Source organism: Amycolatopsis sp. CA-128772, assembly GCF_002904295.1.
Taxonomy (GTDB): domain Bacteria; phylum Actinomycetota; class Actinomycetes; order Mycobacteriales; family Pseudonocardiaceae; genus Amycolatopsis.
This window is the reverse complement of the sequence record NZ_PPHG01000007.1, coordinates 1-56,286: the sequence shown is the minus strand read 5'-3', so window position 1 is coordinate 56,286 and position 56,286 is coordinate 1. Positions and strand designations below refer to the sequence as shown.

Genomic DNA, 56,286 nt, shown 5'->3' with positions numbered 1-56,286 from the left:
AGGAGGGTCACCACGGCGCCCGGTTCATGATCCACGAGGGCGTGCTCGACGCCGCCGGGACGCGGGTCGAGCGCGCGTTCGGCGTGCACATCCTCGCCAACGCGCGCAGCGGGCTGCTGCAGCTGCGGCCGGGCCCGCTGATGGCGTCGGCCGACTCGTTCACGGTGCGCGTCACCGGCAAGGGCGGCCACGGCTCCGCGCCGCAGCACACGATCGACCCGGTGCCGGCCGCCGCGGCCATGGTCGGGGCGCTGCACACGATGATCACCCGCCGGGTCAGCGTGTTCGACCCCGCGGTGCTCTCGGTGACCCGGATCCAGGCCGGCACGACGTCCAACATCATCCCGGAGACCGCCGAGCTCGAGGGCACGATCCGCACGCTGTCCGAGCAGACGCGCGCGCTGGTGCGCGCCGAGCTGCCCAAGGTGTGCGAGCAGGTCGGCGCGGCCTACGGCTGCCGCGTGGTCGCCGACGTCGAACCGGGCTACCCGGTGACCGTCAACGACGACCGGATCGCCGCCGAGGTGCTGCGGCTCGGCGCGGCCGTGCTCGGGCCGGGCAACGTCGAGCTGCTCGCCGACCCGCTGATGGGCGCCGAGGACTTTTCCTACGTCCTGCAACGCGTTCCCGGCGCCTACGCGTTCCTCGGGGCGTGCCCGCCCGGCGTCGACCCGGCCGAGGCGGCGGCCAACCACTCCAACCGCGTGCTCTTCGACGAGGACGCGATGCCGAGCGGCGTCGCGATGCTGGCCGCCTTCGCGCTCGACGCCCTGCGTCAGGGCCCGGTCCGCGACGGGCGCCCGTCCTCCAAGTGACCCGCAAAGCGGCGACGCCACCCCGGCACCTCGAACGTCACGTCGTACCAGCCGTTCTGCGTCGGCACGGGGAAATCGTGCGAGCCGGCCGGCGGCAGCGTGACGTCGTTCAGCGTGACCGGCGCCGGCCCGCGGTTGGTCACCTTGACCTGCAGCGCAGGTGTGCCGGCGAAGGTGACCTCGGCGTCGAGGTCCGTCCCGCCCGAGGCTTCGACGATGAAGCCGTTCGGACCGTGGACGGCGACGTCGTAGCTGCCGCCGTGCGGGACTTCGCCGGTCGCCGAGCCGCCGGGCCCGACGTCGAAGCGCTGGGACGTCCCACCGGCGTGGTAGGCGTACGCGGCCAGCTGCAGCGCCTGCGTGCCGTGGTTGGCCAGGTGCAACCGCAGCACGGCCGGCTCGGCCGTGACCCAGGCGACCGGCTGGTAGGGCAGCGGGCGCGCCTTCGCCGTGCCGGGGTCCTGCACCAGGGCGCCCGGCCCCAGCCCGGGCTTCGGCAGCCGCCGCTGCGTCCGGTCGGCTTCGGCGCGCAACGCGTCGGCGTCCGGCAGCAGCGGGATGGTCGTGTCGGGTGCGCCGAAGTCGAAACAGCTGGTCAGATCGCCGCAGATGGCGCGGCGCCAGGTCGAGATGTTCGGCTCGCGCACGCCGGTCCACGTTTCCAGGAACCGCAGCACCGACGTGTGGTCGAAGACCTGCGAGTTCACCCAGCCGCCGCGGCTCCACGGCGAAACGACGGTCATCGGCACGCGGGGGCCCAGCCCGATCGGGACCGGCGGCCCGGACGGCGCGCCCTTCTCCGGCCGATTGCCGGGCAGGTACTCGCCGGGCGTGCCGGGTGGCGGGGCCGGCGGGACGACGTGATCGAAGAAACCGTCGTTTTCGTCGTAGTTGATGAAGACGACGGTCGATTCCCACAGTTCCGGGTTGTCCCACAGCGCTTTCAGCATCCGGTGGACGTAGGCGGCGCCGTCGACCGGCCTGGCGGCGGGGTGCTCGCAGTAGCCGTACGGGGCCACCACCCACGACACCGCGGGCAGCGTTCCGGCCGCGCAGTCGGCGAGGAACTCGGCCAGCACGTGGTCGAGTTCCTGGCCCCGCCCGGAATCGGGCAGCAGCTTCTGGCGCAGGTTGGCGCGTTCGGCGAGCCGGCGTTTCACCGGGTCCATCGAGTACAGCGCGTCGTGGAAGTTCTGGAACAGCCAGAGCGGGTTGTCGCCGTAGTCGCCGACGAAGTGCTCGGGGACGCCGCGCTCTTCGTCGTTCGCGTAGATCCGCCAGGAGATGCCCGCGGCCTCGAGCCGTTCGGGGTAGGTCGTCCAGCGGAACGAGGGCTCGTAGTCCGGCGCGTTGTGCGTCGCGGGGCCGCCGGCGACGCCGTCCGGGTCGATCGTGCCGGTCCAGTGGTATAGCCGGTTCGGGTGGGTCGGCCCCTGGATCGAGCAGAAGTAGTGGTCGCAGAGGGTGAACGCGCCGGCCAGCGCGTGCTGGAACGGGAGGTCGTCGCGCGTGAAGTACCCCATCGTCATCGGGCTCTTCGCGGCGATCCAGCGGTCGTACGCGCCGCCGTTCCACGCGCGGTGGGTGCTGTTCCAGTCGTGCGGCAGCTCGCCGAGGTCCTGACCGTCCACAACGGACGTGTCGATCCGGAACGGCAGCACCGGACCGCCCCGGTCGCCGCGCTGGCGGAAGACGTCGCGCAGGGCTGCGCGGTCGCCGAAGCCGCGCACGCCGGCCATCGTGCCGTAGTAGTGGTCGAACGACCGGTTCTCCTGCATCAGCACGACGACGTGGCGGACGTCCTCGATCGTCCCCTTCCGCGGCACGGGGGCGCAGCCGGCGGACAGCGCACCGGCCACCGTGACCGCGGCCGCACCGCCGAGCACCGTGCGGCGCCGGATCCGGCCCATACCCACCTCCTCGCCTGTTGTACGGACGCCGTGGCCCGCCAGTTCACCACTGGCAATTACACAACAGTGTTGATTTAATAGGCTCATGACGGAAGCCGAACGCCTCGCCCAGCTCTTCGAGCAGGAGGAACGCCTCCAGTTCACGAAGTTCGACAACGAGACCGCGCTCGCCCTCGGCCAGCAGATGCTGGACGACGCGGCGGACCGCGGGCTGGCGTTGACGATCTCGATCCGGCGCAACGGCCAGCGGCTCTTCCACGCCGCGCTGCCCGGGACGTCGGCCGACAACGACGGCTGGATCGACCGCAAGAGCCGGGTCGTCGACCGCTACGGGCACAGCTCCTTCCTGATCGGGACGCAGTTCCGCGCCAACGGCGGCTCGTTCGAGCAGCACTCCCGCCTGGACCTCGGCCAGTACGCGGCGCACGGCGGCGTGTTCCCGGTGCTCGTGCGCGGGGTCGGGCCGGTCGGCACGGTCGGCGTGTCCGGGCTGCCGCAGGCCGAGGACCACGCCTTCGTGGTCGAGCAGCTGGAGCGGTTCCTGGACGCCTGAAAAGGACTGGCGGCCGCTGCTACCGTTGTCTTCATGAAGCGCGCTGCACAGACGACGACGCCGGAGAGTGTCCCGGCGCGCTGAACGACGTTTCCGAGCCCGGGGCGGTTGCCCCGGGCTTTGTCCTGTGGTCTTCCGCCTCGCCGTCCACGAGGGAGTCCACGATGTTCGACCACCACCAGCTCGGCCGCGAACTCGGCCTGTTCGGCACCGACCCGCTGATCGGCGCCGGCCTGCCCTACTGGCTGCCCGACGGCGCGACCGTCCGGCACAGCCTGGAGGAGTACGTCCGCAACGTCGAACGGCGCGCGGGGTACCGGCACGTCCACTCGCCGGTGCTGGCCAAACGCGAGCTGTACGAGCTCTCCGGGCACTGGTCCCACTACCGCGACGACATGTACCCGCCGATGGACGTCGGCGGCGAGCAGGTCGTGCTGCGGCCGAGCCTCTGCCCGCACCACGCGCTGATCTACCGGTCACGCGGCCGCAGCTACCGCGAACTGCCGCTGCGGTTCGCCGAACTCGGCGCGATGTACCGGGCTGAGCTCTCCGGCGTGCTCAGCGGGCTGAGCCGGGTGCGCGCGATCCAGCTCAACGACGCGCACATCTTCTGCACCCTCGACCAGGCCGAAGCCGAGGCGAAGGCCGCGCTGGCCCTGATCCGCCGGGCGTACGACGCGCTCGGCATCAAACCGGCCCGCTACCGCCTGTCCCTGCCCGGCCCCGGTGGGAAGTACGTGTCCGGGGACTGGGAGGGCGCCGTCGCCATCCTGCGGTCGGCCCTCGACGGCCTCCCGTACGACGCCGCCGAGGGCGAAGCCGCCTTCTACGGACCGAAGATCGACGTCCAGATCGCCGACGGCGCCGGCCGCGAATCGACCCTCTCCACCGTCCAGGTCGACTTCCACCAGCCCGCGCAGTTCGGCCTGGAGTACGTCGGCGCGGACGGCGCGAAGCACCGGCCGGTCATGCTGCACCGGAGCATCATCGGCAGCGTCGAACGCGCGGTGGCCCAGCTGATCGAGGTGCACGGCGGCGCGTTCCCGGCGTGGCTGGCGCCGGTGCAGCTCCGGCTGCTGCCCCTGTCCGACGCGGAACTGCCGTACGCCCGCGAGGTCCTGGACCGGTGCGACGACCTGCGGGCCGAGCTCGCGCCGGACGGCAGCCTGGGCGCGCGGATCCGGGACGGCCGGCTGGTGCCGTACCAGGCCGTGATCGGTCCGCGGGAGGCCGCCGCCGGTCAGCTCTCCGTGCGGCTGCGCGACGGACGCCGTCTCGACGCCCAACCGGTCGAGGACGCCCTGGCATCGATCCGGGAGGCGGTCAGGCGGCCATGACCTCGGCCAGCCAATCGAAGGCGGGAGCCAGGCTTTCCGGTGCCGCCCAGCCGTTGATCACCCCCAATAGCTCCAGATAGCGCTCACGGCGCGGATCGTTGACCACGCCGAGCCAGTCCCGGAGCTCGCCGGGATCGCGCCCCAGGCCGTCGACGATCGCCTTCGCCGCCGGTGACTTCGGCACGATCCCGGCCACGACGGCCGGGGTAACGGCGTCCCGCACCTCGGCCGCCAGGTCACGACGCAAACCCCCTTCATGTCCGTCCGCGAGCCGGCGCAGGTTCGCCCGGAACTCCCGGTCCCGCATCAGCGCGGTCAGCTCGGTCCACGCCTCGGCCTGCTCGGGGCTGGGGTCCTCGGGCAGCTCGGGCGTCAGGGTGCGGGCGATCCCCGCCAGCTCGGGGCGCTCACCCAACGCGTCGGCGAGGAAGTCACCGATCAGGCACTGCCGCTCCACTTGGGACAGCAGAAGCCGCTGGCGCGCGAGGCTCGCCTCCTCGGGTGGCGAGCCGCGGTTCGCCACGGCGTCCAGCACCGCCCGTCGTCGGCGCAGCACGCCGATCTGCACTTCCACCGCCGCGGAGTGCTCCGCCGCGACCTCCGCGACGGTGGTGTCACCTTCGATCACGCGCCGGATCGTGGCGAGGTCGATGCCGAGGTCGCGGAGGACGCGGATGACGTCGAGCCGGGCGAGCGCAGCGTCGTCGTAACGGCGCTGGCCCGCGGCGTTGCGCCCGGACGGCGGCACGAGGCCGCGATCCGAGTAGAACCGGACCGCCTTGACCGTCAGGCCCGTCCGGTGTGCGAGTTCGCCGATCGAATACTGCATGCCGCAAGCGTGGCAGCTCCCCTCGGGGGAGGCGCAAGACCTGCGAGTTCGCTCGATCGTGTCGATCATGCGTTCGACTTTTCGCGCTACAGTCGAACGCATGAGCGAACAGGTCAGGTCTCCTCCCGGATCCGGGTCACCAGCTGGGTCGGGTTCACGAACCGCAACGCGACGAGAAGGAGCACGAGCATGGACGCGGTGTAGATGGTCGCCATGGCGTCGACCGACTGGTTGGCGCGGATGCCCGCGGCGAACACGGAGTTGTACAGCGCCACCACGAGGGTCGTCGAGTCCGGGCCGGCGGTGAGGAACGTCAGCTCGAACATGCCGACCGTGCGGACCAGCACCAGGATCGACGCGGCCAGGATGCCCGGCAGCAGCAGCGGGCCCAGGATGCGGGTGAACACCGAGCCGGTCCGCGCGCCGGACATGCGGGCCGCGGCCTCGATCTTCGGGTCGATCTGCTCGATGAACGGCGTCATCGTCAGCACGACGAACGGCACCGACGGCACCAGGTTGGCCAGGATGACGCCGGTGATCGTGCCGGCCAGGTGGAACTTGTACAGCACGGTGGCCAGCGGGATGCCGTAGGTGATGGGAGGGATCAGGATCGGCAGCACGAACAGGAGCATCACCAGGCGCTTGCCGGGGAACGAGCGACGGGCCAGTGCATAGGCGGCCGGGACGCCGACCGCCACCGACACGGCGATCACCACCAGGGCGACGATCGCCGTCGTGAGGAAGACGTCCGACAGGCCGAACTCGCGCCAGGCGTCGGCGTACCAGTGGGTGGTGAAGCCGTCCGGGAGCCAGCTGCCGAACCACTGCGTGCCGAACGAGTCGACCACCACCGAGAGCACGACGCCGGCGAGGTTGACGAAGAAGAACGCGACCACGGACCAGACGACCCAACGTCCGGGACGCGCGACCCAGCCGGTCATCCCTTGCCTCCGGTCGCTCCGCGGTACAGGGTAGCGCGCCACGCCATGACCAGGCCGATCACGATCAGCATGAGCACCGCCATCAGCATCGCGACGGCCGAGCCCATCGAGTAGTCGTACTCCTCGAAGGCCGCGTGGTAGGCGGCGATCGAGATCACGCGCGTCTCGTTCGCCGGGTCGCCGACGAGCTGCGCGCTCGGGAAGACCGAGAACGCCATCACGAACGAAAGGCAGAAGGTGATCGCCAGGCCGGGAGCCAGGAGGGGCAGCGTGATCCGCCGGAAGCGCTGGACGCCGTTGGCGCCGAGCGTCGCGGCCGCCTTCTCCAGGGACGGGTCGATGCCCGAGAGGTAGGACAGCGTCAGCAGGAAGGAGAACGGGAAGCCGGTGATGACCAAGGACAGCAGCACGCCGGTGTAGTTGTGGATCAGCGGCAGCGGCTGGTCGGTGATGCCCAGGACGGTGAGCACCTTGTTCAGCCAGCCCGCGGGTCCGCCGTACATGATCAGGCCCTGCGCAGTGAGCACCGTGCCGAGCGTGATCGGCACGACCAGGATCGTGGTCAGGAGGCGTTTGCCGCGGACGCGGCCGCGCATCACGTACGCGATCGGAATGCTCGCGAGGACGTTGATGAACGTCGCCGGCAGCGCGATGCCGAGCGTCGTCCAGATCGTGTCGCGCAGGTACGGGTCGCCGAAGAACCGGGCGTAGTTCGCGAAGACCCCGCCCTTGCGCGGGGCGAAGGACAATTGGAGGCCGTAGAGGAACGGATACAGGAACAGGCAGGCGGTGACCAGCAGGCCGGGCACCAGGAGCAGCAGGGTGCGGTCGATGCCGCGTTCGGCCAGCCGGTGCCGCAGCGCCGGGCGGGCGCTCGCCACGGCCGTCACGGCTCGAACACCAGGACCCGCTCGGCCGGGACGCCGATCTTCGCGGTGTCGCCGGGGGCCAGGCGCTCGTCGGTCCGGAAGTAGACCGGGACCCCGGACGCCAGCCGGGCCGAGACCGACAGCTCGCGGCCGTGGTACTCGACGATCTCGGCGGTGACGTCGAGGGCGTTCTCGGTGCCGCCGCCGACGACGAAGTCCTCCGGGCGGATGGCCACCTTCGCCGGGCCTTCGGTGAGCGAGCCGCGGCCGGTGAGGCGGACGCCCGCGCCCTCCACGGTGACCGACGAGCCCGCGGCGCCGGTGACCGTGGCGTCCAGGAGGTTGCGGTAGCCCATGAAGGACGCGACGTAGCTGTTGACCGGCTGCGCGTAGACCTCCTCGGGCGTGCCGATCTGCTGGACGGCGCCCTCGCGCAGCACGACCAGGCGGTCGGCCAGCGACAGCGCCTCCTCCTGGTCGTGGGTGACGTACACCGTGGTCAGGCCGAGCGTCTGGTGGAGGCGGCGGATCTCCATCCGCATCTCCAGGCGGAGCTTGGCGTCCAAATTGGACAACGGCTCGTCCATCAGCACCACCGGCGGCTCCAAGACCACCGCGCGGGCGATGGCGACGCGCTGCTGCTGGCCACCGGACAGCTGCGCGGGGAACTTCGCCGCGTGTTCGGTGAGCTGGACGAGCCGGAGGGCCTCGTCCACCCGGCGCCGGGTCTCGGCGCGGCCGACCTTGCGCATCTTCAGGCCGAACCCGACGTTGGCGCGGACGGACATGTGCGGGAACAGCGCGTAGTTCTGGAAGACCATCCCGAACCCGCGCTGCTCCGGCGGCCGGCCGTCGATGCGGGCGTCGTCGAGCCAGATGCTGCCCGCGGTCAGCGGCAGCAGGCCGGCCAGGCAGTTCAGCGCCGTCGACTTGCCGCAGCCGGACGGGCCGAGCAGGGCGACGAACTCGCCGCGCGCGATGGTGAGGTCGAGGCCGCGCAGGGCGTTCGCGGTGCCGAAGCTGCGCGAGACGCCGTCCAGCCGCAGCTGCCCGAACGTCACTTCTTGCCGACCTTCGAGCCGCCGACCAGCTGGTTCCACTTGTCGAACGCCTTCACCTGCTGCTCGGCCGGCAGCGAGGTCTCCTTCGGGTACTGCGCGATCCACTGGTCGTACTCCGGGCGGCCGAACTGCCGAAGGGTGTCCTGGCTCTTCTGCGGCGCCATCTGCAGGGTGACGTCCTTGACCGCCGGGCCGGGGTAGAAGTACCCGTCGTCGTAGGCGATCGCCTGCTGGTCCGGCTTGAGCATCCAGGCGACCAGCTGCAGGATCGCCGACTCCTGGTCGGGCGAGAGGCCCTTCGGGATGAGCGCGTACTGGGCGTCGGTGACCCAGTGCATCGGCTGCATGACCGCCGTCTTGACCGTGCCGGGGACCGTGCCGAGCTTGCGCGGGTTGATGTCCCAGCCGGTCGTCGACATGATCATGTCCACCGAGCCGGACGCGAGGTTCTTCATCGTCTCGGTCGTGCCCGACGGGTAGTACTTCACGTACTTGCCGAGCTCCTGCAGGAACGTCCAGGTCTTGTCCCAGCCCTGGTCCGGGTCCTTCGGGTCCTTGTCGCCGAGCAGGTAGGGCAGGCCCATCAGGAACGTCCGGCCCGGGCCGGAGTTCGACGGCTGGGCGTACTGGAACTTCTCCGGGTGCGCCTTCGCCCAGTCGAGCAGCTCCTGCGGGGACGCGGGCGCGGCGGGCACCGCGCCGGGGTTGAACTCCAGCAGCGGGCCGGAGGGGTAGTAGACGACCTCGATGCCGTAGCCGTTGGCCAGCTCCTGCATCTTGGCCGCGGGCTCGAGGTAGTTCTGCATCAGGTTCGGGAACCGGCTCGAGAAGTCCGGCAGCACCTTGGCCAGCGTGCCGTTCGCGATGCCCGCCGAGAGGCCGTCGGTGCCGCTGAGGACCAGGTGCGTCTGGGCGACGCCACCGTCCTGCTCGGCCTTCAGCTTGCCCGCCATGCTCGGCGCGGGCGCCGTCGAATAGGTGACCTTCGCGAGGACTTCGGGGTGCGCGGCTTTGAAGTTCTCGATCATCTGCTTGGTGAGCTGCAGGTTGCCCGCGACGTCGAGGATGTTCAGCTCGACGGGTTTGCTCGGCTTGTCCGGCACGGCCTGGGGATCCGCCGCCTGGCCACCGTCGCCGCCGGGCGCGCCGCAGGCCGCCAGACCGGCGGCGAGGCCCACCGCCAGCAACACTCGTCGGAATCGGAAGCCGGTGCAACGCTGCATGGCTGCTCCCTAGGTCCGTGATAATGTTGTATGTCGCATCGTATATCAGATCGGACATGCCAGTGGCGAGCACTTCTTCGGCCCGGAGGCCGCCGCCGCCCGTCTCGCGGACGGATTTCGTGCGTGACGCGATCAAGGAAGCGATCTTGAGCGGCGAGTTCGGGCCGGGCGAAACGCTCGTCGAAGCCGAGGTCGGCGCCCTGCTCGGGGTGTCGAAGACGCCGGTGCGCGAGGCCCTGCGAATCCTGGCCGGTTCCGGTTTGGTCACGATGAGCACGTACAAGGGGGCGGCGGTCCGGCTCATGGACGCCGAGAGCGCGTACGCGGTCTATGACCTGCGCGCGCTGCTGGAACCCGAAGCCGTCCGGCGGGCCGTCGAGCGGGGCGCGGACTTCGAGCCCGCGCGGCAGGTGCTGGCCGGCGTCGAGACCGGTGCGGCGGCCACCGACCGCGCAAAGGCGAGCCTGGCCAACCGGCTGTTCCACCGCGCGCTCTACGCCGGGTGCGGGAACCCGCTGCTGGTCGAGGTCCTGGACGGGCTGCGCGACCAGGCCGCGCTGATCACCGTCACGGGCTGGGGCATCAGCCCGACCTGGCAGGGCGAGGCGGCCGAGCACCGGGCGATCCTGAACGCCGCCGAGAGCGGCAACGCGCGGCAGACCGAACACCTGCTGCGCAAACACATCACCGATTTCATCGACCGGGTCGCCTTCGAGCTGCCCGGCGACCGCACCACCGAGACCGGCGATCCGAAGGGGGCCCGATGACGTTCGAGGAGCAGAGGCGGCGGCTGTCCGGGGTGGTGGCGATCCCGGTCACGCCGTTCGACGCCGAGGGCGCCGTCGACGGCCAGACGTACGCGAAGCTGGTGGACCGCCTGATCACCGGCGGCATCGAGGTCGTGACGCCGAACGGCAACACGGGCGAGTTCTACGCGCTCGACGCGGCCGAAGCGCGGCAGTGCCTCGAAGTCACCGTCGAAGCCGCGGCCGGCCGGGCGAGCGTGCTCGCGGGCATCGGCCACGACGTGGCTTCGGCGACGCGCGCCGCGGTGCACGCGCGGGCGGCCGGCGCGGACCTGATCATGATCCACCAGCCGGTCCACCCGTACGTCTCGGACGACGGCTGGGTCGACTACCACGCGGCGATCGCGGCCGCGGTCCCCGAACTCGGGGTGGTGCTGTACGTCCGCAACCCGGCGATCACCGGCGAGCAGCTGCACGCGCTCGGCGAGGCGGCCCCGAACGTCATCGGCGTGAAGTACGCGGTTCCGGACCCGGTGCGCTTCGGCTCGGTCGCCCGCGACGCCGGCTTCGACCGGTTCGTGTGGATCGCCGGCCTGGCGGAGCTGTCGGCCCCGGGCTACTTCGCCGTCGGTGCGACCGGCTTCACGTCGGGGCTGGTGAACGTCGACCCGGCGATCTCCCTGGAGATGTTCCGCGCACTGTCCACAGGCGACTACCCGGCGGCGATGACGGTCTGGGAGCGGATCCGCCCGTTCGAGGAACTCCGCGCGGCGAACGGGAACGCGAACAACGTCAGCGTGGTCAAGGACGCACTGGGCCAGCTGGGCCTGTGCCGCCCGGACGTCCGCCCGCCGAGCCGGCTGCTGACCGGGCCCGAGCGCGCCGAGCTGTCCGGGCTGCTGTCCTCGTGGGGCCTGGCGTGAGTGACCCAAGTTACTCGCGCGTTAACAAGGAGTAAGCGGGCAAACCGCGGCCGTCAGGACGGCGTTCACGGGTGATCTCCGGGACCGCCCGCCGGGGTGTTCTGGCGGCAGTCCGATCCGCCGTGATGCCCGGAGGCACCCGTGACGCTCAGCGAGCTTCTTCCCAGCCTCGGCTGCGAAGCCGCCGATCACCTCGAGCCAGGAGTCTGGCCGCGAAGCACCCGACTCGGCGAAGACGGCGAGCTGCTCTTCGCCGGCGCGCCCGTCAGCCACCTCGCCGCCCGCTTCGGGACGCCGTCCTACCTCATCGACGAACAGCAGGTCCGAGACACCGCGCGCGAGTACCGCGAAGCGCTGCCGGACGTCGAAGTCGCGTACGCGAGCAAGGCGCTGTGTACGCGCGCTGTCCTGCGCTGGGTCGCCAAAGAGGGGTTGTCGCTCGACACCTGCTCCGCCGGCGAGATCGCCGTCGCACGCTCGGTCGGCTTCCCCGCGGAGCGCATGCTGCTGCACGGCAACGCGAAGACGCCCGAAGACCTGAAGGCCGCGCTCGGCTACGGCGTCCGGCGAATCGTCGTCGACTCGCTCGACGAGATCGAGCAGCTCGGCGCGCTCGCCCACGGCGCCCAGCAGGTGATGATCCGGGTGACACCGGGCGTCGCCGCCGGGGCGCACGCCGCCATCAGCACCGGCACCGAAGGCCAGAAGTTCGGCTTCTCGCTCCTCGACGGCGTTCCCGACAACGTCGACGCCGCCGTCGAAGCCGTGAAGAAGCAACCCGGGTTGCGGCTGCAGGGCCTGCATTGCCACATCGGCTCGCAGGTGTCCCGCGTCGACCGGTACGAGGCCGCTGCGCGCCGGATGGCCGAGGTCCTCGTCCGGATCCGCGACACCCACGGCGTCACGCTGCGGGAGCTCGACCTCGGCGGCGGGCACGCGGTGCCGTACGTCGGCGGCGAGCCCGCGTTCGACCTCGGCGGCTACTCGCGGCGGCTGCGCGTCGCGCTCGCGTACGAATGCGCGGCGCACGGCTTCCCCTTGCCCCGCCTGACGATCGAGCCCGGCCGGGCGCTCGTCGGGCCGGCCGGGATCACGGTGTACCGCGTGTGCGCGGTCAAGCGCGGCAGCCGCACCTTCGTCGCGGTCGACGGCGGCATGAGCGACAACGCGCGACCGGCCCTCTACGGCGCCCGCTACACCACGCGCCTGGTCGGACGGCGGTCGAAGGCGCAGCGCGTCCCGATGACCGTCGTCGGCCGGCACTGCGAAGCCGGTGACGTGCTCGCCGACGGCCTCAGCCTGCCCGCCGACCTGCACGCCGGCGACCTGCTGGCCGTGCCGTGCACCGGCGCCTACCACCACTCGCTTGCGTCGAACTACAACCAGGCCGGCCGGCCGCCGCTGGTCGGCGTGCGGGACGGCGTCGCCACGCTGCTGGTGCGCCGCGAGACCGAGGAGGACCTCAGTCGGCGGGACCTGGGCTGACGATGCTGTCGCCGCCGCGCGGCACGAACCCGCGCGGCAGGCGGCGGCCGGCGAAGAACTCGCGGCAGGCCCGGTGGACCGCGAACATCAGCGGCACCCCCAGCACGATCGACACCACGCCGATCACCGCGACGCCGCCGATGCCGAACACCGTCGTCTCGCCCGCGTCCGGCCGCGCGTACTCGATCAGCGCGAACACCAGTACCGCCAGGAAGAACACGCCGCCGGTGAACGGCAGCAGCCCGCGCAGCACGAAGTTGCGCACGCTCGCGAAGAGCGTCCGGCGGAACACCCAGACGCAGGCCAGCGCCGTCATCGTGTACTCGATGGCGATGGTCAGGCCCACCGCGTCGACCGAGTCGGCCAGCACGTTGTCGCTGATCAACGCGAGCAGCACGTACCCGGCCAGCGACACCAGCCCGAACGCCCAGGTCGCCACGGTGGGCGTCTGGAACCGCGAGTGCACGCGCCCGAAAACCCGCGGCAGCGCACCGTGGCTGGCCATCGACAACGTCGTGCGCGCGGCCGGCATGATCGTCGCCTGGCTGGTCGCCGCGCCGCTGGTGAGCACGGAAACGATCAGCAGCACGCCCAGGACCTTGCCCGTGGTGCCGTCGCCGAACACCGCGCCGCCGAGACCGGCCAGGACGTCCTCCGAGTTGGCTTCGTTGGCCAGGCCGATCCCCTCGGCGCCGACCCCGGCGAAGGCCAGCGCGGCAACCGTCACGAGCAGGTAGTTCAGCACCAGCAGCACCGTCGAGAGCACCGCGGCCCGCCCCGGCGCGCGGCGCGGGTCGGCCGACTCCTCGTTGACCGACAGCGAGCTTTCCCAGCCCCAGTAGATGAACACGGCCAGCAGGACCGCCGAAACCGCGGTGCCGGCGGAGACCCCGCCCGGCCACAGCCAGTCCAGCCGCGGCACCGACGCCTGCGGCCCGGCCGTGCCGTCGAAGACGCGGACCAGCGCGACGACCGAGAAGAGCACCAGGACCGTGAGTTCCACGCCGAGCAGGATCCACTGCGCCCGTGCGGACACCTCGATCCCGCGGTAGCAGAGCCAGCACAGCGCCAGCAGCCAAGCCGCGCCGATCGCCGTCGTCACCCACCGGTTGCCCGCCGCGTCCGTCGCGCCGAACAGCAGCAGCGTGTACCGGCCGGTGAGCGCGGACTGGCTGCTCATCACCAGCAGCTGCGCGACCGTGACGACCCAGCCGGTGAACCACCCGGCGTGCGGGCCGAACGCGCGGGCGGCCCAGGTGAAGTTGGTGCCGCAGTCGGGTTCCGCGGTGTTCAGCTCGCGGAAGGCGAAGGCCACGAACAGCACCGGCACGAAGGAGAGCAGCACGAACGCGGCGGCCTTGAACCCGGTGCCGGCCAGCACGATCAGCCCCAGCGTGGCCGCGATGGAGTACGCCGGCGCGGTCGACGACATCCCGATGACCATCGACGACACCATGCCGAGCGCGCCGCCGCGCAGTCCCTTGGCGGGAACGGCGGGGGCGACGCCGAGCGCCACGGCCTCGGACATGCGCGGGTCCTCCTGGGGGTATCGGTACGACAGAGCCGCCAGACGGTACCTGCCGCACAGCGGTACGCGCGTCCCGCTGTGCGCGGGCGCACAAAACCGCCTCGGAAAGCCTTGTCGATTTCCTCGCTGACCACCGATTCCTCGGCTGAGCGCGGCGTGTACGCCGAATCACGCGAAGCTGACGCGGAGGGCTCGCTTTCTCGGCAGGTCTCGATACGCTGCGCACTTGACAAATCACATGCCGAAACACAGGGAGGGACGGCATGGGTGACGAACCACGTGCGCGCGCGCTGGACAATACGGACAGATCGTTGATCGCCTTGCTCCAACAGGACGGCCGCGCCTCGTTCACCGCGCTCGCCAAGGCGGTCGGGCTTTCGGAGGGAGCAGTCCGCCAGCGCGTCCAGCGGCTGCTGCGTGACGACCTGATGCAGATCGTCGCGGTGACCGACCCCGCCAACGTCGACCTGACCCGGCAGGCCATGGTCGGCATCAACGTCGACGGCGCCGATCCCCGCGACGTCGCGGACAAGCTGTCCGAGCTCGAAAACGTGCACTACGTCGTGTTGTGCGCCGGGCGCTACGACCTGCTGGCCGAACTCGTCTGCCGGGACGACGACCACATGCTCGAGGTGCTGGGCGACGAAGTGCGCAAGATCCCGGGCGTGTCCGGGACCGAGCTGTTCGTGTACCTGAAGCTGGCCAAGCAGGACTACTCCTGGGGCCGGCTCACGGCGTAGCGGTACGGGGATGACGGGCCTGCACCCGCCACCCCCTCGCCCGCTACAGGAACCGCCGGTGCCCGGCCCGCGCCGGCACCCCGGCCTCGGCGAGGCCGGTCAGCGCCGCCGGGAGCGGATCCCGGTGCAGCACTCCGAGGCGCTGCGTGGCGCGCGTGAGCGCGACGTAGAGCTCGGCCGCGCCACGGGGACCCGCGGCCAGGATCCGCGCGGGCTCGACCACGAGGACGGCGTCGAACTCCAGGCCCTTGGTGGCCGACGGCGGGAGCGTGCCGGGTACGCCCGGCGGGCCGATCACGACGCTGGTGCCCTCGCGGCCGGCCTCGTCGCGGACGAAGTCCTCGATGGCGTCCGGGAGTTCGTCGTCCGTCACTCGTCTGGACCACGGCCGGACCCCGCACGCGCGCACCGACTCCGGCGGCCGCACGGCCGGCGCGAACCGGGCCAGCAGCGCGCCCGCGACGGTCATGATCTCCGCCGGGGTGCGGTAGTTCACGGTCAGCTCGCGGTACAGCCAGCGGTCGCCGGCGTACGGGGTGAGCATCGTCGCCCAGTCGCGCGCCCCCGCCGCGGACCGGCGCTGCGCGAGGTCGCCGACGATGGTGAACGACCGGCTCGGGCACCGCCGCATCAGCACCCGCCAGTCCATTTCGGACAGTTCCTGGGCCTCGTCGACGACGACGTGCCCGTACGTCCAGTCGCGGTCCGCGGCCGCCCGTTCGGCGAGGTCGCGCGGGTCGTGCTCGGTGAACCGCCCGGCCAGCTCGTCGGCGTCGAGCAGGTCCTCGGCGACCAGCGCGACGTCCTCGTCCAGCTCCTCGGCGTCCAGCTTCAGCAGTTCCATGACGCCGGAGGCGTACTCGGCCTCCGCTTCCGCCCGCTGCCGCGCGGCGGCACGTTCCCCGGCGTCGTCCCGGCCGAGCAGGTCGACCAGCTCGTCGAGCAACGGCACGTCGGACACGGTCCAAGCCGTGCCGTCCGCGCGGAACAAGGCCGGATCGGCCCCGGCGGCCTCGAGCCGGCGCGGCGACAGGTACAGCGGCGCCAGCAGCGTCTCCGGCGTCAGGTACGGCCACAGCCCGTCGAGCGCGGCGCCGAGCGCTTCGTGTTCCGCGAGCTCGGCGAGGACGTCGGCGCGCAGGTCCGCCCACAACCCACGGTCCGCCCGCGTCAGCCAGCCTTCCCCGATCTTCGCCACGACCCGCTCGGCGACGAGCGCGACGGCGCGTTCGCGGAAGACCGCGCGGGCTTCGTTGTGGGGCAGGCCGGTTCCGCGCGCTTCGAGCCGGGCCTCGGCCACGAGCTCGGCGTCGAGGGCCACGACGACGTCACCCAGGTCGATCGGCACCGGCTCTTCGGGCACCTGCTGGCGGTCGGCGACCGCGGCCGCCAGCACGTCGAGGATCCGCAGCGAACCCTTGAGCCGCGCGACTTCCGGCGTGTCCTCGGCTGTGACGCGCAGACCGGGGACGAGCCCGCCGGTGGTCCGGAAGACGACGTCCGACTCGCCGAGCGACGGCAGCACGCGGCCGATGTGGTCGAGGAACAGCGGGCTCGGCCCGACCACGAGCACGCCGCTGCGGGACATCCGCTCGCGCCGCGTGTAGAGCAGGTACGCCACCCGGTGCAGGGCGACGGCCGTCTTGCCGGTGCCGGGGCCGCCTTCGACGACCAGCACCCCGGCGTGGCCGAGGCGGATGATCTCGTCCTGCTCGGCCTGGATGGTCGCGACGATGTCCCGCATGCCCTCGCCGCGGGGCGCGTTGACGGCCGCGAGCAGCGCCGCGTCCCCGCGTTCGGCCTCGCCGGGACGGCCGAAAACTTCATCGGTGAAATCGAGGACCCGGCGGCCCCTCGTGTGGAACTGGCGACGGCGGCGCATGTTTTCCGGCGTCGCCGCGGTGGCGACGTAGAACGGCCGCGCCGCCGGCGCCCGCCAATCCAGCAGGAACGGTTCGTAGTCGTTTTCCGCGTCGAACAGCCCGATCCGGCCGATGTAGCCGGTTTCGCCCGAAAGGGCGTCCAACCGGCCGAAACAAAGCCCGTTGTCGGCGACGTCCAGCCGGGCCGCCTCCCGCGACCGGCGCCGGACGTCGGTCTCCCGTTCCCCCGGTGTCACCCCGGTTTGCCCGAGAGCCCCGTGGTAGCGGGCCTGCGCCGCCGCGCGCTCGCGATCGAGCCGCTCGTACAGCGCGGCGACGTAGGCCCGTTCTTCCCGCAATTCCTCGTCGTACCCCTGGTTTGACAAGTTCCCCTCACAGCGGTTAGACTCATATCAGGTTCGGCGATCGCTCCCGATGTTTCTGGAGAGCACGCCGATTTTTTATTGTCCACCCGCTGTCAAGGGCCTCAGCCCAGCATGAATTCACGCGGGTTCAACGGCCGGTCGACCACCCGCACGTCGCCCAGCAGCCCCGCGAAACTGCGGTCGACCTTGCCGTCGTAGGACGACGCTCCGACCAGCCACGAGCCGCCCGGATCGGCGAGCCCGGCCGCCGGCGTGGCCGGGTTCCGGACCACCGGGCAGCCGTCGACGTACATCGTCGTGCGCCGGCCGTCGTTCACCACGGCGACGTGCCACCACTTTTCGACCGGCAGCTCGTGGCCCCAGTTGGTCGACGTCCGGTTCTGGTTCAGCGGGTAGACCGCCCACTGCAGCTCCCCACCGTCCGAAAGGGACAGCGTGGCCGCCGATTCCTTCGGGTCGTCGCCGGTCTTGCCCGCGGCGGCGCCGCTGCCCTGCCGGGCGAACAGGCCGCACCAGCCGTGGTGGCCGTCCTTGAAGTTCGCCGGCAGCCGGAAGAACGCCTCGACGGTGTAGCCGCGCTCGAACTTCAGCTGGTTGATCGGGGCCGCGTCGACCGTGCGCAGGTACGCCCCCCGGCTGGGATCGCGGCCGCCGTCGAACCGCAGGCTCGCCCGCGACGGCTGCCGCGGCGAGAACTCGCTCGAGTACTTCAACGCGTCCGGCCCGCTCCCGGGCGCGGTCACGCGCGTGAGGTCGTTGCCGCGGCCGGTCCGGTCCAGCACGACGACGTCGGCCGGCACGGTCTGGCCGTCCTGACCACCCTCGAAGCGCCAGTACGCGACGGTTCCGGGGATCAGCAGCTGCTTCGCCGGCCTTGCGGGTGGCACCGGCACCGGCGCGAAGCCGCGGAACCGCTCGGCGAAGTCGATCTCCAGGCTGAAGTAGTCGGCCGCGCCGCTGCGTTCGACCTCCACCTGCTGCATTTCGCTCAGGTGGTCCTGCGCGGCGAGCCACGGCGAGAACGTCCGGACGTCGATCACGCCGCGCGCGAGGTCGAACTGGTAGAGCCGGACCATCGCGCTGCCGCCGTAGTAGCGGTCCTGGTAGTTGGCGAGGTGGACGTGCACGTCGTGGCCGGCCGCGTTCTTCCGGACGGTGCGCCCGGTCGGCCAGTAGTGCCCGTTGAGGGTCAGGAAGATCTGGTCGTTGCCTTGGACGAGCTCCTGCCAGACGTGCTCGCCGAACGTGGAGAACTGGGCCTGGTGGTCGTCGTCGGCCCAGACGAGCTCGTGGATGGTCAGGATGGCCGGCAGCGTCGGGTGCTGCGCGAGGACCTGCTTCGCCCAGTTCAGGCCGCCCGCCGAGGGCCGCCAGTCCAGCGCCAGCAGCAGCCACTCGCGGCCGCCGCCGCGGAAGATGTGGAACGTGTTGTAGCCGTCCTTCGACGCGCCCTTGAAGGTCGGCGAGTTGCGCTGGCGCTGCGGGCCGAAGGCGTCGAGGTACGGCGAGGGGCCGCGCTGGTCGTCCTTCGAGCCGTCGATGTCGTGGTTGCCGGCGAGGGTGCTGTACGGAAACCGGCGGCGGTCCAGCGCCTGGAACGACCGGCCGATCCGGGCGAACTCGTCCGCCCGGCCGTTCTGGGTGAGATCGCCGAGGTGGGCGAGGAAGACAACGTTGTCGGCCGCCTCGTCGAGGACGTACCGCAGCGAGGCGTCCAGCGGGGCCGCGTCGCCGCGGTCCTCGTCGAACAGGTACTGCGTGTCCGGCATGACCACGAGCGTGAAGCGCGGATCTTCGGGGTCCGGGCGGTGCCGGCCGGTGGCTCCGGCGGCCGGGGCGCCGAGGACGTTCGGCAGGGTCGCCGCGGCGGCGACGGCCGGGGCGCCGAGGAGGAAGGTCCGGCGAGAAGTGTCAGTCACGGGCCGGAAGCTACGGGCGGCTTCCGACCGCACAGGCAACTGCTGCCGAACACGGAATGAACAGCGGTACTGTGCCCGCATGAGCGGCCCGCGGGTGTTCCGGTTGATCCAGCCCGTCGACGACATCGAGGTCGCCGTCGCCTTCTACGCCGCCGTCTTCGGCGCTCCCGGCGAGCGCGTCTCGGTCAACCGGCACTACTTCACCTGCGGCGGGGTCGTGCTCGCCTGCGTCGAGGCCCCGCCCGCGCACCGCGAGCCGCGGCCGGGGAAGGACCCGCGGATCGTCTACCTCGCGGTCGACGACGTCGAGGAGACGTTCGAGCGGGTCCGCGCCGCCGGGCCGCGCTGGGTCGACGACTCGATCGAGACCCAGTTCTGGGGCGAACGGTCGTTCTACGCCGACGACCCGTTCGGCAACCCGCTCTGCTTCGTCCAGGAGGACACGCGCTACTTGGGCGGACCGCTCGGCTGAGCGCCCGGGTTCAGCCGGAACGGCATGACGAACCAGAGGATCCCGAAGATCAGCAGGCACAGCACGCCCAGCACGACCATGGCGATCCAGCCGTAGACCACCTTGGCGATCAGCGCGACCGTCGAGGTGATGGCCAGCGCCAGGCAGACCAGCCCGACCAGCACGAACCGGTTGCCGACGGTCAGGATCCGCTCGCGGCTGCCGGTGCGGAACAGCAGCCGGTGCCACGCCGCGGGCGCGGTCAGCAGCGCCGTGGCCGCCACCGCGAGCGTCACCGCGGACAGGTGCAGCGACTTCTCGAACCCGCTGGCGTCGTGGAACCGGTCGGTGAACACGACCGACAGCAGGAAGCCGAACAGGATCTGCACCCCGGCCTGCGCGACGCGCAGTTCCTGCAGGAGCTCGCCGACGTTGCGCGTGAGCTGCTCGTTGCGGGTTTCGCCGGTGTGTTCGGGCACCGATTCACCTTAACCGGACATGGAGGTGTCCACACGACGGCGAATCCGTGACTTTCTTACCAACTCCCGGGTTGCGACCGTCCGAATTGGACTACATCAGAACCCCCAGGTGCGCTCGGGCACCACGCGGATGCGGACGGAGTACTTGCCGTCGAACCCGTCGGCGGTCAAGCCGATCCCCGCGTAGTGCGGGCCGTACTTGTCGAGGTAGCCGGGCGCCTCGGACGCCTTGCCCTTCTCCACGTGCGCTTTCCCGGTGACGACCAGGATCGAGCCGCCGTGCTCGTCGCTGTTGAAGTGGAAGCTCACGTCCGGGTTCGCCTCGATGTGCCGGAGCTTCGCGGTGCCGGGTTCGCTGAACAGCACGATGTCGTCGCCGTCGAGGACGAACCACACGGGCCGCGGCGCGGGCCGGCCCTTCGGCGTGACCGTGGTCAGCCAGGCGATCTTCTCGCCGGCGCGATCGGCGAGCTTCGGTGTGGCCATGTCGGTACCCCCTGGTCGTCGGGCTGGTGATCCAGGTAACCACGGGGCACCGACAATTTCCTCCCGCACTTAACGTGACGCGACCCGCCGCGCGTACCGCGTCCCGGCCGCCAGCAGCACCAGGCCGGCCCCGAGGAACGCGCCCACCCGGGCCAGCCCGTCCAGCGCCGAGAGGTCGAACAGCACCAGCTTGAGCACCGCGGCGCCGACCAGGATCAGCCCGGTCACGCGCAGCGCCACGACGTCGATCCCGCGCAGCAGCAGCACGAGCGCCGCGACCGTCCAGGACACCGTGATCAGGGCGTGGCCCAGCAGGAACCCGGTCCGGCCGGGAACGGCCAGCAGGGCACCGCACAGCACCACCCCGGCGGCGCCGTAGAGCGCCGAGACCCCGGCGAGGAGCCAGATCGGCAGGTCGTCGGCCGGTCCGCGGAACACCGCCAGGCGCGCCGCGGCCCACGGCAGCGCGACCGACACGGCGAGGATCAGCACGGCGACGGCGAGCGCGCCGGCCAGCTCGGCGACCGGCCGGTTGCGCGGCACGATCAGCAGCGCGGGCGTGACGTCGAAAACGACGCCGAGCAGGCCGCCGATGGACGCGAACCCGAGCGCGGCGGCGAGCGCACCCCGGTTGCGCCCGCCCACCGCGGCCACGACCAGCAGCAGCGCCTCGCCGAGCAGCACCCCGGCCCGCGCGGGACCGTCGAACTGGGTGACCGTCGCCTGCAGGATCGCCAGCAGGCCGGCCAGCCCGGCCACCTGGCCGGCGAAGCCGGGCCACCAGCGGCGGGCGGCCCAGACGCCGAGCAGGACGACGCCCGCGCCGGCCGCGATCGGCACCGCCTGCGCCTTCGGCAGCAGCACCGCCGCGATCAGCGCCGGCAGCACGGCGGTCGCCAGCACGGACAGCGCCGCGGGGTCGTTCTCGCGGCGGCGCAGCACGATCAGGGCGAGCACGATCCCGGCGACCCCGGCCCCGCCGGCCGCGGCGGTGTTGGCCCAGCTGCCGCCCGCGCCCAGCACGGCGGTGCTGATCACCGAGGCGAGCAGCGGCGGGATGCCGGCGGCGAGCGTCAGCGACGACCAGTCGCGGCGCAGCTGCACCGGCGCCGTCGCGAGCTGCACCATAAGCAGGAAGGTGACCAGTTCGGGGGTGAAGCCGCGCACGATCATCGGCGCGCACACGACGCAGCCGACGACGACGGCGGAGGCCAGCAGCGGCGACTCCCACCGCACGGCGACCAGCAACCCGCCGACGGCGACCAGCAGCCCGGCGGCGAGCCCGGCGAGCACCGGCAGGAAGCCGTACAGCGTGGTCGCGGCGACGGCGTCCAGGTAGAGCGTGGCGATGCCGGTGGCGGCCAGGGCGAAGGCCCCGGTGCGGCCGGCGGGCTTGCGGTGCAGCCACACGCCAGTGCCGGTCAGCGCCAGCCCGAACCCGGCGCCGACGAGCACCCGCGGCAGCGGCCCGAGCCAGCCCCGCTGCACGGCCAGCACGAGCAGCAGGACGACGCCGAGGAGCGTGACGGCCCCGCCGACCCAGGCGAGCACGCGGCTGCCGGCGCCTTCCTTGCCGAGCTTTTCGCCCAGCGTCTGGCGCGGAACGGGCTGGTAGGGCGGCGCGGGCGGGTACTGCGGCGGCGGGAAGTACTGCTGCTGCGGCGGCTGCCAGTGGTACTGCGGCAGCGGGACCGACTCGGGCCGGGCCGGCCGGGGCGCCTGGGGCGGGGGTTGCGGTGGTCCGGCCGGCTTGGGCTGTTCAGCCTGCTTCGGCGGCTCGGGCTGTTCGGCCTGCTTCGGCGGCTCGGCCGGTTCCGGTTCCCCGTCCCGGACGGTCCGCAGTTCGGAACCCACCAGGGCGAGACGACGCCCCAGGTCGTCGATCTCGCCGGCGAGCCGGAGGAGCACATCTGCTTCGGTGGTCATACCGGACAGGGTCACGCACCACGCCGACCTGCGGATCCGTAGCACTACTCAATCCGCGGTCACGTCCTGGTCGCGGCCAGCACCTGGTCCATGGTGGTCATGATCGAGACGGTCTCGGCCAGCGGCATGAGCGGGCTCTCGGTCTCCCCGCCGGCCAGCCGCCGGGCGACTTCGTCGGCCTGGTGCCGCAGCCCACGGCCTTCGTCGACGTGTTCGAAGCGCTGCCGCTCGCCTTCGCGCGGGACGAAGGTGAAGGACGCGGGCGCGTAGAACGGCCCGTCGACCTCGATGCGCGCGTCGGTGCCGACGATCGTCGCGGTGGTCGGCGAAACAGCGCTCAACGTGCAGGTCAGCACGGCCTGCGCGCCACTCGCGTAGCCGAACAGCATGGACATCTGCGCGTCGACGCCGGTGAAGGCGGGGGTGGCCATGGCGGCCACCCGCTCGGGCGCCCCGAGGACCATCGACGCGAAGGAAACGGGATAGATCCCCAGGTCGAGCAGCGCACCGCCGCCGAGTTCCGGCGCGAACAGCCGGAACCCGGCATCTTCGGCGAACCACTGCCCGTGATCGGCGGCCACGGTGACGACGGACCCGAGCTGCGGCAGGAGCTCGCGGATGTGCCGGACGTGCGGCAGGAACCGCGTCCACATGGCTTCCATCAGGAAGAGGTCCCTGGACCGCGCCAGGTCGACGAGGTCCTGAGCTTCCTCGGCGTTCATCGTGAACGGCTTCTCGACGAGCACGGGCTTCCCGGCTTCGAGGGCGAGCCGCGCGTTGCCGTGGTGCATGGGATGCGGAGTGGCGACGTAAACGACGTCGACGTCCGGATCGTTCGCAAGGGCCTCGTAGCTGCTGTGCCGGGCGGGTATGCCGTGGTGATCGGCAAACCGCCCGGCACTCTCGGCGGTCCGCGACCCGACGGCGGCGACGACCCCGGACTCGGTGAGCTCGAGGTCCTCGGCGAAGGCACCGGCGATGCCACCGGTACCCATGATTCCCCAGCGGAGGGGCGCGTTCGTCATACGCCGAACCCTATGCCCGAGCGGTCCCGTAGAGTGTTACGTCGATCACATCGAGGGGGCCACGATGAGCGACAAAAGCCAGCCGCCGAAAAAGTCCGGCTGGAGCGAAAAAATCCCGAATTGGGTCACCGCGATCGCGGCCCTGATCACCGCGCTCACCGGCGCCGGGCTCTTTATCGGCCTGAAGAGTGCTCCGGAGACCGCACCACACGGCGAACCGCCATCCAGCAGCAGGACGAACTCGGCACCGGCCGAGGCCGACCAGGCTCTCTACTGGTCAGGCGAGCTTGAGTGGGCAAGTTCAACCTCGACATCAACCCCCCGATCTACACCGACGGCGAGTACATACAGGCCGTATCCCTCCGCGGCACCCTCGACGTCACCGGCACTGCCCGGCTGACCACTTGGAAAACAAGCGGGCAACCGGGCCGAGTCGAATGCGCATCGGCGGTCGACGCCGACGGCGCCAAGAGCACCTACTACGCGAAGGGCAACCAAATCTGCGGGCGCACCGCCGAGGGGCGGACCTTCCTGCTCCACATCAATTCGACGGGCAACACCGTCCGCACGCAGGTCACCGTGTGGAACAAGTGACCTGCGTAGCCCCTGGTCGCCGTGATCGACACCACAGGCGACAATGGAGACCGTGACCGCCACCCTCAGCAAGCCCGCCCTGAAGATCGGCCCCTACCGCGTCGATCCCCCAGTCGTGCTCGCCCCGATGGCCGGCATCACCAACGTCGCCTTCCGCCAGCTCTGCGCCGAGTACGGCGCCGGCATCTACGTGTGCGAAATGATCACCGCCCGCGCCGTCGTCGAACGGCACCCCGGGACCATGCACATGATGACCTTCGGGGCGAACGAAAAGCCCCGGTCCATGCAGCTCTACGGCGTCGACCCGAAGACCATGGCCGAAGCCGTCCGGATCATCGTCGGCGAAGGCCTCGCCGACCACGTCGACTCCAACTTCGGCTGTCCCGTCGCGAAGGTGACGCGCAAGGGCGGCGGGGCCGCGCTGCCGTTCAAGCGGAAGCTGTTCGAAGCCATCGTGCGCGAGTCCGTCAAGGCCGCCGGTGACACGCCGTTCACCGTCAAGTTCCGCATCGGCATCGACGACGAGCACCACACCTACCTCGACGCCGGCCGCATCGCCGAAGCCGAGGGCGCCGCCGCCGTCAGCCTGCACGCCCGGACCGCCGCCCAGCGCTACTCCGGTCAGGCCGACTGGACGAAGATCGCCGCCCTGAAAGAGGCCGTGACCAGCATCCCCGTCCTCGGCAACGGCGACATCTTCTCCGCCGCCGACGCCCTGCGCATGGTCGACGAAACCGGCTGCGACGGCGTCGTCGTCGGCCGCGGCTGCCTCGGCCGGCCGTGGCTGTTCGGCGAGCTGGAAGCCGCGTTCGCCGGCCGCCCGCTGCCGACCCCGCCCACCCTCGGCGAGGTCGCGAAGGTCCTGCGCCGGCACGCCGAGCTGCTCATCTCCCACGACGGCGAGACCAAGGCCCTGCGCGACCTGCGCAAGCACATGGCCTGGTACTTCATGAACTTCCCGGTCGGCTCCGAACTCCGCCGCGGCTTCGCGATGGTGTCCGGCCTCCCCGAACTCGACGACCTCATCGGCCGGCTCGACCACGACGCCCCCTTCCCCGCCGACGCCGACGGCCCCCGCGGCCGCCAGGGCTCCCCGGGCAAGGTCACGCTGCCGCACGGCTGGCTCGACGACCCGGACGACGACTGCGTCCCCGAGGCGGAAGACCTGCATTCGGGCGGCTGAGCTGCAGCAGGCTCAACCCGAACAGCAGCACCCCCAACGGCACGTGCACGGCTTTGACGTGCGCGATCCCGAGGAAGACCTGCGCGGTCACCAGCACGAGGAACCCCACGGCGAACAGCGGCGCCCGGCCGCCCAGCCGCCACACCAGTGCGGCCGCGACCACCTGCACGACGGCGACGATCCACACCGTGTACGCCGAAGCGCTGTGCAGGACGTGCCCGTTCGGGGTGCTCAGCAGCAGGCCGGCGGTGACCGGCGCGAGGAAGGTGGCCAGCGTCTGCAGGGCGATCGTGACGCGCAGGAACGTTGTCATACCCACCCGACGACGCAGCCGCGCGGAACGTGAGGCCGTGACATCTGTCAGCCCGAAGTCGTGGCGGACGGCATCCTTCCCAGGCCCGCCACCGCGACAAGCTTCCGGCATGACGACGAACCAGCCCGGAAACGCCCTCCTCAAGACCCTCGCGATCGAGATCGCCGTGCCGGCCGCGGTCTACTACGGCCTCCACTCGCTCGGCGCGAGCGACTTCACCGCCCTCGCCGCCTCCGGCGTCTTCCCGCTGGTCCGGACCCTCTACCAGTTCGCCAGGGACCGCACGCTCAACAGCCTCGCGCTCGTCGTGCTGACCACGAACGTCGTCGGCATGCTGCTCACCTTCGTCACCGGTGACGCCCGGATGATGATCGCCAAGGACTCGCTCGGCAGCGGCATCACCGGCCTGGTCATCCTCGCCTCCGCCTTCACCGCGGCGCCGATCATGAGCAAGACCATGCGGCCCTTCCTCACCCGCGGCAAGGCGGAGCGGGAAGCCGCGTGGGAACGGCTCTCCGGAACCGGAACCTTCGACGCCGTCCTGCGGCGCTGCAACGTGATCTGGGGCATCGGCTTCGCGCTGGAGAGCTCGGCCCGCATCGTCGGCGCGTTCACGCTGCCCGTGTCGACCATGGTGTGGCTGAGCACCGTCCTGTTCGCGGGTTCCTTCGCGGTCATCATGGTCGTCTCCGGGAAGGTCGCCGAGAAGGCGGGCAAGATGATCGCCGCGGAGGCGCAGGCGAGCACCCTCGTGACCGCTTGACCTGCACCGATGCCGGGTGTACAGGTGTGTACATGTACAGCAAGCGGCAGCAGCTGGTCGGCGACCTCACCGACCTGATCCGCTCCGGGCGCCTCGCCCACGGCGAACGCCTCCCCGGCGAGAACCAGCTCGCCCTGCAGTACCAGGTCAGCCGCGGCACCGTCCGCAGCGCCCTGTCCGAGCTGCAGCAGCTCGAGCTCATCTCCACCCAGGCCGGCGTCGGGTCGTTCGTCACCTTCGACGGCGTCCAGCTCGACCAGCGGATCGGCTGGGCCCGCGCCCTCGCCGACGCCGGCGCGCCGGTCACCACCGAGCTGCTCGGCATCGAGACCGTCGAAGACCGGGCCCTGGCGGAAGAATTCGGCGAGACGGCCTACGTCGCCGTGCGGCGGCTGCGGCGGGAGCACGACCGCGGGATCTCCCTGGAAACCGCCACCGTGCCCGCCGCCGGGCCGCTCGCCGACCTTCCGGGAACCGGCCTGCGAGACGGCTCCCTGACCAAGACCCTCGAAGCCGCCGGGCGAATCTCCGTCGGCGGCGACCAGTGGATCAGCACCGAACGCCTCGACGTCTGCGCGGCCGGGCTCCTCGGCCGCAGCATCGGCGAGCTCTTCCTGCGCGCCGAGCGCACCTCGGTCGACGCCGAAGGCCGGCTCGTCGAACGGGTCGTCAGCCTGCTGGACCCGGACCGGTTCCAGTTCCACCTCACCTTCGGGCACCGGTGAGCGCGCGGGACCGGGCGCTCGGCGCGTTCACCGGGCTGGCCGTCGGCGACGCGCTCGGCATGCCGACGCAGTCGATGTCCCGCGCCGCCATCGCGGCCACCTACGGGCCGGTCACCGGCCTGCTCACCGCCGTCGCCGAACAGCCGGTCGCGCCGTCGATGCCCGCCGGCTCGGTCACCGACGACACCGAGCAGGCCATCCTGCTGGCCCGGCTGCTCATCGACGGCCGCGGCACGGTGGAGCCGCACGTCTTCGCCGACGCCCTGCTCATCTGGGAAGCCGACATGGTCCGCCGCGGTTCCGCGGACCTGCTCGGGCCGTCCACCAAGCGGGCGCTGTCGCGGCTCCAGGACGGCGTCCCGGCCGACGAAGCCGGCCGCGGCGGGACCACCAACGGCGCCGCCATGCGGGTCGCGCCGGTGGGCATCGCCACGCCGGCCGACGACCTGCACCGGCTGGTCGACGCGGTCGTCGCGACCGCGCGGGTCACGCACAACACCAACCTCGGCATCGCGTCGGCCGCCGCGGTGGCGGCCGTCGTCTCCGCCGGCGTCGACGGCGCGAGCCTGGCCGAAGCGCTCGACGCCGGCGAGCGCGCCGCCGTCGTGGGCGGGGAACGCGGGCACTGGGCGCCCGGCGGGGAGATCGCGGCCCGGATCCGGTGGGCGCGCGGCTGGGTGCGGGGCATGGCCGCGGACGCCGTGGCCGACGCGGTCGCACGGGTGATCGGCACGTCGGTCGCGTCGCAGGAATCCGTCGTCGCCGCGTTCGCGCTGGCCGAAGCCATGGGCGACGACCCGCCGGCGGCGCTGCGGCTGGCCGCCGGGCTCGGCGGCGACACCGACACCGTGGCCGCGATCTGCGGGGCGATGCTCGGCGCCGCGCACGGCGTCGGCGCGTTCCGCCCCGACGTCGTCGAGACCGTGCTCGCCGTCAACCGGCTCGAATTCGGGCCGCTGGTCGACGAACTCCTGAAGCTGCGCCGGCGATGAGCGGGCGGCTGGTGCACACCGGGCAGGTCGTCGTCGACCTCGTCATGGCGGTGCCGGCCCTGCCGCCGGCCGGCGGCGACGTGCTGGCGTCGTCGACGAAACTGTTGCCCGGTGGGGGTTTCAACGTCATGGCCGCCGCCGCGCGGTCCGGCGCGCGCGTGCTTTACGCGGGCAGTCACGGTACCGGCCCTTTCGGCGACCTCGCCCGTGAGGCATTGGCGGCGGAAGGCATTGCGCTGGCGCACGATCGTATGTCCAAAGTGGACACCGGCGTCGTCGTCGTGCTCGTCGAAGCGAGCGGCGAGCGCACCTTCGCGACCGGCACCGGCGCCGAGGGACGGCTGCACGCCGAATTTCTCGACCGGATCACCCCAAAGACTGACGACGTCGTGTACGTGAGCGGATACAGTTGGTTGCACGACATCAATCGCGGGGCCCTCCTCGAGTGGCTACCCCGTCTTCCCGGCTCGAGGATCCTGTTCGATCCTGGCCCCCTCATCGGCGACATCAACCCTGGAGACCTCCATGACCTTTTATCCACAGTAGACATACTGAGCTGCACAGCCCGCGAAGCCGAGGTGCTGGGCGAGCTGCCGCCCGTCGTCGTCGTCCGCGAAGGCGCGAAAGGCTGTCGCGTCCACGAACACGGCCGGATCACCGACGTCCCCGGGTTCCCGGTCGACGCGGTGGACACGACCGGCGCCGGTGACACGCACTGCGGCGTACTGGCCGCGGAGCTGCTGCGCGGCAGTACTCTCCTCGACGCCGCCGTGCGCGCCAACGCGGCGGCCGCGCTTTCGGTGACCCGTCCCGGCCCGGCGACCGCGCCGGTCCGGGAGGAGATCGACCAGCTGGTGGAGGCCATGCGATGACCGGTTCCCGCAGGCTCGAGGTGGAGACCAACGGCCTCGACGTGATCGACGACGCCGAGCGGCGCGGACGGCCGCGGCAGCTGTTCTGGCCGTGGTTCGGCGCGAACGTGTCGGTGCTGGGGCTGAGCTACGGCTCGTTCACCCTCGGCTTCGGCATCTCGTTCGGGCAGGCCCTCGTGGCCGGCGTGGTCGGCATCCTGTTCTCGTTCCTGCTGTGCGGATTCATCGCCATCGCCGGCAAACGCGGGTCGGCGCCGACGATGCTGCTCTCGCGGGCGGCGTTCGGCGTGCGCGGCAACCGGCTGCCGTCGGCGATCTCGTGGCTGCTGACGGTCGGCTGGGAAACCGTGCTCGCCGCACTGGCGACACTGGCCACGGCGACCGTGTTCGAGCGTCTCGGCTGGGGCGGCGGAACGGCGACGAAGGTGGTCGCGCTGGTCGTGGTGGCGGCGCTGACCGTCGCCGCCGGCGTGCTCGGTTTCGACGCGATCATGCGGCTGCAGACGTGGATCACCTGGATCACCGGCGTGCTGACGGTGGTCTACGTGGTCCTCGTGGCCGGTGACGTGCACTGGGCGGCGGTGCGCGAGCTGCCCTCCGGCTCGGCGCAGCAGTGGGTCGGCGCGCTGGTGTTCCTGATGACCGGCTTCGGCCTCGGCTGGGTCAACGCGGCCGCGGACTACTCGCGGTACCTGCCGCGGTCGTCGTCGAGCCGCGGCGTGGTCGGCTGGACGACGTTCGGCGCGTCGGTGGCGCCGCTGGTGCTGCTGGTGTTCGGGCTGCTGCTGGCCGGGTCGTCGCCGGAGCTGAACAAGGCGATCGCGGCCGACCCGATCGGCGCGTTGACGACGTTGCTGCCGCTGTGGTTCCTGGTGCCGTTCGCGATCGTCGCGGTGCTCGGCCTGGTCGGCGGCGCGGTGCTGGACATCTACTCGTCGGGGCTGGCGCTGCTCTCGGCCGGCCTGCGCATCCCCCGCCCGGCGGCGGCGCTGGTCGACGGCGTGATCATGGTCCTCGGCACGATCTACATCGTGTTCTTCGGTGGCGAGTTCCTCGGCCAGTTCCAGGGTTTCCTGGTGACGCTGGGGGTGCCGGTCGCGGCCTGGTGCGGCGTGATGCTCGCGGACGTCCTGCTGCGCCGCCGCGACTACGCCGAGCCGGACCTCTTCGACCCGGCCGGCCGCTACGGCGACGTCCGCGTCGGCCCGATCGCGCTGGTCCTGGTGGCCACGGCCCTCGGCTGGGGCCTGGTGACGAACACGGCGGCGGACTGGCTCAAGTGGCAGGGCTACCTGCTGGAACCGTTCGGCCTCGGCGGCCGCGACGGCGCGTGGGCGTACGCGAACCTCGGCGTGCTGCTGGCCCTGGCGCTGGGCTTCCTGGTGACGTTGCTGACGCGGCCGCGGATCCGCGCCCAGGAGGCGGCGTGAAGGCGGTCCTGGCGGTCATCGACCTGCAGAACGTGTTCGCCGACCCGGCGAGCCCGTGGCGCACCCCACGCTTCGCCGAGGTGGTCCCGCCCATCGCGCGTCTGGTGACGGCGTTCGGCAACGACGTCGTGTTCACGCGGTTCGTCGCACCAGCACAACCGGAAGGAGCGTGGAAGCGGTACTACGCACAGTGGCCGTTCGCCCTGCAACCACCGGACGCCCCGCTGTACCAGGTGATCGACGCATTCCACCCACCCTCCACAGTGGACGCGACAACGTTCGGCAAGTGGACCCCGCGGATGGCCACCCGCGTCGGCGGCGCGGGCCTGGTCCTGGCGGGCGTCTCAACGGACTGCTGCGTCCTGTCGACGGCCCTGGCCGCGGCGGACGCGGGCGTCTCGGTGACGGTGGTATCGGACGCCTGCGCGGGTGTCGACGACGAAAGCCACGCAAAGGCCCTGGACATCATGCGCCTGTACGGCCCGCTGGTGCAGGTGGCCACGACCGAGGAGGTGCTCGCGAAGTAGATTCGGCGGCGTGATCGACCACATCAGCATCCCCACCGAAGCCGGTTCCTTCGACGCCATCGCCGCCGGGCCCGAGGACGGGCGGCCCGTGCTGCTGCTGCACGGCTTCCCCGAAGCCGCGGTCGAGTGGGAGCACCAGGTCGCCACCCTCGGCGTGCTCGGGTTCCGGGCGGTCGCGCCGGATCAGCGTGGCTACTCGCCGGACGTGCGGCCCGAGCAGGCCGGTGACTACTCGATCGATCACCTCGTCGAGGACGTCGTCGCGATCACCGAAACGCTGGGCTGGCCGAAGTTCGACCTCGTCGGGCACGACTGGGGCGGCGCGGTCGCCTGGTGGACCGCCGACGCGCACCCGGAGCGGCTGCGCAGCCTCGCCGTCGTCTCCACGCCGCACCCCGCCGCGCTCGCCGAGGCCATGAAGACGGACGAGGACCAGCACCTGCGCAGCCGCTACATGACCGAGTGGCGGCAGACCCGCGTCACCGAACGGCGGATGCTGGAGAACGACGCCCGCGCGCTGCGGGACATGTTCGAGCGGCGCGTGTCGCCGTCCAAGGTCGACGACTACGTGCGGCGGCTGTCCGAGCCGGGCGCGCTCACCGCCGCCCTCAACTGGTACCGGGGCGGCCGTCCGGGCGGGAAGATCGGCAAGATCGCCGTGCCGACGTTGTACGTCTGGAGCACCGAGGACGTCTCGTTCGGATCGACGGCCGCGCTCGACACCGCGAACTGGGTCACCGCGCCCTACCGCTTCGAAATGCTCGAGGACGTGACGCACTGGGCGCCCGAGGAGGCGCCGGAAGCCGTCACCACGCTGCTCGTCGAGCACCTCAACGCGCGGTAACCGCCCGTCACCCCAGCGGGCGGACCGCCGGTAACCCACCCGCCTCGCGGTACGGCGGGCCGCTCGCCGTCGTGTTCACTGGGGACGTGGATACCGCGACCGAAACCGAGACCGAGCAGATCGTCTTCGTCACCGAGGACGGCGTGCCCACCGGCGAAACCGGCCCGAAGCTGGCCAGCCACCACGAGCACACCCGGTTGCACCTGGCCTTCTCGTGCTACGTCCTGCGGCGCAGCGACAACGCCCTGCTGATCACCCAGCGCGCGCTACACAAGAAGGTCTGGCCGGGGGTCTGGACCAACAGCGTCTGCGGCCACCCGGCGCCCGGCGAAACCCTCGAGGACGCCGTCCGCCGGCGCGCCGGTTACGAGCTCGGGATGCCGTCGCTGTCCGGGCTGCACTGCGTGCTGCCGAACTACCGCTACCGGACGCCGCCGTTCCAGGGGATAGTCGAGAACGAGTTCTGCCCGGTGTTCGCCGCGTGGGCCGACACCGAACCGGCGCCGAACCCGGAGGAGGTCGGCAGCTGGCGCTGGGTGCCCTGGCCCGACTACACACAGCTACTGAACGACCCGACGGCTAATGTGAGTTACTGGGCTAAGGACCAGTTCGAGCAGCTCAAGGCCATCGAACCGTTCTCCGGACTCTGAGCCGCCTGTGTCGCAGAGTAACCACCACTGTCCCGTTTGAGCGAAATTCACCTTCCCCCCGCACCGACACCTCAAGCGCGGCCACCACCACGACGACAACCAAGGGGTGGTGGAGGTGGGCATGGTCGCCGAGGGCGAGGGCGCGCTCGGCCGGACGGCCGGGCCGCCGCCGCCGGACCTGCTCCGCCTGCACGAGGCCATCGCCGGCCTGTTCGCCACCCAGGGCGACTGGCGCCGCGCCTACCAGCACCTCCGGTCCGCGCTGGAGATCGCCCGCGACGGCAGTCTCCGCGACCCGCTGACGTCGAGCTACAACCGCCGTTACCTCGACGAGCGGCTGTACGGACCGTTCACCGACCGTCCGCCGCTGGGCATTGCCCTGATCGACCTCGACCGGTTCAAGGGCGTCAACGACACGTACGGTCACCTCGTCGGCGACCGCGTCCTGCGCCGGGTCGCCGATCTGCTGCAGGAGGACCTGCCCCCGGGCGGCTTCTGCGCCCGCTACGGCGGCGAGGAGTTCGTGCTGTGGCTGCCGGGGATCGACGCCGGGGCCGCCATCCAGCTCGTCGAGAGCGCCCGGCTGCGCGTCGCGCGTCACCCCTGGTCAGAACTCCAGCCCGGGTTGCGGGTGACGATCAGCGCCGGCCTGGCGCACGAGACGCCGGGCGCGGGGACGCCGGAGCGCCAGCTGCGCCGCGCGGACACGTTGCTTTATGCGGCGAAACGCGCAGGCCGCAACAAAGTCGCCTATCACGACGCGCAAACGACACACTTAATAACCCACTCTGAGTAACGCAAACAGGGCATTACTCCGGTTCGCCGATGCGGTGCATCACCCGTTTGTCGACGCGCACCGGCCGTTCGTCGACTGAAGGTGAAGAAAATTCCGGGAGGGTGTCGTCACGAACGGGGGGTATCCGTACGATAACGAAAACCGCCGCGGGAACGATCACCTCCTGCGGGGGAAGGCGGCCAAGTTCCAGCCCGCCCATCGGACGCGCGAAAGGAGACCGAGTGCCGGACGAGCACGACAGCCCGGGAACCGGTCGCCGCACCGGCCGCCGCCGGTCGATGGAGGACCAGGGCGGGATCAGCGTCTCCGACGTCGTCGCCAGGACCACCGGCACCCGCCCGGTTCCGCAGGACCGCACCGACCAGCCGGGACACCGGGCCCGGGCCGCGGAGCCCCCGGCCCACCAGCGACCGGCGCAGGCCCCACCGGATAACCAGGTACCCACGGACGCGACGCGCCAATCACGCACCCCCCGCCCCCGCCAGCCGAGGCGAGCGGCCCCGCAACCGGAGGCCCCCCTCCAGCGCCGCCCCCCGGCGGCCAACCAGAGCCCCCAGCAAACCCCGGCGGCCCCCCAGCCCCCACGCCGAGCCCGCCGAGCGGCGGCGGAGGCCCCGGAGAGCACCCCAACCCACCGGGACACCCCGGACGGCTCCGGCCCCAACGGCCCGGCCGCCCGCCACGCCGACGCCCCGGCCCCCCACCACCCCGCTGCGGCCGACAGTCCCGCACCCCGCCGAGCAACGGCCGACAGTCCCGCACCCCGCCGCACTGCGGCCGACGGCCCCGCACCTCGCCGAGCAGCCGCCGACAGCCCCGCACCTCGCCGAGCAGCCGCCGACAGCCCCGCACCCCGCCGCACTGCGGCCGACGGCCCCGCACCTCGCCGAGCAGCGGCGGCGGCCCAGCGGCCCACGCCGGACAGCCCAGCCCCCCGCCACGGCGCCGGGGGAATCGCCCCCAGCCACCCGGCCGGCGCCGAGGGAATGGCCCCTCGCCGCACGGGCGAGCACCCCGCACCCCGCCGAGCAGCGGCAGAAGCACCGCTCGACGGCCCCCGCCGCGCGGCAAACGCACCGGAAGGTGCTCCGCGGCGCTTTGCCCCCGATGGCCCCGCACCCCGCCGCGCAGCCGACGGCCCGATGGCCCGCCGCACACCAGGCGCCGAAGCCGCATCCCAGCGGCCCTCCCCGGACAGCCCGGCCCCCCACCGCCGCGGTGCCGAAGGGATGGCTCCTCGTCGCGCAGCAGCCGCCGAAGGCGCACCGGCCGATGGCCCCGGACTCCGCCGCGCCGCCGCCGAAGGGATCGCTCCTCGTCGCGCAGCAGCCGCCGAAAGCGCAGCGATCGATGGCCCCCTGTCCGGCCGCGCACCGGGCGCCGAAGGGTCGCAGCGCCCCACGCCCGACAGCCCGGCACCTCGCCGCACAGCCGATGGCCCTGCATCCCGCCGCGCCGCTGCCGAGGGGATGGACCCTCGGCGCGCAGCAGCCGCCGAAGGCGCGCCGGCCGCCGCCGAAGGCGCCGCAGCCGCCGAGGCCCCCGCAGCCGACGGCCCATTGCGGACCCAAGCCGTCCCCCCGCGAGCCGCGCTTGATCCGCTCACCATGACCGATGAGATGGAAGCGATCGACGAGGCTACCCAGTACCGGCGCAAGATCGACCACACCCTCGCCCGGTTCTCCGCCGCGCACGACGAGATGGAAGCCGAGGAGGCGAAGCGGCGCGAACGCCGTGAACGCCTTTCACCCACCTCCCTCATCGAGAGCACCCGGACCGCCCTGCAGCGCGTCGTCGCGACCTCTCCTTCTCCCGAAGAAGCGCACGAGGCCGAACATGTCCGGCTGCAGGAGAAGAAGCAGCTGAAGGTCGAACGGTCGGCGCGCTTCGGGCGGATCGCCGCCGCTGTGGTGGCGGGGCTCGTCTTCCTCGGGATCGGGGGTGCTTGGGGGGCTCAGACCTACTTCGACGCCAAGTTCACCCAGGTCTCCGCGCTCGACGAGAACTCCGCCGACATCCAGGACGCCGACGCGCAGGCCAACGACGAGAACTTCCTGATGGTCGGCTCCGACACCCGGGACGGTGCGTCCGTCGAAGAGGGTGTCGGGACCGCCGACAGCACGCCCGGGGCGCGCAGTGACACCGTGATGGTGGCGCACATCCCGGCCGACCGGAAGCGGGTTGTCGTCACGTCCTTCCCGCGTGACCTCGAGGTCAACCGGCCGGACTGCCAGAAGTGGGACCCGGCCCAGAACAAGACGACCGACGAGGTCTACAAGGGCGCGAAGTTCGCCAAGCTCAACACCGCCTACGCCGTCGGCGGGCCGGCCTGTGTCACCAAGGTCATCCAGCAGATCACCGGGCTGCGGATCAACCACTTCGTCGGCATCGACTTCAACGGCTTCAAGGAGATGGTCGACGCCGTGCACGGGGTCACCATCCACAACGAGATCCCGATCGACGACAGCATCCTCGGCAAGGTGCTGCTGGAGACCGGTGACGTGACCATCTCCGGTGACCAGGCGCTGAACTTCGTCCGCGCGCGGCACGTCAAGGGCGATCCGACGTCCGACTACGGCCGGATCAAGCGGCAGCAGGAGTTCATCGGCGCGCTGCTGAAGAAGGTCATGTCCTCGGACGTCGTGCTCGACCCCGGGAAGCTCAGCGACTTCATCACCGCCTTCGCGAAGGCCACCTTCGGCGACAACCTCGGCGTCAAGCAGATGATGACGCTGGCGCAGTCGATGAAGGGCCTGGACTCGTCGAAGATCACCTTCCTCACCGTCCCGACGGTCGGCATGGCCAACAACCGCGGCAACGAGGTCCTCGTCCTCAGCAAGACGAAAGCCCTCTTCGACGCGCTGCGCAACAACACCCCGCTGCCCGACGCGAACGCGCCCGTCCCGGCGAGCGAGCAGCCCGCGCCGACCAGCACGTCGAAGCCGAAGAGCAGCGGCAGCTCCAAGCCGACCAGCACCCGCAGGAGCACCTCCACGGGCTGATCCGCGAGGATCGTTAGTCCGGGTTCACGTGCGGTTCACCCGGCGATGCGGTATTCGGCCCCCGTTGGCCGTAGGGTTGGGCCATGCGTGAGGCTTACCATGTCGAACTCGAACAGCTCGCCGACCACCTGGCCGCGATGTCGGTCCAGGTCGCCGAAGCGATGGAGCGCGCCACGCGGGCACTGCTGGAGGTCGATCTGAGCCTCGCCGAGCAGGTCATCAGCGACGACGCCAAGGTCGACGACGCCCGCGCCCAGTGCGAGGAGCAGGCGTACGCGCTGCTGGCCCTGCAGGCGCCGGTGGCGACCGACCTGCGCACGGTGCTCGCCGCGATCCACGCCGCGGAAAGCCTGGAGCGGATGGGCGACCTGGCGCTGCACGTGGCGAAGGCCGCGCGGCGCCGCCACCCCGAGCCGGTGCTGCCGGATGCGGTGCGGCCGTACTTCGCCGAGATGGGCGAGATTTCGGTCAAGCTGGCCCGCCAGGTCGAGCAGGTCATCCACTCCAAGGACGTCGAGGCGGCGAAGTCGATCGAGGCCGACGACGACCAGGTGGACGACATCCACCGCCACCTGTTCACGGTCCTGATGGACCGCGAGTGGCCGCACGGTGTCGCCGCGGCGGTCGACGTGACGCTGCTGGGCCGCTTCTACGAGCGCTACGCCGACCACGCGGTGTCGGTCGCGAAGAGGATGATCTTCGTGGTCACCGGGAAGATGCCGGGCTACGGTTCCGACGACGAACTCTGAGCAGTATCAGCGAAGAAAGCCCCCGGCCGCGGCCGGGGGCTTTCTCCATTCCACTTCGGACTCAGCCGAAGCGGCCGGAAATGTAGTCTTCGGTGGCTTTTTCGTCCGGGTTGGAGAAGATCTTCTCCGTGTCGTTCAGCTCCACCAGCCGGCCCGGCTGGCCGACGCCGGCGAGGTTGAAGAACGCCGTCTGGTCGGAAACCCGGGCCGCCTGCTGCATGTTGTGCGTGACGATGACGATCGTGTAGTCCTTCTTCAGCTCGCCGATCAGGTCCTCGATCGCCAGCGTGGAAATCGGGTCCAGGGCCGAGCACGGCTCGTCCATCAGCAGCACGTCCGGCTGGACCGCGATCGCCCGCGCGATGCACAGCCGCTGCTGCTGACCGCCCGACAGGCCGCCGCCCGGCTTGTTGAGGCGGTCCTTGACCTCGTTCCACAGGTTCGCGCCGCGCAGGGCACGCTCGGCGATGTCGTCGAGGGTCTTCTTGCCCTTGGTGCCGCCCAGTTTCAGGCCCGCCACCACGTTGTCCTTGATGGACATCGTCGGGAACGGGTTGGGGCGCTGGAACACCATGCCGATCGTGCGGCGCACCTGCACCGGGTCGACCGACGACGCGTAGATGTTCTCGCCGTCCAGCAGGACGTCGCCCTCGACGCGGGCACCGGGGATGACCTCGTGCATGCGGTTGAGCGTGCGCAGCACCGTCGACTTGCCGCAGCCGGACGGGCCGATGAACGCGGTGACGTTGCGCGGCGGCACGGAAAGGGTGACACCGTCCACGGCGTGGAACTTGCCGTAGTAGATGTCGACGTCCTTGACATCGAGTCGTTTGGCCATCAGGAACAGCTCACTTCTTCTTCGGGGCGACGAGGCGCGCGAACACGGTGGCGAGGAGGTTGATCAGCGCGATGATGAGGACCAGGGTCAGGGCCGCACCCCAGATCCGGTCGAAGCCGACCGAGCCGGGATCCATCGAGTTGGTGACGCGCTCGTTGTTCATCAACAGCGGGAGCGCCGCCTGTTCGCCGCTGAAGATGTCCCAGTTCGTGTAGGCGGAATAGCCGACCAGGACCAGCAGCGGCGCGGTCTCGCCCATCACGCGGGCCAGCGCCATCATGACGCCGCCGACGATGCCGGACATCGCCGTCGGGAGCACGATCTTCATGATCGTCTTCCACTTCGGCACACCCAGTGCGTAGGACGCCTCGCGCAGGTCGTCCGGGACGATCCGCAGCATTTCCTCCGACGAGCGGACGACCACCGGGATCATCAGCAGCACCAGGGCCAGCGAAACCGCGAAACCGCTGCGCGGCAGGCCGAACGTGGTGATCCAGAGCGCGTAGATGAACAGCGCGGCGACGATCGAGGGGACACCGGAGAGGATGTCGACCATGAACGTCGTGGCCTTCGCGAGCTTGCCCCGGCCGTACTCGACGAGGTAGATCGCGACGAGCATGCCGATCGGCACCGCGATGATCGCGCAGACCAGGCCCTGCAGGAGGCTGCCGATGATCGCGTGCAGCACGCCGCCGCCGACCTCGTCGGACAGGTAGTTACCCAGGTCCTGCGACCACCAGTTGGAGTACGGGATGCGCTTGATGCCGTTGACGACCACCGTGTAGAGCACCCACACGAGCGGGACGACGGCGATCAGGAACGAGAGCCAGACCAGCGTGGTGGCGATCCCGTTCTTGACCTTGCGAGCCAGGCTGACCTGCTGGAACGCCGGGGTCGAAGCGGGCGCTTCGAGCGTGGTGGTGGACATGCTCAGTCCCCCTTCTTGCCGATGACGGAGCGCGCGGCGAAGTTGACGAGGAAGGTGAGCACGAACAGCACCAGACCGGCCGCGATGTACGCGCCGGCCGAGATCTCGTTGTTGAACTCGCTGTAGTTGGCGGCGATCTTCGAGGCGAAGGTGGCACCGCCGTCGAAGAGGCTCCAGTCGAAGTTCTTGCCCTGCGGGATCAGCAGGATGACGGCGAGCGCGATCGTCTCGCCCAGCGCGCGGCCGAGGCCGAGCATGGACGCGCCGATGTAGCCGGCCTTGCCGAACGGCAGCACCGTGGTGCGGATGACCTCCCACCGGGTGGCCCCGAGCGCGAGCGCGCCCTCCATGTGCGGGGTGGGCGTGCGCTCGAAGACCTCACGGGAGAGCGAGGTGATGATCGGCAGGATCATCACGGCCAGCACGATGCCGGCGGTGAAAATCGTGCCGCGCACGCTCGGCGCGACGTTGCCGGGCGCCAGCAGCGGGAACCACGAGAACGTGTCGTTGATCCACTGGGAGAACGGCTCGATCGCCGGCGCGAACACCAGGATGCCCCACAGGCCGAAGATGATCGACGGCACGGCGGCGAGCAGGTCGATGACGTACGCGAACGGCCGCGCGAGCCGCTTCGGCGCGTACTGGGTCAGGAACAGCGCGATGCCCAGCGAGACGGGCATCGCGATGATCAGCGCCACGACCGACGTCGCCACGGTCACCTCGAGCAGGTCGAGGATGCCGAACGACATGTTGGCGGGGTCGTTGGTCGACCAGCCGTGGTTCGTCAGGAAGTTGACGTTGTCGGCCTGCAGCGCCGGGATCGCCTGGATCAGCAGGAAGAGGCCGATCAGGCCGATCAGGGCGACGACGAAGACACCCGCCCCGGTGGTCAGGTTCTGGAAGATGCGGTCACCGGGCCGCTTCTTCGGTTTCTCGCTCGCGGGCGGCTGCGGCGCCGCCGGGGAGCCTGGTTGCTCCGAAATCGGGACCTCCGGGGGCGTCGTGACGGACGACGAACGCCCACCGGGGTCGCCGGTGGGCGTTCGCGTCGAGGATGACTCGCTCATCAGCTACTTCTGACCAGCCTCTATCACTCGGATGTCAGTCGCAATGCCAGGTCAGGAGATCGCCTTGACGGCGGCCAGGACCTTGGTCTGCAGCGACTGCGGGATCGGCACGTAGCCCTTGGCGGACAGCGGCTGCTGGCCGTCGGTGGCGGCCACCGTCAGGAACGCCTTGACGGCCTTCGCGACGTCCGCGTTCGCGTACTTCGAGCAGACGATCTCGTAGGTCGTCAGCAGCAGCGGGTAGGCACCCGGGGTGTTGCTGGCGTAGATGCCGTTGAGGTCGAGCGCGAGGTCGTTCGAGCCGTCCTTGAGGAACTTCGCCGCGTCGAGGGACTTCGCCACGTTCGCCGCGCTGAGCTCGACACCGCCGGAGCCGCTGTCGATCAGGGCCGGGGTCAGGCCGTCCTTGGCGAACGCGCCCTCGACGTAGGTGATGCCGCCGTCGGAGGCCTTCACCGCGGTCGCGACGCCGTTGGAGCCCTGCGCACCGTTGCCGACGCCACCGTTGAACTTCTTGCCGGCACCCTTGGTCCAGTCGGCCTTCGCCGCGGCGCCCAGGTACTTCTGGAAGTTGTCGGTGGTGCCCGACTCGTCGGCGCGGGAGACGACCTGGATCGCCTTGTCCGGCAGGTTCAGGCTCTCGTTGCCCTTGATGCCCTTGATGGCCGGGTCGTTCCACTTGGTGACGGTGCCGCTGAAGATCTTGGCGGTCACCGACGGGGTCAGCGTCAGCTTGTCCACACCGGACAGCTTGTAGGCGACCGCGATCGGGCCGACGACCAGCGGGATGTTCCAGGCGTCGCTGGCGCAGCGGGCCTTGGCGGCCGCGGCGTCGGCGTCCTTGATCGGCGAGTCCGAGCCGCCGAAGTCGATCTGGTTGGCGTTGAACTGCTTGACGCCCGCGCCCGAACCGCTCGGGTTGTAGTTGACCTGCTGGCCGGCGCACTTCTTGCTGAACTGCTGCGTGAAGATGTCGATGGCGTTCTTCTGCGCCGACGAACCTTCCGCGGAGAGCGGGCTCTTGCCACCGCACTCCACGTCGGCGGTGCCGGTCGCAGCGGGCGCCGAAGCCGAGTTCGAGCTGCTGCTGTTGGACGCCGCGGGGTCAGTGCCACAGGCGGCGAGCACGAGAGCGGCGCTCGCCACGATGCCGACCGCGCTCAGGGGCCGCATGATCTTCACTGCTGTTTCCTCCATCAGGAGCTTGACCGGGTCGTCGCGGCGTGCTGCCGCGCCGGATCCGGACATTAGGCAGCCCTGGTGGACGGTCGCCCCTCTCCGGATGAACGGAAAGTGAACAAGGCCCGGGATGTGAGGAGTGCTACTAGCCGGGAAGAGCGCCGTGTCTCGGCTGTGACCTGCGCGTTCGCACACCGTGACGAGGTGTTCGCGCCGCGTCCATCGTGGTCACCGACCGTACTGGACGTCGGTTTCGTGACGGGCAAACCCGAGCTTGGTGTAGACCGCCAGCGCGGGTGCGTTGTCGCCCTCGACGTACAGGATGATCTGCCGCAGCCCACGGCTCGCCAGGTACCGCAGCCCGGCGAGCGTGAGCGCCCGCCCGAGCCCGCCGCCCTGCGCGGCCGGGTCCACGCCGACGACGTACACCTCGCCGACGCGCTCGCCGCCGAACCGGCCCGGGGTGGGCTCGTGCACCTTCGTCCAGTGGAAGCCGATGACCTCGCCGTTTTCTTCGGCGAGGAAGAAGCCGTCGGCGTCGAACCACGACCGGGCTTCGTCGGCGCGGACGTCGTCGGCGGTCAGCGCGCCCTGCTCGGGGTGCCAGTCGAACGCCCGTGCGTTGACCCGGACGACGGCGTCCTCGTCCTGGCCCGGCACGAACGTCCGCAGCGAGACGCCCTCGCGCAGGATCGGCTCCGGCCAGTCCGCGCCTTCGACGTCGACGTCGACGTGCAGGATCAGCAGCTCGCGCTTGCGCTCGAGGCCGGTCTTCACGGCGAGCTTCTGCGCGGCCGGGTGGTCGCCGTGCGCCCAGACCCGGAAGCCGACCGCGGCCCGCTCGTCGAGCGCCTGAAGCAGCTTCAGGCCGTAGCCGCGGTTGCGGTGGGCGGGGTGCACGAACAGCTCGGCGACCTGGTGCCCGAAGGAGTCGCCGGTGGTGTCGACGTGCGCGTAGCCGACCACTTCGCCTTCGATGCAGGCGACGAGGTGCTCACCGCCGTCGAACTCGCCGGGCAGCGGGCCCGCGGGCTCGACCTCGGGCCGCCCGTCGGCCTCGCGGACGGCCAGCAGCAGCCGCCGCACGTCCTCGAGCTGCTTCTGGTCCAGTTCCTGCCGCCACTCTCCGGTCACCCTGCGACCGTACCCGCGGGAGAGGCAACGCGACGGTTGTCGCCGCGTCCAGGTGAAGGTGGGGACGTCAGTGGGTGAGTTCGGGAGTTTCGGCCGGCGCCTCGGCCTGAGCCGGCACACCCGGCCGCGCGCCGCCCTTGGCCGGCCGCTCGAACTTGTAGCCGACGTTGCGGACGGTGCCGATCATCTGCTCGTGCTCGGGGCCGAGCTTGGCGCGCAGCCGCCGGACGTGCACGTCGACCGTGCGGGTGCCGCCGAAGAAGTCGTAGCCCCAGACCTCCTGCAGCAGCTGGGCGCGGGTGAACACCCGGCCGGCGTGCTGCGCGAGGTACTTGAGCAGCTCGAACTCCTTGTAGGTGAGCTCGAGGGTGCGCTTGCGCAGGCGGGCGGTGTAGGTCGCCTCGTCGATGACCAGCTCGCCGACCCGCAGCTCGGCGTCGACCTGCGCGGAGCCGCCGTCGCGGGTGGTGACCAGCCGCAGCCGCGCGTCGACCTCGGCCGGGCCCGCGGTGGGCAGCAGGATGTCGTCGGTGCGCCACTCGGCGCTCACGGCGACGAGCCCGCCTTCGCCGACCACGGCGATGATCGGGGTGGCCGCCTCGTCTTCGCCGGTGCCCTTGAGCAGGCGGCAGAGGCTCTTCGCCGAGGCCAGGTCGCTGCGGGCGTCGAGGAGGATCACGTCCCGGTGGCCCGCGTCGAGCAGGGCCGTCACCTCGGGAGCGCGGACGCGTACGGTGTGCGGCAGCAGGTCCAGCGCGGGCAGCACCGATGTGGCGTCGGCCTCCGCAGTCAGTACCAGAAGGTCCAGGCTCATCAGCCGCACCGCCTTCTCGAGTCGTCGCCGCAAAGCGGCGGTGGTCGGTGCTAAGTGAGAATAGCGGCTGAACGGCCGGGCACCTAACCCTTGCTGGATCGATCACACCTGGCGAAACCCGGGTGTCCCCGACGAACAGGAGTACGGACGCGATGGTGAGCAGGCCCGTGACCCGGGACGACCGACCCGCACCGAGGCCGGACGCACGACGCCGCGGCCGCCGCGCCCGGCGCTGGGTGATCGCCCTCGTCGTGCTGGTGCTGCTGCTGGTCGGCGCCGATTTCGGAGCCGCCGCCTACGCCGAGCACCTGATCTCCCAGAAGGCGCGCACCCAGCTCCAGCTGAACGACGACCCGTCGGTCACGATCCACGGCTTCCCGTTCCTCACGCAGGCGCTCGGCGGTGACTACAGCCACATCAGCGTGGCCGCCGCCGGCATCCCGGTCGCCGACAAGCTGCAGGACGTCGCGGTGAACGCCGAGCTCGAGGACGTCAAGGCGCCGCTGTCGGACATCACGAACGGCAACACGAAGGCGATCACCATCGGCAAGCTGACCGGCTCGGTCACCATCAAGGCCGCCGACCTGGCCCGGCTGTCCCCGCTGGACAAGATCAAGGACCTGCGGATCGAGCCGTCGACCACCGAGTACGTCCAGAACGGCGACAGCGGCCAGAGCGAGCCCACGCCGACCCCGACGAAGACCACCGAGGGCCAGGCCGACCAGGACGAGTCGAGCACCGGTGTCCGCATTTCGGGACACCTTCAGTTCGCGGGCAAGGATCTGGAAATCTTCTGTTTCGCGATGATCGAGGCGGACGCGGCCAAGGGCACGATCAACTTCCTCCCCAAGCGCCTGCAGTTCGGGAACAACCAGGAGACGACGGTCGTCCCGCAGGCGGTGCAGAAGGTGCTGATGCCGAACTTCAACGCGTCGATCAGCACGAAGGACCTCCCGCTGTCGGTCACCCCGACCGGCGTGCGGGTGCAGAGCGGATCGGTGACGATCAAGGGCGAAGCGGCGAACGTGTCCTTCGCGGACCTGAGCAAGTAGGGAGCGGTGCGGTGACGGGACTGTGGGTGCTCGTGGCGACGCTGGTGGCTGCCGGGGCGGTCGGCCTGCTGCTGCGCGTGCGCAACGGCCGGGTCCGGGACGCCAAGCCGGCCCGTGAGCTGCCCACCCCCGTCACCGACGTGCTCGACCCGGCGTCCGCGGTGACGCTGGTCCAGATCTCCACCACCTTCTGCGCGCCCTGCCGGCACGCGAAGGCCGTGCTGGCGCCCCTGGCCGAGCGGACGGCCGGCCTGCACCACGTCGAGCTCGACGTCACGAACCAGCCGGAGGTCGCGCAGTCGCTGTCGGTGCTGCGGACGCCGACCACGATCGCGCTGACCCCGGACGGCCGGGAGCTGCTGCGCGTCGGCGGCGTCCCCAAGGGCCCCGAACTGCTGGCCGCTCTGCAGCCGCATCTCACGACCCGGACGTCCCGACCAGGCGTTGTCCCGGTTCTTGGGAATCGTCCCAAGGTATGAACGTGGTTCCCACCCTGAGGGAGCACTGGGTACCCTCGCACCCGTGACCGGGCTGACCACCTTCTTTCTGACGCAGCGGCGTGCCGTCGACCTCTGCCGCGTCCGCAGCAGCCTGTGTCGCGTTCCCACCGTCCGGCGCTGACCGACGCCGGCGACCCAGCCGGCCCTGATGCTGCTGACGCGTGCCGTTCGCACGCACCCCCTGGAGCTCCAGCTGGAGGAACGAATGCCCGCCGGACCGGCCGTCGACCCGCGAGGCCCGCGGTTCGCCGCCATCCTGACCACGATCGTGCTCGCGGTCGTGCTGGTCACCGAGTGGTGGCCGCTGCTGGCGGTCCAGACCGTCGTCTTCGCCATCGGCGCGTTCGTCGGCCTGAAGCCGGCGCCGTACTCGATCCTCTACCGAACGCTGGTGGCCCCGCGGCTCGGCCCGACCTCCGAGCGCGAGGACGCGGCACCGCTGCGGTTCGCCCAAGCCGTCGGGTTCGTGTTCGCCCTGGTCGGCACGGTCGGCTTCGCCGTCGGGATCACCCCGCTCGGCATCGTCGCGACGGCGTTCGCGCTCTTCGCGGCTTTCCTCAACGCGGCCTTCAACTTCTGCCTCGGCTGCGAAATGTACTTGCTCATCAAACGCTTCACGCCCGCCCGCGCGTCCTGAAGAACAACCAGAAAGAGAGTTCTGTCCATGAGCCGTGAAGACGTCCTGGTCACCACCCAGTGGGCCGAGGAGAACCTGGACACCCCCGGCGTCGTGTTCGCCGAGGTCGACGAGGACACCACCGCCTACGACGCCGGCCACATCCGGGGCGCGGTGAAGTTCGACTGGCGGAACGACCTGCAGGACGGGGTGCGCCGCGACTTCGTCTCCAAGGAGGGCTTCGAGAAGCTCCTCTCGGAGAAGGGCATCTCCAACGACGACCTCGTGGTCCTCTACGGCGGCAACAACAACTGGTTCGCCGCGTACGCGTACTGGTACTTCAAGCTGTACGGCCACGAGAACGTCAAGCTGCTCGACGGCGGCCGCAAGAAGTGGGAGCTCGACGGCCGTGAGCTGAACTCCGACGAGGTCAAGCGCGACCGCACCGAGTACCGGGCGCAGGACCAGGACCTCTCGCTGCGCGCGTTCCGCGACGAGGTCGTCCAGTCGATCGGCTCGAAGAACTTCGTCGACGTGCGTTCGCCGGACGAGTTCTCCGGCAAGCTGCTCGCCCCGGCGCACCTGCCGCAGGAGCAGTCCCAGGTTCCCGGCCACATCCCCGGCGCGCTGAACGTGCCGTGGGCGAAGGTCGCCAACGAAGACGGCACCTTCAAGACCGAGGAAGAGATCAAGGAGCTCTACAAGGACGAGGGCATCGACGAGGGCAAGGGCACCATCGCCTACTGCCGCATCGGCGAGCGCTCCTCGATCGCGTGGTTCGCGCTCCACGAGCTGCTGGGCTACGAGGACGTCAAGAACTACGACGGGTCATGGACGGAATACGGCTCGCTCGTCGGCGTGCCGGTCGAGTTGGGAGCCAAGTGATGGCGGTTGACGACAGCTGCGGCGCACCGGTCCAGGAGGCCACGCCGGCGGACTACGACACGCGCGGGCAGGTCGTGCTCGCCGGCAAGGTGACCGGCGCGAACGGGCCGGTCGGCGGCGCGTTCGTCCGGCTCCTGGACGGCGGCGGCGACTTCACCGGCGAGGTCGTCTCGTCGGCCGACGGCGACTTCCGCTTCTACGCGGCGCCGGGCGACTGGACGGTCCGCGCCCTGCACCGCACCGGCAACGGCGAAGCCTCCGTCACCGCGGAGGGCCCCGGCCTGCACCAGCTGGCCATCTCCGTCGCCTGACGCTCGTTCCCCGTGAAGGCCTTCCTGCTCCGGCAGGGAGGCCTTCACGGCGTTCCAGGCGTCCCGAAGCGGTGACTGTGCTCACCGCGGCGACCCTGCGCAGGGCCGTTCCCGGACGGGCGGACTATTCTGCGGGGCGTGGAAGCACTGTTTACGACCTTGCTGGTCCTCGCGGGCGTGGCCATCACCTGGTTCGCCGTGTACGTCGTCTACCGGCTGTACGCGGACCAGCGCTGACCCATGACCGCCAGCGGCGACGAAGCCATCGTGGCAGCGGAGAGGCGCGCGGAGAGCACCCGCGCCCGCAACCTCCCGCTGTGGGACGACCTGCCCATCCCCAACGACACGGCGAACCTGCGTGAGGGGCCGAACCTCAACGACGCCTGCCTGGCGCTGCTGCCGCTCGTCGGCGTGTGGCGCGGTGAGGGCGAGGTCGATTACCCGACCATCGACGGCCCGCGCAAGTTCGCGCAGCAGCTGACGATCTCGCACGACGGCCGCCCGTTCCTGATCCACGAGTCCCGCGCGTGGCTGCTGGACGACGACGGCAACGTCATCCGCCCCGCCGCCCGCGAGTCCGGGTTCTGGCGGCCGCAGGCGGACGACACGATCGAGCTGCTGCTCACGCACAACACCGGCATCGTCGAGCTGTACTACGGCAAGCCGCGCAACCAGACGTCGTGGGAGCTCGGCACCGACGCGGTGGTCCGCACGGCCACGGCCAAGGACGTCACCGCGGCCCAGCGTCTGTACGGCCTGATCGAAGGCTCCCTCGGCTACGTCGAGGAGCGGGCGATGGTCGGCCAGGACATGCAGCCGCACACCTCGGCCCTGCTGCACCGCGTCGCCGGCTGACGCCCGTGCGCTGGCGGCGGTGTGGCGAGGACGCCGCCCTGCTGGACTGCGACTCGCTCGACCAGATGCGGGCCGCCCACGCCACCGTGCTGGCCGCGCGTCCGGCCGGGGTGGTCGACCTCGTGCCCGGCGCGCGCAGCCTGCTGGTCGTCGGCGGGGTCGCGGCCGTGCGCGCCCTGCTCGAAGACGCCGACCTCGCGCACCCGCCCGCGGACGAGCCGCGCGAAGTGATCCTCGACGTCCGCTACGACGGCGAAGACCTCGCCCTGGTCGCCTCCGACGCCGGGCTCTCCACGGACGCCGTGGTCGACCTGCACACCGAAGCCCTCTACACGGTCGCGTTCACCGGCTTCGCGCCCGGTTTCGGTTACCTGACCGGCCTTCCTTCGCCGCTGCGGCAGCCTCGCCTGGAGACGCCGCGGACCCGCGTCTCGGCCGGGTCGGTCGGGCTCGCCGGCGAGTTCACCGGCGTCTACCCGCGCGAGTCGCCGGGCGGCTGGCGGCTGCTCGGGCACACGTCGGCGACGCTGTTCGACCCGCACGCGGACCCGCCCGCGCTGTTCGCGCCCGGGGACCGCGTGCGCTTCCGGAGCGTCCGGTGAGGCGCCTGGAGGTGCTCGATCCGGGCCGGTATGCGCTGGTCCAGGACCTGGGCCGGCCCGGTTACGCCCACCTTGGCGTCGCGCCTTCGGGTGCGCTCGACCCGGCATCGCTGCGGCTGGCGAACCGGCTCGTGGGCAACGCCGAGGACGCCGCCGGGATCGAAGCCCTGCTCGGCGGCCTCGCCGTCCGGTTCACGGCCGCGGTGACGGTGGCGGTCACCGGCCCGGCGGTCGACGTCCGCGTCGACGGCCGGCCCGCGGGTTCCCACGCGCCGCTGGCCGTCCGCGCGGGACGGACGCTGACGCTGGGCACGCCGTCGGCGGGGCTGCGCTGCTACCTGGCCGTCTCCGGCGGGATCGCGGTGGAGCCGGTGCTGGGCAGCCGGTCCCGGGACGTTCTGTCCGGCATCGGCCCGCCGCCGTTGCGCGCCGGAGACGTCCTCCCGCTCGGCAGGCCCGGGACCCCCGCCGGCGCGGACGTCGTCGTGCCCGTCCCGGCGCCGCCCGAGCTCGTGGTGCCCGTGACGCTCGGCCCGCGTGACGACTGGTTCGACGACCCGGCCCGCGGGCTCTCGGCGTGGTGGACGGTGACGGCCGAGTCGAACCGCGTCGGCCTGCGCCTCGACGGGACGCCGCTGCGCCGGGCGGTCGACGGCGAGCTGCCCAGCGAAGGCGTCGTCACCGGCGCGATCCAGGTGCCGCCGAGCGGGCTGCCGGTGGTGTTCCTCGCCGACCACCCGACGACCGGCGGCTACCCCGTCGCCGCCGTCGTGAAGACGGCCGCGTTGAGCGCCCTCGCGCAGGCTCGGCCGGGCACCCGAATCCGGTTCCGGCCTTCCTGAGCAAGCCGTACCGCCACGCGGGTGAGACCCGGATCACCCCGTGCACCCGTCCGGGTAGGGCTCGGAACCATGTCGCGCCGCCGCCCGTCCTGATAAGCGTGGAACAGGTGACGATCAGCGGTGGCGCGGGTTTCCTCGACGTGAACGCGCGGGCGCGGGCGGAGCTGCCGCAGTCGCTGCGGATCGCGCTGGCCACCGGGCAGTTGCGCCGCCCGCTGGCCACCACCCTCGGCCCGGTCCTCGACCTGCTCGTCGACGGCGACTACCGGGTCAGCGGCCCGGAACGCCTGCCCGACGGGCAGGAGCTCACCCCGACCGACGCCTGGCCGCCGTCGGACGAGTCCCGCGTCGGCTACTACCGGACCGCCATCCGCACCGGGCACCGGCCGGTCGCGGTGGTGCTGGCCGACGGCGAACGCGAGCTGATCCTCGACGGCCACCACAAGATCGCCGCCTACCGCGCCGAAGAGGTCGCCCCCGCCGTCGTCCGGATCAGCCAGGGTCAGGCGTATTCGGCTTCGTAGGCCGCGACGAGCTCGGCGTACAGCGCTTCGGAATCGGGCAGGCGCTCGCCGTCGAGCGTGTGCACCCGGGTCAGCTTGCGGACGCTGGAGGCCATGAAGACGCCGTCGCCCTCGACCAGGTCGCGCACGGTCAGCGGCTCCACCTTGACCGCCCAGCCCGCCTTCTCGGCGCCGCGGAACACCGCGGCCTGGGTGGTGCCCGGCAGGATCCCGATGCTCGACGGCGGCGTGTAGAGCGTCCGCCCCTTCGCCAGTACGACGGTCGACGTCGGGCCTTCGAACACCGAACCGTCGGCGGCGGTGAAAATCACATCTTCGGCCCCGCGGCGCCCCGCCTCGCGGACGGCGGCCATGTTCATCGCGTACGACAACGGCTTCGCGCCGAGCAGCAGCCAGGGCGCGCGCTCGGCGAGGTCCGGCGGGAACCCGCGCTCGAGAGTGATCGCGGCGACGCCTTCGGCGCGGGCCCGGTGGACCGACGGCGCCACCTCGGAGCCGAGCGCGAACGCGGTCGGCGTCGCGGCCGGATCGCCGTCGGATCCCCGCGTGTACACCAGTTTCAGCACCATTTCGGGTCCGCCGGTCCACCTTTCGAGGACCACCGAAACGACCTGTTCCCAGGCGGCGAGGTCGGGCTCGGGCAGGTCCAGCATGGCCGCCGAGCGGGCCAGCCGGTCGAGGTGCGGGCGCAGTTCCCGGGGCTTGCCGTCGACGACGAGGATCGTCTCGAAGACGCCGTCGCCGCGCATCAGCCCGAGGTCGTCGACCTTGATCTGGGCCACGTCGGGGTCGGCCGGGGTTCCGTCGAGGAAGACGAGGACGCGCATGGGCACACGGTACTCACCTAGGCTGGGCGGTATGCCGTACCGCTCGCCGCTGCTGGACGTGCCCGGATCGATCCCTCCTCCTGACGACCACCCCGAAGCCGGCGTCCCCTGGCACTGGGGAGACCCCTTCGCGGAGCAGCGCACGGCCTCGCGCAGCGTGGTCGTGATCGACCGGTCGCACCGCGAATTCCTCGCCGTCAGCGGCGAAGAACGGCTGTCGTGGCTGCACCTGGTGATCTCCCAGCACGTGACCGGGCTCGCCGAGGGTTCCGGCACCGAAGCGCTCGTGCTGGACAGCCAGGGCCGCGTCGAGACGCACATGGTCGTCTCGCACCTCGACGGCACGGTCCACCTCGACACCGACCCGGCCCCCCGCGTCACGAGCGCGCTGCCGAAGGGCGGCCCCCAGACGCTGCACGAGTACCTCGAGGCGATGAAGTTCTGGTCCAAGGTGGACATCCGGGACGCGACCGGCGAGCTCGCGCTGCTGACGGTCCTGGGCCCGGACGCCGAGCGCGTGCTGAGCGCGGCCGGCGCCGAGGTCGGCCCGGAGCCGTACGCGGTCGCGGCGTTGCCGGGCGGCGGCTTCGTGCGGCGGATGCCGTGGCCCGGCCGGTCGAGCGTCGACCTGGCGGTGCCGCGGGCGTCGCTGGTGGACTGGTGGAAACGGCTGACCGACGCGGGCGCGCGAGCGGCGGGCAGCTGGGTGTTCGACGCGCTGCGCGTCGAGTCGGTCCGGCCGCGGCTCGGCGTCGACACCGACGAGCGCACGATCCCGCACGAGGCGGGCTGGGTCGGCTCGGCCGCCCACGTCGCGAAGGGCTGCTACCGCGGCCAGGAAACGGTGTCGAAAGTCCACAACGTGGGACGCCCGCCGCGCAACCTGCTCCTGCTGCACCTCGACGGCTCCCCGGAGGTCACCCCGGAGACCGGCGACCCGGTGCTGCTGGACGGCCGCACGGTCGGCCGGATCGGCACGGTGATCCAGCACCACGAGCTCGGCCCGATCGCGTTGGCGCTGGTCAAGCGGTCGACACCGGTGGGCGCGGAGCTGCTGGCGGGGTCGGAGGACAACCTCGTCCAGGCGGCGATCGACCCCGATTCGGTGCCTTCGGAACAGCCCGCGCCCGGCCGTGCGGCGGCCGCGCAACTTCGTGGCTGAACGACCGGCCCTGACAGCGAGATCACGCTCAACCGGGATAAACTGCGCTGTGATCGAAGTGCGGCCCGGCGGCAGGCGGCGGATCGACCGCGTGCTCGGCCCGGGGTACCTCAGCGGCCTGGGTGAACTGCCGCTGAAGGTGCTGCGCGAGCGGCGCGACGAAGCCGCCCAGGAAGAAACCGACCTGTCCTACCTGCGCCGGCTCCTGCACGCCCGGATCGACATCGTGCGCGCGGAGCAGGCCCGCCGCAGCTCGGGCGGCGAAGCGAGCATCGTCGACCAGCTGGCGACGATCCTGGCCGACAACGCACTGGGCCCGGCAGCGGGCTCGGGGCGGCATCAGCAGCTGGAGCCGTCCCGCGCGGGCGAGCACCGCCGGCACGCGGAGGCCCTGATCGGCGACACGGACCTGACCGACGTCGGGTCGCTGTCGGACGAAAAGCTGGCTTCCGCTTTGGACACGTACGCGAGCGAAGAGCTGTCGGTGTCGTCGTTCCGCCGCGAGGTCCAGGGCGTGATGGACACGTTGAACGCGGAGATCGCCCAGCGCTACCAGCAGGGATCGGCCACAGTGGACGAGCTGCTGGAGAACGAGGGCGGCCGCGGCGAGTGACCAACCCCGTCCTCGCCGAAGTCGTCCGATCGGGTTTCGTCGAAAGCGTCCACCGAGGTGCCCTGGTGGTGACGGGCCCGGAAGGCGACGCCCGGCTCGTTCTGGGGGACGTGGTCTCGCCGGTCTTCCCGCGCTCGTCGAACAAGCCGCTGCAGGCGGTCGGCATGCTGCGTGCGGGCCTGGACTTCACGGACGAGGACCTGGCCCTGGCGTGCGCGTCCCACTCGGGCGAGCCCGGCCACGTCAAGCGCGTCCTGGAGCTGCTGGCGGCGGCCGGCCTGGCCGAGCAGGACCTGGCCTGCCCACCGGACTTTCCCCTGCACGTCCCGAGCATGCGCGACGCGGCCGAGCCACGCCGCGTGACGATGAACTGTTCGGGCAAGCACACGGCGATGCTGACGACGTGCATCCGCGCGGGCTGGCCGGTGCCGGGCTACGCGGCGCCAGAGCACCCGCTGCAGCAGTCGCTCGCTCACGTCGTCGCGGAGCTGACGGGCGAGCCCATCGCCCACACGGGTGTCGACGGCTGCGGGGCGCCGTTGTTCGCGTTTTCCCTGACGGGCTTGGCCCGCGCGTTCGGCCGGCTGGCGGCGGCGCGCTCGGGGCCTGAGCTGCAGGTCGCTTCGGCGATGCGCGCGCACCCGTGGCTGGTGGCGGGAACCGGACGCGAGGACACGGTGCTGATGTCCGGTGTGGAGGGTCTCGTCGCCAAGGCGGGCGCGGAGGGTGTCCAGGCGTTCGCCCTGCCGGACGGCTTCGCGGTGGCGATGAAGATGGACGACGGCGCGAAGCGGGCCTGTGCCCCGTTGGCCGTGGAGGCGCTGCGGTACCTGGGTGCGGATGTGTCGGGGCTGGGCGAGCTGGCGGCGCCGGAGGTGTCCGGCGGCGGGCAGCCGGTCGGGGAGATCCGGGTGCCGGAGCTGCGCTGACCGGCGAGCTAGTTGGCGCGTTCGCGGGCGGCCACGTCGCCCCAGAACTCGCGCAGGTCGGAAAACAGCTCGGCCAGCTCCTCGACGTTGCCCGAGCGCAGGGCGTCCAGGATGTCGTGGACCTCGTCGGCCGTGTTGTCGGCCTCCAGGACCGGGTCGGTGAACAGCTGGACCAGGCCGCCGTAGTCGAGCTCGACCACCGAGTCCGCGTGGAAGTTGTCCAGCCAGCGACGCGTCTCGAACAGCACGCGCCCCGGGCCGGAGTCGCCGAAGGTCTGCTCCAGGAGCTCGCCGGCCTCGCGGGCCCGGTGCTGCGCGTCGGCGAGGGTGGCTCGCCAGGACAGCTCGCGCTGCGGGTCGTCGCGGCCGTTGCCGAGAACCAGCCGCCGTTCTTCCGGCTCGACCAGCACGAACCACGGCAACGGAACCGTCCACGTCGTCGACAACGTGTGCGCCGCCGACGTGCTCAGGTCCGCCATCGCCGACTTGGTGCGGCCGCGGATCGTCTCCTGGGTGAAGCCGCCTTCGTCGAGGATCACGTTCTTCAGCGCCGGGTGCGCGTCGCCGAGGAAGGTCACCAGCGCCGCCGCCGAACGGGCTCGCAGCTCGAGCGGGCAGACGTAGGGACCGTGCTCGGCCTTGCCGCCCGGCACGTCGGCGGCGTCGAGCACCAGGACGTCGGTCAGCAGGCTCGGCGCGGGACGGCCGTCGGCGAGCTCGGCCGGCAGCAGCCGCCGCGGGGCGGCCACCTGTGACTTGAGCCACATGGCCTGCTCGCGCGCCCCCGCGTCCGTCCGCCGCAGCTTGGCCGCCGCGACGGCCGCACGCAGCCGTGCGTCCGGCGGATCGCCCAGGGCGAGCAGGGGTTCGTACACCCGCAGGTAAGCCACGAAGGGACGGAGCACGGGTAGATCGTGGCACGTCTACCTGCGCGGATCGCCACCGACCGGCCGGTAACCGGTGTCCGGCGGACGCTGTCACCACCGGCACACCGTGCCACGTCGCATCGAACCCCCCGGACACGGTACGGTGTGAGCAGGAAAGAATTGTCGAGACGATGCGGGGCCGCCGATTCCCCCGGCCGCCCCGCCCCTGTGCGAGGGGGTCGAGCCATGGGGCGCGGCCGGGCTAAGGCCAAGCAGACGAAGGTGGCGCGTGAGCTCAAGTACAGCTCGCACGAGACAGACTTCGATGCTTTGCAGCGCGAGCTGTCGAGTAACTCCTCCAGTGACAACCACCACGAGGACCCTGCCGACAGCCGGTATGAAGACCCGTACGACGACGGGTACGACGAGTACCGTCGTTGAGCACGCGTAAACGCGCGAGGGCGGCGCCGGACCACATCCGGCTACCGCCCTCGCGCGTCGCGTGCTGCCCACATTCGTGTCAAACAGGCGCGCGGGGCTGCGAAGCGGACGAAGGAGTGAGCCGGTGGTAAGTCGGGTTGGAGTCATCGGGGCGGGCCTCATGGGGTCCGGCATCGCCGAGGTCCACGCACGGTCCGGGTTGGACGTCGTGGTCACCGAGGTGAGCCAGCCGGCACTCGACGCGGGCCGGGCGCGCATCGAGAAGTCGCTGCAACGCGGCGTCAAGAGCGGCAAGCTCTCCCCCGAGGAAGCGGACAAGGCCATCGGCCGCGTCCGGTTCACGACGGACATCGGCGAGTTCGCCGACCGCGAGCTGGTCATCGAGGCGATCCTCGAACAGGAGCAGGCGAAGGTCGAGGTCTTCCGCCAGCTCGACAAGATCGTCGAGGCGGAGGACGCGCTCTTCGCGTCCAACACGTCGTCGATCCCGATCATGAAGCTGGGCATGGCGACGAGCCGGCCGCAGCAGGTGGTCGGCATCCACTTCTTCAACCCGGTGCCGGTGCTGCCGCTGGTGGAGCTGGTGCCCTCGCTGCTGACCAGCGAGGAGACCGCCCGCCGCGCGGAAGAGCACGCGACGACGGCCCTGGGCAAGACGGTCATCCGTTCGCAGGACCGCGCCGGCTTCATCGTGAACTCCCTGCTGGTGCCGTACCTCCTGTCGGCGATCCGCATGATCGAGTCGGGCTTCGCCTCGGCCGAGGACATCGACCGCGGCATGGAGCTGGGCACGGCCCACCCGATGGGCCCGCTGCGCCTGTCCGACCTGATCGGCCTGGACACGATCAAGGCGATCGCGGACTCGATGTACGCGGAGTTCAAGGAGCCGCTGTACTCGTCACCGCCGCTGCTGCTCCGCATGGTCGACGCGGGCCTCCTGGGCAAGAAGACGGGCCGCGGCTTCTACTCGTACGGCTGATCGAAGCTGACGGGCGCGCCGAAGGCGGCGCGCCTGGCAGCTCGCCGCAGCACGGCCAGGATGGCCGGCCCCAGCACGACGATGGCGACGGCGTTGGTGACGGCCCGCCCGGTGTCCCACCCGAGGGTCGAGGTCACCACGGTGTAGACGGCGAACCGGTGCAGGTTGTCGAGCACCGGCGCACCGGGCACGAAGCCGAGCTGGGCGGAGTCACCGGCGAGGAACGGCCACGTCCACAGGCTCATGAGCAGCCCGAAGAAGTAGGCCGCGAAGACGCCGTACCCGACAAGCATGGCAATCTCGCTCTTGCCCCGCGGCGCGCGCGGAAGCAGCCCGGCCCCGAGCCCGATCAGCGACGACGCCAGCATCTGGAACGGCAGCCACGGCCCCACCCCGGCGGTGAGCAGCGCGCTGGTGAACAGCGACGTGGAGCCGAGCACGAACCCGAACCCCGGCCCGAAGACGCGCCCGGCGAGCACGAGCAGGAAGAAGACCAGCTCGATACCCCCGGTGCCGGCCCCGAGCGGACGCAGCCCGGCGTTGACGGCGGAGAGCACCCCGAGCAGCGCGAGGGCCTTGGCGTCGATGCCCCCGCGGGAGAGTTCGGCCAGGACGACGAGGATCAGCACCGGCAGGGTCGCCATGAAGACGAACGGCGCATCGGTGGCGTGCGCGGCCGCGCCGGGCCGCGGGTGCGCGAAGAGCGGCCAGCAGAACATGGCCAGGCCGAGGAGGCTCGCGACGGTGAGGACCAGCGCGGGCCGCGGGGTCAGGCGGATGGGCCGGGGCGGCGGGCCGAGGAAGTCAGTCATGGTGAGCCGCCGGTGATGCGGGCGCGAGTTGAGGGTCTGGAAGGTGCCGGCGGCCGGTTGCTCATGAGAGCTGGCGCATCGCCGACGGGCCTTGGTAGGCCGGCGCCCCGCAACGCAGGGGCGGTGGTCGGCGGCGCCGAAGAGTGATCGGCACCGGCGCGGTTGGGCGTTTGCGGGGCACCGACCACGCCCCACGGGCCAGCGGTGGTCGGCGGCGCCGCGAAGGCTTGGCCGACTTCGGCGCCGGCCATGCGCGACGGGACGCCTCCAGCCCGCAGTGCCGCCAGCATCCGGCCGGCACCGGCGCCAGCGACGCCAGTCCGCAGTGCCGCCGAAGGGCGGCCGGCACCGGCGGCTGTGCATGCCCGCCGAGGGCCGATAGACCGACGGCCCACAGCACAGCGCCAGCCGACGGCGCCGCCGCCGAGGCCCGGGCAGCACCCGGTGCGAGCGAGCACCTGCAGAGCGCCGACCACACCCGGCAGACCGGCGGTGCCACACAGCGCAGTGCCGGTCGAGGGCGCCGCGGAGGTCATGTCGGCGAGCACTCGGGTTCTCCGGCCCCCCGCCCGCCCC

Annotated in this window: 58 protein-coding genes (1 of these 58 only partly in view); 35 read left to right on the top strand and 23 right to left on the bottom strand. The window is 71.3% G+C overall.

The features are described from left to right. A protein-coding gene (locus tag C2L59_RS02900; protein ID WP_103347946.1) for a M20 family metallopeptidase crosses the window boundary here: on the top strand, positions 1-815 show its 3' portion. Its footprint begins 451 nt before the window's first position; 815 of the gene's 1,266 nt are visible here — the last part of the coding sequence; its start codon lies off the left edge, out of view; it ends in the stop codon at positions 813-815. Here the strand turns inward: C2L59_RS02900 and C2L59_RS02895 are convergent. Next, entirely contained in the window at positions 776-2,725 is a 1,950-nt protein-coding gene (locus C2L59_RS02895) for a phosphocholine-specific phospholipase C (protein WP_103347945.1), read from the bottom strand. The genes C2L59_RS02900 and C2L59_RS02895 overlap by 40 nt on opposite strands. Before the next feature lie 85 nt (positions 2,726-2,810). Between C2L59_RS02895 and C2L59_RS02890 the strand changes: the two genes are divergently transcribed. Both C2L59_RS02890 and thrS read left to right on the top strand, forming a co-directional pair. Continuing rightward, positions 2,811-3,278 (top strand): heme-degrading domain-containing protein, encoded by a 468-nt coding sequence (locus C2L59_RS02890; protein WP_103347944.1) that lies wholly within the window; start codon positions 2,811-2,813, stop codon positions 3,276-3,278. Between the two features lie 125 nt (positions 3,279-3,403). Then, the gene (gene thrS, locus C2L59_RS02885) at positions 3,404-4,615 is read left to right on the top strand and encodes a threonine--tRNA ligase (RefSeq protein ID WP_255410230.1); all 1,212 of its coding nucleotides are present in this window, start codon (positions 3,404-3,406) and stop codon (positions 4,613-4,615) included. Here the strand turns inward: thrS and C2L59_RS02880 are convergent. The 5 genes from C2L59_RS02880 to C2L59_RS02860 form a co-directional block, all read right to left on the bottom strand. Beyond that, positions 4,602-5,444, bottom strand: a complete 843-nt coding sequence (locus C2L59_RS02880) for a MerR family transcriptional regulator (RefSeq protein WP_103347942.1) — start codon at positions 5,442-5,444, stop codon at positions 4,602-4,604. The genes thrS and C2L59_RS02880 overlap by 14 nt on opposite strands. Positions 5,445-5,557: 113 nt before the next feature. Then, positions 5,558-6,385 (bottom strand): ABC transporter permease, encoded by an 828-nt coding sequence (locus C2L59_RS02875; protein ID WP_103347941.1) that lies wholly within the window; start codon positions 6,383-6,385, stop codon positions 5,558-5,560. Then, on the bottom strand, positions 6,382-7,275 hold the full coding sequence (locus C2L59_RS02870; RefSeq protein WP_103347940.1) for an ABC transporter permease: 894 nt from the start codon (positions 7,273-7,275) through the stop codon (positions 6,382-6,384). The genes C2L59_RS02875 and C2L59_RS02870 overlap by 4 nt, the downstream gene beginning before the upstream one ends. After that, positions 7,272-8,315 carry an ABC transporter ATP-binding protein gene (locus tag C2L59_RS02865; protein ID WP_103347939.1) on the bottom strand — a complete coding sequence of 348 codons (1,044 nt, stop codon included), beginning with the start codon at positions 8,313-8,315 and terminating at the stop codon, positions 7,272-7,274. Before C2L59_RS02865 ends, C2L59_RS02870 begins: the two co-directional genes overlap by 4 nt. Beyond that, the gene (locus C2L59_RS02860) at positions 8,312-9,505 is read right to left on the bottom strand and encodes an extracellular solute-binding protein (protein WP_103347938.1); all 1,194 of its coding nucleotides are present in this window, start codon (positions 9,503-9,505) and stop codon (positions 8,312-8,314) included. The genes C2L59_RS02865 and C2L59_RS02860 overlap by 4 nt, the downstream gene beginning before the upstream one ends. Before the next feature lie 95 nt (positions 9,506-9,600). Here C2L59_RS02860 and C2L59_RS02855 point away from each other — a divergent pair, with 95 nt between their 5' ends. From C2L59_RS02855 to lysA, 3 genes are all read left to right on the top strand, one after another. Further along, positions 9,601-10,305: a GntR family transcriptional regulator gene (locus C2L59_RS02855; RefSeq protein ID WP_103347937.1), complete on the top strand. Its 705-nt coding sequence runs from the start codon at positions 9,601-9,603 to the stop codon at positions 10,303-10,305. Beyond that, positions 10,302-11,207 (top strand): dihydrodipicolinate synthase family protein, encoded by a 906-nt coding sequence (locus C2L59_RS02850; protein ID WP_103347936.1) that lies wholly within the window; start codon positions 10,302-10,304, stop codon positions 11,205-11,207. Before C2L59_RS02855 ends, C2L59_RS02850 begins: the two co-directional genes overlap by 4 nt. Positions 11,208-11,348: 141 nt before the next feature. After that, a complete protein-coding gene (lysA, locus tag C2L59_RS02845) occupies positions 11,349-12,692 on the top strand; it encodes a diaminopimelate decarboxylase (protein WP_103347935.1) in 1,344 nt (447 codons plus the stop codon). Here lysA and C2L59_RS02840 read toward each other — a convergent pair. After that, on the bottom strand, positions 12,670-14,220 hold the full coding sequence (locus C2L59_RS02840) for an APC family permease (RefSeq protein WP_103347934.1): 1,551 nt from the start codon (positions 14,218-14,220) through the stop codon (positions 12,670-12,672). The genes lysA and C2L59_RS02840 overlap by 23 nt on opposite strands. 263 nt (positions 14,221-14,483) lie before the next feature. Between C2L59_RS02840 and C2L59_RS02835 the strand changes: the two genes are divergently transcribed. Next, positions 14,484-14,960 (top strand): Lrp/AsnC family transcriptional regulator, encoded by a 477-nt coding sequence (locus C2L59_RS02835; protein ID WP_103347933.1) that lies wholly within the window; start codon positions 14,484-14,486, stop codon positions 14,958-14,960. A 43-nt stretch (positions 14,961-15,003) separates the two neighbouring features. Here C2L59_RS02835 and helR read toward each other — a convergent pair whose 3' ends face one another. Then, complete coding sequence (helR, locus tag C2L59_RS02830) at positions 15,004-17,208, bottom strand: RNA polymerase recycling motor ATPase HelR (RefSeq protein WP_103347932.1); 2,205 nt, start codon at positions 17,206-17,208, stop codon at positions 15,004-15,006. A gap of 101 nt (positions 17,209-17,309) precedes the next feature. Then, positions 17,310-19,127: a LamG-like jellyroll fold domain-containing protein gene (locus tag C2L59_RS02825; RefSeq protein ID WP_103347931.1), complete on the bottom strand. Its 1,818-nt coding sequence runs from the start codon at positions 19,125-19,127 to the stop codon at positions 17,310-17,312. A gap of 79 nt (positions 19,128-19,206) precedes the next feature. Here C2L59_RS02825 and C2L59_RS02820 point away from each other — a divergent pair, with 79 nt between their 5' ends. After that, positions 19,207-19,599, top strand: coding sequence for a glyoxalase/bleomycin resistance/extradiol dioxygenase family protein (locus C2L59_RS02820; RefSeq protein ID WP_103347930.1), 393 nt, complete (start codon positions 19,207-19,209; stop codon positions 19,597-19,599). Here C2L59_RS02820 and C2L59_RS02815 read toward each other — a convergent pair. The 4 genes from C2L59_RS02815 to C2L59_RS02800 all read right to left on the bottom strand — a co-directional run bounded on the left by C2L59_RS02815 (position 19,575) and on the right by C2L59_RS02800 (position 23,494). Next, entirely contained in the window at positions 19,575-20,057 is a 483-nt protein-coding gene (locus C2L59_RS02815) for a DUF6328 family protein (RefSeq protein ID WP_103347929.1), read from the bottom strand. The two genes, C2L59_RS02820 and C2L59_RS02815, sit on opposite strands and share 25 nt — an antisense overlap. A 96-nt stretch (positions 20,058-20,153) precedes the next feature. Continuing rightward, on the bottom strand, positions 20,154-20,543 hold the full coding sequence (locus tag C2L59_RS02810) for a TIGR03667 family PPOX class F420-dependent oxidoreductase (RefSeq protein ID WP_103347928.1): 390 nt from the start codon (positions 20,541-20,543) through the stop codon (positions 20,154-20,156). Between the two features lie 69 nt (positions 20,544-20,612). Then, positions 20,613-22,469, bottom strand: coding sequence for a DUF2339 domain-containing protein (locus C2L59_RS02805; protein WP_233223240.1), 1,857 nt, complete (start codon positions 22,467-22,469; stop codon positions 20,613-20,615). A gap of 59 nt (positions 22,470-22,528) precedes the next feature. Then, entirely contained in the window at positions 22,529-23,494 is a 966-nt protein-coding gene (locus C2L59_RS02800; protein ID WP_103347926.1) for a Gfo/Idh/MocA family protein, read from the bottom strand. Between the two features lie 291 nt (positions 23,495-23,785). On the opposite strand from C2L59_RS02800, the gene C2L59_RS02795 reads away from it, so the two are divergent. After that, positions 23,786-24,088, top strand: coding sequence for a hypothetical protein (locus tag C2L59_RS02795; RefSeq protein ID WP_103347925.1), 303 nt, complete (start codon positions 23,786-23,788; stop codon positions 24,086-24,088). A 43-nt stretch (positions 24,089-24,131) separates the two neighbouring features. Further along, positions 24,132-25,271, top strand: a complete 1,140-nt coding sequence (gene dusB / locus C2L59_RS02790) for a tRNA dihydrouridine synthase DusB (RefSeq protein ID WP_103347924.1) — start codon at positions 24,132-24,134, stop codon at positions 25,269-25,271. Here the strand turns inward: dusB and C2L59_RS02785 are convergent. Continuing rightward, positions 25,192-25,584, bottom strand: a complete 393-nt coding sequence (locus C2L59_RS02785; RefSeq protein WP_103347923.1) for a hypothetical protein — start codon at positions 25,582-25,584, stop codon at positions 25,192-25,194. The two genes, dusB and C2L59_RS02785, sit on opposite strands and share 80 nt — an antisense overlap. A gap of 109 nt (positions 25,585-25,693) precedes the next feature. On the opposite strand from C2L59_RS02785, the gene C2L59_RS02780 reads away from it, so the two are divergent. The 11 genes from C2L59_RS02780 to phoU all read left to right on the top strand — a co-directional run bounded on the left by C2L59_RS02780 (position 25,694) and on the right by phoU (position 36,934). Then, positions 25,694-26,347 (top strand): VC0807 family protein, encoded by a 654-nt coding sequence (locus C2L59_RS02780; protein ID WP_103347922.1) that lies wholly within the window; start codon positions 25,694-25,696, stop codon positions 26,345-26,347. A 32-nt stretch (positions 26,348-26,379) separates the two neighbouring features. Then, positions 26,380-27,072 (top strand): GntR family transcriptional regulator, encoded by a 693-nt coding sequence (locus C2L59_RS02775; RefSeq protein ID WP_199198881.1) that lies wholly within the window; start codon positions 26,380-26,382, stop codon positions 27,070-27,072. After that, complete coding sequence (locus C2L59_RS02770) at positions 27,069-28,064, top strand: ADP-ribosylglycohydrolase family protein (RefSeq protein WP_103347920.1); 996 nt, start codon at positions 27,069-27,071, stop codon at positions 28,062-28,064. Before C2L59_RS02775 ends, C2L59_RS02770 begins: the two co-directional genes overlap by 4 nt. Then, on the top strand, positions 28,061-28,936 hold the full coding sequence (locus C2L59_RS02765; RefSeq protein WP_103347919.1) for a PfkB family carbohydrate kinase: 876 nt from the start codon (positions 28,061-28,063) through the stop codon (positions 28,934-28,936). Before C2L59_RS02770 ends, C2L59_RS02765 begins: the two co-directional genes overlap by 4 nt. Further along, positions 28,933-30,366 carry a cytosine permease gene (locus C2L59_RS02760; RefSeq protein ID WP_103347918.1) on the top strand — a complete coding sequence of 478 codons (1,434 nt, stop codon included), beginning with the start codon at positions 28,933-28,935 and terminating at the stop codon, positions 30,364-30,366. The genes C2L59_RS02765 and C2L59_RS02760 overlap by 4 nt, the downstream gene beginning before the upstream one ends. Then, positions 30,363-30,893, top strand: a complete 531-nt coding sequence (locus C2L59_RS02755) for a cysteine hydrolase family protein (protein ID WP_103347917.1) — start codon at positions 30,363-30,365, stop codon at positions 30,891-30,893. Before C2L59_RS02760 ends, C2L59_RS02755 begins: the two co-directional genes overlap by 4 nt. A 10-nt stretch (positions 30,894-30,903) precedes the next feature. Next, positions 30,904-31,737, top strand: a complete 834-nt coding sequence (locus tag C2L59_RS02750) for an alpha/beta fold hydrolase (protein ID WP_103347916.1) — start codon at positions 30,904-30,906, stop codon at positions 31,735-31,737. Positions 31,738-31,823: 86 nt separating this feature from the next. Continuing rightward, positions 31,824-32,387 (top strand): isopentenyl-diphosphate Delta-isomerase, encoded by a 564-nt coding sequence (idi, locus tag C2L59_RS02745; protein WP_103347915.1) that lies wholly within the window; start codon positions 31,824-31,826, stop codon positions 32,385-32,387. 121 nt (positions 32,388-32,508) lie between these two features. Next, positions 32,509-33,183, top strand: coding sequence for a GGDEF domain-containing protein (locus C2L59_RS02740; protein WP_103347914.1), 675 nt, complete (start codon positions 32,509-32,511; stop codon positions 33,181-33,183). Positions 33,184-34,790: 1,607 nt separating this feature from the next. Then, positions 34,791-36,185, top strand: coding sequence for an LCP family protein (locus C2L59_RS02730; RefSeq protein ID WP_103348023.1), 1,395 nt, complete (start codon positions 34,791-34,793; stop codon positions 36,183-36,185). Between the two features lie 83 nt (positions 36,186-36,268). Then, entirely contained in the window at positions 36,269-36,934 is a 666-nt protein-coding gene (phoU, locus tag C2L59_RS02725; RefSeq protein WP_103347913.1) for a phosphate signaling complex protein PhoU, read from the top strand. A gap of 61 nt (positions 36,935-36,995) precedes the next feature. Here the strand turns inward: phoU and pstB are convergent, their stop codons facing one another. The 6 genes from pstB to C2L59_RS02695 all read right to left on the bottom strand — a co-directional run bounded on the left by pstB (position 36,996) and on the right by C2L59_RS02695 (position 42,894). Continuing rightward, entirely contained in the window at positions 36,996-37,772 is a 777-nt protein-coding gene (pstB, locus tag C2L59_RS02720) for a phosphate ABC transporter ATP-binding protein PstB (protein WP_020642202.1), read from the bottom strand. Positions 37,773-37,782: 10 nt separating this feature from the next. After that, on the bottom strand, positions 37,783-38,700 hold the full coding sequence (pstA, locus tag C2L59_RS02715) for a phosphate ABC transporter permease PstA (RefSeq protein ID WP_103347912.1): 918 nt from the start codon (positions 38,698-38,700) through the stop codon (positions 37,783-37,785). Positions 38,701-38,702: 2 nt separating this feature from the next. After that, complete coding sequence (pstC, locus tag C2L59_RS02710) at positions 38,703-39,767, bottom strand: phosphate ABC transporter permease subunit PstC (RefSeq protein WP_233223239.1); 1,065 nt, start codon at positions 39,765-39,767, stop codon at positions 38,703-38,705. A 51-nt stretch (positions 39,768-39,818) separates the two neighbouring features. Next, positions 39,819-40,949, bottom strand: a complete 1,131-nt coding sequence (pstS, locus tag C2L59_RS02705) for a phosphate ABC transporter substrate-binding protein PstS (RefSeq protein WP_103347911.1) — start codon at positions 40,947-40,949, stop codon at positions 39,819-39,821. Between the two features lie 225 nt (positions 40,950-41,174). After that, positions 41,175-42,080 (bottom strand): mycothiol synthase, encoded by a 906-nt coding sequence (mshD, locus tag C2L59_RS02700; RefSeq protein WP_103347910.1) that lies wholly within the window; start codon positions 42,078-42,080, stop codon positions 41,175-41,177. 67 nt (positions 42,081-42,147) lie between these two features. Then, a complete protein-coding gene (locus C2L59_RS02695; protein WP_199198880.1) occupies positions 42,148-42,894 on the bottom strand; it encodes a response regulator transcription factor in 747 nt (248 codons plus the stop codon). 152 nt (positions 42,895-43,046) lie between these two features. On the opposite strand from C2L59_RS02695, the gene C2L59_RS02690 reads away from it, so the two are divergent. The 9 genes from C2L59_RS02690 to C2L59_RS02650 all read left to right on the top strand — a co-directional run bounded on the left by C2L59_RS02690 (position 43,047) and on the right by C2L59_RS02650 (position 49,081). After that, complete coding sequence (locus C2L59_RS02690) at positions 43,047-43,946, top strand: DUF2993 domain-containing protein (RefSeq protein ID WP_103347908.1); 900 nt, start codon at positions 43,047-43,049, stop codon at positions 43,944-43,946. Positions 43,947-43,957: 11 nt separating this feature from the next. Continuing rightward, entirely contained in the window at positions 43,958-44,425 is a 468-nt protein-coding gene (locus C2L59_RS02685) for a thioredoxin family protein (RefSeq protein ID WP_103347907.1), read from the top strand. A 226-nt stretch (positions 44,426-44,651) separates the two neighbouring features. Continuing rightward, positions 44,652-45,083 (top strand): DUF4395 domain-containing protein, encoded by a 432-nt coding sequence (locus C2L59_RS02680; RefSeq protein ID WP_103348021.1) that lies wholly within the window; start codon positions 44,652-44,654, stop codon positions 45,081-45,083. 27 nt (positions 45,084-45,110) lie between these two features. Continuing rightward, positions 45,111-45,947: a sulfurtransferase gene (locus C2L59_RS02675; protein ID WP_103347906.1), complete on the top strand. Its 837-nt coding sequence runs from the start codon at positions 45,111-45,113 to the stop codon at positions 45,945-45,947. Continuing rightward, a complete protein-coding gene (locus C2L59_RS02670; RefSeq protein WP_199198879.1) occupies positions 45,947-46,258 on the top strand; it encodes a DUF1416 domain-containing protein in 312 nt (103 codons plus the stop codon). The genes C2L59_RS02675 and C2L59_RS02670 overlap by 1 nt, the downstream gene beginning before the upstream one ends. Before the next feature lie 240 nt (positions 46,259-46,498). Next, positions 46,499-47,113: an FABP family protein gene (locus C2L59_RS02665; RefSeq protein WP_103347904.1), complete on the top strand. Its 615-nt coding sequence runs from the start codon at positions 46,499-46,501 to the stop codon at positions 47,111-47,113. 5 nt (positions 47,114-47,118) lie between these two features. Continuing rightward, positions 47,119-47,715 (top strand): allophanate hydrolase subunit 1, encoded by a 597-nt coding sequence (locus C2L59_RS02660; RefSeq protein WP_103347903.1) that lies wholly within the window; start codon positions 47,119-47,121, stop codon positions 47,713-47,715. Continuing rightward, positions 47,712-48,557, top strand: a complete 846-nt coding sequence (locus C2L59_RS02655) for a biotin-dependent carboxyltransferase family protein (RefSeq protein ID WP_370444711.1) — start codon at positions 47,712-47,714, stop codon at positions 48,555-48,557. The genes C2L59_RS02660 and C2L59_RS02655 overlap by 4 nt, the downstream gene beginning before the upstream one ends. Before the next feature lie 98 nt (positions 48,558-48,655). After that, on the top strand, positions 48,656-49,081 hold the full coding sequence (locus C2L59_RS02650; RefSeq protein WP_199198878.1) for a hypothetical protein: 426 nt from the start codon (positions 48,656-48,658) through the stop codon (positions 49,079-49,081). Here the strand turns inward: C2L59_RS02650 and C2L59_RS02645 are convergent. Further along, positions 49,060-49,908 carry an aminodeoxychorismate lyase gene (locus C2L59_RS02645; protein WP_103347902.1) on the bottom strand — a complete coding sequence of 283 codons (849 nt, stop codon included), beginning with the start codon at positions 49,906-49,908 and terminating at the stop codon, positions 49,060-49,062. The two genes, C2L59_RS02650 and C2L59_RS02645, sit on opposite strands and share 22 nt — an antisense overlap. A gap of 31 nt (positions 49,909-49,939) precedes the next feature. On the opposite strand from C2L59_RS02645, the gene C2L59_RS02640 reads away from it, so the two are divergent. From C2L59_RS02640 to C2L59_RS02630, 3 genes are read left to right on the top strand one after another with little or no spacing between them, the layout of a single operon-like run. Next, entirely contained in the window at positions 49,940-51,070 is a 1,131-nt protein-coding gene (locus C2L59_RS02640; RefSeq protein ID WP_103347901.1) for a folate-binding protein YgfZ, read from the top strand. 49 nt (positions 51,071-51,119) lie between these two features. After that, positions 51,120-51,683: a hypothetical protein gene (locus tag C2L59_RS02635; protein WP_020642221.1), complete on the top strand. Its 564-nt coding sequence runs from the start codon at positions 51,120-51,122 to the stop codon at positions 51,681-51,683. Beyond that, on the top strand, positions 51,680-52,612 hold the full coding sequence (locus C2L59_RS02630; RefSeq protein WP_103347900.1) for an asparaginase: 933 nt from the start codon (positions 51,680-51,682) through the stop codon (positions 52,610-52,612). Before C2L59_RS02635 ends, C2L59_RS02630 begins: the two co-directional genes overlap by 4 nt. A gap of 8 nt (positions 52,613-52,620) precedes the next feature. Here the strand turns inward: C2L59_RS02630 and C2L59_RS02625 are convergent, their stop codons facing one another. Further along, a complete protein-coding gene (locus tag C2L59_RS02625) occupies positions 52,621-53,517 on the bottom strand; it encodes a hypothetical protein (protein WP_199198877.1) in 897 nt (298 codons plus the stop codon). 207 nt (positions 53,518-53,724) lie between these two features. Here C2L59_RS02625 and C2L59_RS02620 point away from each other — a divergent pair, with 207 nt between their 5' ends. Both C2L59_RS02620 and C2L59_RS02615 read left to right on the top strand, forming a co-directional pair. Then, on the top strand, positions 53,725-53,919 hold the full coding sequence (locus C2L59_RS02620; RefSeq protein ID WP_003056942.1) for a DUF3073 domain-containing protein: 195 nt from the start codon (positions 53,725-53,727) through the stop codon (positions 53,917-53,919). A 124-nt stretch (positions 53,920-54,043) separates the two neighbouring features. Then, positions 54,044-54,898, top strand: a complete 855-nt coding sequence (locus C2L59_RS02615; protein WP_255410228.1) for a 3-hydroxybutyryl-CoA dehydrogenase — start codon at positions 54,044-54,046, stop codon at positions 54,896-54,898. On the opposite strand, the gene C2L59_RS02610 is transcribed toward C2L59_RS02615, so the two are convergent. Continuing rightward, positions 54,883-55,710, bottom strand: a complete 828-nt coding sequence (locus tag C2L59_RS02610; RefSeq protein ID WP_103347898.1) for an ECF transporter S component — start codon at positions 55,708-55,710, stop codon at positions 54,883-54,885. The two genes, C2L59_RS02615 and C2L59_RS02610, sit on opposite strands and share 16 nt — an antisense overlap. Positions 55,711-56,286 lie beyond the last annotated feature (576 nt).

Coding starts and splice junctions, on each gene's coding strand:
- C2L59_RS02800 (WP_103347926.1), bottom strand. CDS start 23,494: ATGACGAACGCGCCCCTCCGCTGGGGAATCATGGGTACCGGTGGCATC.
- C2L59_RS02775 (WP_199198881.1), top strand. CDS start 26,380: ATGTACAGCAAGCGGCAGCAGCTGGTCGGCGACCTCACCGACCTGATC.
- dusB (WP_103347924.1), top strand. CDS start 24,132: ATGGAGACCGTGACCGCCACCCTCAGCAAGCCCGCCCTGAAGATCGGC.
- C2L59_RS02740 (WP_103347914.1), top strand. CDS start 32,509: ATGGTCGCCGAGGGCGAGGGCGCGCTCGGCCGGACGGCCGGGCCGCCG.
- phoU (WP_103347913.1), top strand. CDS start 36,269: ATGCGTGAGGCTTACCATGTCGAACTCGAACAGCTCGCCGACCACCTG.
- C2L59_RS02695 (WP_199198880.1), bottom strand. CDS start 42,894: ATGAGCCTGGACCTTCTGGTACTGACTGCGGAGGCCGACGCCACATCG.
- C2L59_RS02645 (WP_103347902.1), bottom strand. CDS start 49,908: ATGCGCGTCCTCGTCTTCCTCGACGGAACCCCGGCCGACCCCGACGTG.
- C2L59_RS02840 (WP_103347934.1), bottom strand. CDS start 14,220: ATGTCCGAGGCCGTGGCGCTCGGCGTCGCCCCCGCCGTTCCCGCCAAG.
- C2L59_RS02810 (WP_103347928.1), bottom strand. CDS start 20,543: ATGGCCACACCGAAGCTCGCCGATCGCGCCGGCGAGAAGATCGCCTGG.
- C2L59_RS02670 (WP_199198879.1), top strand. CDS start 45,947: ATGGCGGTTGACGACAGCTGCGGCGCACCGGTCCAGGAGGCCACGCCG.
- pstC (WP_233223239.1), bottom strand. CDS start 39,767: ATGAGCGAGTCATCCTCGACGCGAACGCCCACCGGCGACCCCGGTGGG.
- C2L59_RS02610 (WP_103347898.1), bottom strand. CDS start 55,710: ATGACTGACTTCCTCGGCCCGCCGCCCCGGCCCATCCGCCTGACCCCG.
- C2L59_RS02620 (WP_003056942.1), top strand. CDS start 53,725: ATGGGGCGCGGCCGGGCTAAGGCCAAGCAGACGAAGGTGGCGCGTGAG.
- C2L59_RS02780 (WP_103347922.1), top strand. CDS start 25,694: ATGACGACGAACCAGCCCGGAAACGCCCTCCTCAAGACCCTCGCGATC.
- C2L59_RS02835 (WP_103347933.1), top strand. CDS start 14,484: ATGGGTGACGAACCACGTGCGCGCGCGCTGGACAATACGGACAGATCG.
- pstA (WP_103347912.1), bottom strand. CDS start 38,700: ATGTCCACCACCACGCTCGAAGCGCCCGCTTCGACCCCGGCGTTCCAG.
- C2L59_RS02805 (WP_233223240.1), bottom strand. CDS start 22,469: ATGACCACCGAAGCAGATGTGCTCCTCCGGCTCGCCGGCGAGATCGAC.
- C2L59_RS02850 (WP_103347936.1), top strand. CDS start 10,302: ATGACGTTCGAGGAGCAGAGGCGGCGGCTGTCCGGGGTGGTGGCGATC.
- C2L59_RS02895 (WP_103347945.1), bottom strand. CDS start 2,725: ATGGGCCGGATCCGGCGCCGCACGGTGCTCGGCGGTGCGGCCGCGGTC.
- C2L59_RS02890 (WP_103347944.1), top strand. CDS start 2,811: ATGACGGAAGCCGAACGCCTCGCCCAGCTCTTCGAGCAGGAGGAACGC.
- C2L59_RS02785 (WP_103347923.1), bottom strand. CDS start 25,584: ATGACAACGTTCCTGCGCGTCACGATCGCCCTGCAGACGCTGGCCACC.
- C2L59_RS02875 (WP_103347941.1), bottom strand. CDS start 6,385: ATGACCGGCTGGGTCGCGCGTCCCGGACGTTGGGTCGTCTGGTCCGTG.
- C2L59_RS02665 (WP_103347904.1), top strand. CDS start 46,499: ATGACCGCCAGCGGCGACGAAGCCATCGTGGCAGCGGAGAGGCGCGCG.
- C2L59_RS02640 (WP_103347901.1), top strand. CDS start 49,940: ATGCCGTACCGCTCGCCGCTGCTGGACGTGCCCGGATCGATCCCTCCT.
- C2L59_RS02820 (WP_103347930.1), top strand. CDS start 19,207: ATGAGCGGCCCGCGGGTGTTCCGGTTGATCCAGCCCGTCGACGACATC.
- C2L59_RS02680 (WP_103348021.1), top strand. CDS start 44,652: ATGCCCGCCGGACCGGCCGTCGACCCGCGAGGCCCGCGGTTCGCCGCC.
- C2L59_RS02880 (WP_103347942.1), bottom strand. CDS start 5,444: ATGCAGTATTCGATCGGCGAACTCGCACACCGGACGGGCCTGACGGTC.
- C2L59_RS02690 (WP_103347908.1), top strand. CDS start 43,047: ATGGTGAGCAGGCCCGTGACCCGGGACGACCGACCCGCACCGAGGCCG.
- C2L59_RS02760 (WP_103347918.1), top strand. CDS start 28,933: ATGACCGGTTCCCGCAGGCTCGAGGTGGAGACCAACGGCCTCGACGTG.
- C2L59_RS02675 (WP_103347906.1), top strand. CDS start 45,111: ATGAGCCGTGAAGACGTCCTGGTCACCACCCAGTGGGCCGAGGAGAAC.
- C2L59_RS02765 (WP_103347919.1), top strand. CDS start 28,061: ATGAGCGGGCGGCTGGTGCACACCGGGCAGGTCGTCGTCGACCTCGTC.
- C2L59_RS02730 (WP_103348023.1), top strand. CDS start 34,791: ATGACCGATGAGATGGAAGCGATCGACGAGGCTACCCAGTACCGGCGC.
- pstB (WP_020642202.1), bottom strand. CDS start 37,772: ATGGCCAAACGACTCGATGTCAAGGACGTCGACATCTACTACGGCAAG.